Below are 57,162 nucleotides of genomic sequence, written 5' to 3'. Positions count from 1 at the left end.
ACCATGGGCGGCGCCGGCGATGGTTCCCGCCACATGGGTGCCGTGGCCGTTGCCGTCGTCGGCCGTGTCGTCGTTGTCGACGGCGTCGAACCCGGAGGCGGCACGGCCCTCGAAGTCCTTGTGGCTGATCCGTACGCCGGTGTCGATGACGTACGCGGTCACTCCCTCCCCGGCCTTGTCCGGGTAGGTGTACTTACCATCGGCGGCCGTGTCCTTCTGGTCTATGCGGTCCAGGCCCCAGGACGGTGGGTTGTCCTGGGTGGCATTGATGTGGAACTTCTTGTTCTGGACCACCTTGGACACCGCGGGGTCGGCCGCGAGGCGCTTGGCCTCCGTCTCGGTCAGACTGCCGGCGGAGAAGCCGTTGACCGCCGAGCGGTAGGTCCGGCTGATCTTGCCACCGTACTCGGCGGCCAGATCCCGCTTCTCGGCCGTGGACGCCTTCTGGTCCAGAAGGACGATGTAGCTGCCGGCCACGGCTCCTTCGGCATTCAGGCCGTAGACCGTGCCCTCGGCGGGCTGGCCCGCCTGAGCAATGGGGGACACGTAAAGGCCGGTGCCGACGACGGTTGCGACGGCCGCGATCGCGGTGACGATCTTGGCCTTGCCTGAGCGTTTGTGATGCGCCGTCAAGAGGGGTCTCCTCATGAAGTGGGGGGATTTGCGTTCGAACGGCAGCGCTGCGCGTGCTCAGGAGAGTGCCGACTTGTCACGAGCAGATCAATCTCTTGATGCGACCCCGACGTCCGGCGGATGGTCGACCTCCACGGGATTCACGCACATTCGAAGCAACCCGAGCGCAAATGTGCAGCGCTGAACGCTGGTTGAATCACCAAGGAACGATCCAGGATTATCTGTGCCGATTTCTTCACCGTCTGCTCACGTTCAGTGGGGGTTGAGCGTCACCTTGCACAGCGCGGGCAGTGTCGCGGGTAAGAGCAGAGGCGGCATGGTTGTCGCGCGCACAGACGATCGCCGGACTATGTGACCCCCCAACACGTGCGCCTGACCTGCGGGCATTCACCCGTGGACGCGGAGCCACGACAGCACGCCCTACAGCTGCGGAAGCACCTCACCGGCGATGAGTTCCAGGTGGTCGAGGTCATGAAAGTCGATCAGTCGCAGATGGATGCGGCTCGCGCCGATCGCGGAGAACTCGCCGAGGCGCTCCACGAGTTGGGCCGGCGATCCGACCACCGGATCCTCCGGCGGCAGGGCGCTCTTGACATGCAGCGGGGCCGCCCGCCGTTGCGCCTCCGCGTCGGTACGACCGATGGCGACCACGACCCCGGCCGAGAGCAGCAGCGGTGGCTGACCCGCGCCGGACCGTCCGGTCCGGTCGCACGCCTCTGTCACCCGCTGGTACGCCCGGGCAGTCTCCGCCACCGACTTGAAGGGCATGTTGAATTCGTCCGCGTACCGAGCGGCCAGCTCCGGGGTGCGCCTGAGGCCGCGGCCCCCGACGATGATCGGCGGCGCCGGCACCTGCACCGGCTTCGGCAGGGCAGGCGCGTCGACCAGCTGGTAGTGGTCGCCGCGATAGCTGAAACTCTCGCCGACCGGTGTCCGCCACAGGCCGGTGATCACCGCCAACTGCTCCTCCAGCCGATCGAACCGCTCCGGGGCGGGCGGGAACGGGATGCCGTACGAGGTGTGTTCCCGTTCGTACCAGCCCGCGCCGAGGCCCAGCTCGATGCGCCCCCCGCTCATCCGGTCGACCTGCGCCACCATCACGGCAAGCGGGCCAGGCAGCCTGAAGGTGGCCGAGGTGACCAGGGTGCCCAGCCGGATGCGGGAGGTTTCGCGGGCGAGCGCGCCCAGCGTGAGCCACGCGTCGGTAGGGCCTGGCAGTCCCGGATCGGCGCCCATCGCCTGATAGTGATCGGCCCGGAAGAAGCCCTCGAACCCGCCGGCTTCGACAGCTCGCGCGAATCGCAGCTGATCCTCGTAGTCGGCGCCGCGGTGCGGCTCGGTGAAGACGCAGATCCGCAGGCTCATCGCCCCTCCGTTTCGGCCGACGTGGATGTGTCCCGTTCCATCAGCAGCTCGTGCAGATCGGCGCTGCACCGGGCGACTTCGCCCAGGTACGCGGTTCGGCCCAGCGTCCTCGGCCGGGGAACGGCGACGTCGACGATCTTGCGGATCCGGCCCGGACGCGGGCTGAGCACCACCACCCGGTCGGCGAGCAACACGGCCTCGTCTATCGAGTGGGTGACGAAGACGACTGTTGACGAGTTTTCGATGTGGATGCGCTGCAGCTCCACCGCGAGGTCCGCGCGGGTCAGCGCGTCGAGCGCGGAGAACGGTTCGTCCATGAGCAGTACCCGGGGCTCGCCCATCAGCGACCGGCACAGTGCGACGCGTTGCTGCATACCGCCGGAGAGCTCGTGCGGCCGGTGCTTCTCGAAGCCGCCCAGGCCGGCTGTCTCCAGCAACCGCTTCGCCCGGTCGCGGTACTCGGCCTTGTTCCAGCCGAAGATCTCCACGGGCAGCAGGACGTTGTCGAGGACGGACCGCCAGGGCAGCAGCGCCGGCCGCTGGAACAGCATGGCGACATCCCGCCGGGCTCCGGTCACTCGCTCGCCGCCGATGGCGATCTCGCCCTCGGTGACCGGCAGTAGCCCGGCGATCAGCCGGAGCAGCGTGGACTTGCCGCAACCGGACCGGCCCAGCACCGCCACGAACTCGCCCTCGGCGATGTGAAGGCCGATGTCCTGGAGCGCCACCGTGGAACCGGACCGGCTGGTGAAGCTCCGGGACACGCCGGTGAGTCTGATCATCCGGCGGTCTCCCCATCCACTGGCGATCACCATGTCGGCCGGTTCGTAACGCCCAGTCAGGCTACCCGCAGCAGGCCGCTCGACGGTACCTGTCGTCCTCCTCGGCGCATGCCCCAATGCCCAACATCCGCCCCACGCCTGGCCCACAACTACCTTGCCCTCGTACGCTGTTGCCCCGCACCAAGTGTCATGCTCGCGACGGTTCCGTTCACTCCGTTCGGTCTCGTCTGACTCGTCTGACTCGTCCGTCTCGACGCCCCTCTGCCGGCGCAGTCGGCGGTCGGAAAGGACAACACTGTGCGCATGATCAGGTTCGCCCGTACGGTCACCGCGGTAGCCCTGACCACAGCGCTGGCGCTGGTGGCGGGATGTGGCGGCTCGGATTCCGACGCAGGTACCGGTGAGGACGGCAAGGCACTGAAGAAGGTGACCTACCTGACCTCGTTCGGCAACTTCGGCCGGGACGCGTACGCCTGGGTCGCGAAGGACAAGGGGTTCTTCGAAGAGGCCGGCTTCGATGTGGAGATCAAGCCGGGCCAGGGCACCGGCGGCGTGATTCCGGCCGTCGTCAGTGGCCAGGCGCAGTTCGGGCCGATCGACCTGACGGGAGGTCTGCTGCACCTGGGCAGTGGTCAGGCGAAGGACTTCGTCGCGGTGGCCGCCATCCAGCAGCGCACCATGGCCGCGATCGCCACCACCGAGGGCAACGGCATCGCCACTCCGAAGGACCTCGAGGGCAAACGGCTCGCCGACACGCCCGGCTCGGTCGTACGCAACCTCTTCCCGACGTACGCCCGACTGGCTGGCGTGGACGCCGACAAGGTGACCTGGGTCAACGGCGAGGCACAGACCCTGATGGGCACGCTCGCCGGCGGCTCGGTGGACGGCATCGGCCAGTTCGTGGTGGGTAAGCCGACCATCGAGGCGGTCACCAAGAAGAAGGCCGTCCTGCTGCCGTACAGCGACGTGATACCCGACCTCTACGGCAACGTGCTGATCACGTCGAAGAAGATCGCCGAGCGGGATCCGGAGATGGTGAAGCGGTTCACCCGCGCGCTGCTCAAGGGCTTGGAGTACAGCCTCGCCAACTCGAAGGAGGCCGCCGAGATCCTTGAGCGGAACGTGGACGCCACGAACCCGGCCGCCGCGGCCGCCGAGTTGGAGTTGATGGCCGAGTACGTCACGCCGGGCGGTTCCGGCACGGCGATCGGGACGCTGGACTCCGCACGTGTCGCGAGGAGCATCGCGATCCTGGAGCGAGCGGGCGCGCTGCGGCAGGGAATGACTCCTGAGCAGATCATCGACTTCGACCTGGTGCCGAAGGCCTGATCGCGCCGCGCTGGAGAAGGACCGCGCTGGGAGAAGGACGGGATGACCGAACTGTCGAAGCCGCAGCAGGGCTCGGCGGCGGGCCCGGAGCCGGTGCCCGGGCCGCGAGTCGGTCCACGGCGCAGGACGGGCCTCGGTGTGGTGCTGCTGCCCTTGGCCGGGCTGCTGATCGCGCTCGGCGTGTGGTGGCTTCTCACCTCCGCGCTGGAGGTGATCCACCCGGCCGTGCTGCCGCCGCCAGGTGCCGTGCTCTCGGCGTTCGCCGCAGCCCCGGTCCGGTTCCTGGAACATGCCGGCGACACCACGCTGGAGACGGTTGTCGGGTTCGCCCTCTCCAGCGCCTGCGGTGTTCTGATCGGACTGTCACTGGCGGGCTCGCGGGTACTGGAGCGAATGTTCACGCCGCTGCTGGTCGCCGTCAACGCGGTTCCGAAGATCGCGCTCGGGCCGCTGTTGGTGGGAGCGCTCGGCTGGGGCCCGAAGCCGGTCCTGACCATGGTCTTCCTGCTCTGCTTCTTCCCCATCGTGCTGTCCACCGCGACCGGCCTCACGTCGACCCCGGCCGACCTGGCGGAGTTGGCGCGCTCGCTGGACGCCTCGCGCTGGCAGGCGTTCCGGAAGGTACGGTTGCCCGCCGCACTGCCGCAGATCTTCGTCGGTCTGAAGGTGGCCATGCCTCTCGCTGCGATCGGCGCTGTCATCGGCGAGTTCCAGGCCGGTGAGTCCGGGCTGGGCTATCTGATCGTGCAGGCGGGTGGGGTCGGCGACACCGCCACCGCCTGGGCCGCGATCATCCTGATCGGATTGATGAGCATCCTGCTCTACTTCGCTTTGGTGTTGTTGGAACGGTTCGCGCTGCCCTGGGTCAGGGACACCACCTCGCGCGGCTGAACCGGCTGGGCTTTCGTGCCCCCCAGGGGGCGAACCTCTGTTGCTCACGGCGGGTTCCACCAACGGGAGGCACGGACAACGGCCTTTGACGCTCCATCACCCGCCTGCATCCGGCGCCGTGTCCGGCACCCAGGAGAGTGTGTGACACCGGATGCGCGCACGCGGCCTCAGGGCGGTGGCCGGCGCGCAGACACGGTGACCCGTGAGGGTCTGGCTGCGATCGTGTTCGTTGCGACGTCCGGCCGTACCTGCGGCAGCTGCCCGCTGCATCGCTCCGTCCGTCCGACGCGTCGGCTCACCACCGCTTCACGGAGTCGACGAACGCCGGGGTGGGGGCGAAGCTCCACCGCCTGGTCCTCGACGAACTGGGCTGCCGCGGCGAGTGGACTGGCCTCGTCGCGCGATCGACTCGTTGTCCCCGGCCATGCGGTTCAGGCCGTCAGCGACGCGGAAGGGGAAGGTCCCGTAAGCCGACCCGAATGCCCCCGCCGGCCGAGCGTGGGCAGCGCAAGTCGAAGGGCCGGGCACCACCCCCGAAGAGGCGGTACCCGGCCCTGATGGCCGTCAAGGGACAGCGGCGGAAGCTGAGGGGGCAGCGGAATCAGGAACTCGCCGTCCCGAACCTCTCATGCGAACCGCCGATGGGCAGCCCCGCCAGCAGCGCACGTCGGCTGGCCCTGACGTGCTCACGCATCACGTGCTCGGCGCTGTCGCCGTCCTTCTCCAGGATCAGCTCCAGGACGAGGTGGTGCTCACGGTCCGACTGCAGCGCGCGGCCCGGCTGGCTCAGCGACGTGTTCACCAGCCGGGAGTAGGCCAGCTGATTCATCAGCATCCGGTAGTGGGCCTCCAGCTTGCTGTTGTCGGCACCCGAGATGAGCAGGTCGTGGAACTCCTGGACCAACTCCGCGTACCGCTCCCGGTCGTCCCGCGCCACCGCTTCATCGGCCTCGCGCAGGTTCCGCTCGAGCAGGTCGATCTCCGCGACACGGCCACGCCGGGCGAGGAGGCGGGCCGCCGCGCCCTCGAGGAGTTCCTTCATCTCGAAGAGTTCCGTGATCTCGCGGCGGGAGGGTGTGGTGACGAACGTCCCGACCCGGGGTCGGATCTCGACCAGCCCTTCGGTCTGGAGCTGCTTGAGGGCTTCGCGCACCGGTGTACGACTGACGCCGAATTCCTCCGCGAGGGCGAGCTCCGAGAGCGGAGCCCCGGGCTCGATGTCGCCCTTGATGATCCGCCGGCGCATTTCGGCGATCACCCTGGCCTGCATCGACCCTCCCCCAGCCGCCGGCCGGGGGGACCCCCACTTCGGTTCGCTCTTCGCGCCACTCACAGAACTCTCCTCCGTCTCCCTGGCCGCCCGCCGGTCATCCCAGCGGCGCCAGCGCGCCGCCGTCGAAGAACTTACCCGCGCTGTAGACCATCGGACGACGCTCGGAGACGACGGCGTGCACCACCCGGCAGATGAACACAGTGTGCGTGCTGGCCTGCAGCCGCTCGCGGATCTCGACCTCCATCTGCGCACTGCTCCGGGCGATCAGCGGGCTGCCGAACGGGCCGCTCTCCCACGCCACTTTCTCGAACTTGTCCGTGGCCTTGCTCGCGAACGTACCGACGACGTCCAGCTGGTCCGTGGAGAGGATGTTGATCGCGAGGTGGCTCGCGCTGAACAGGCAGTCGTGGGTGGACGAGGTGCGCTGGACGCACACCATCACGGTGGGGGGATCGAGCGAGATGCTCGAGAACGCGTTGACGGCCAGCCCCCTGGGCGTCTCCCCGTCCATCGCGGTCACGACCGTGACGCCGGTGACGAACTGCCGGTTGACCTGCTTCATCACGTCGAGGTCGGGCTTCGAGGCGAGCGGGGTCATGGAGGTGCTCCTTGTCATCTTGATCGTCAGTCCTGTCCCACCCGGATGACGCCCAGCGCCGAGAGCAGCGCCCTGGGATCCCACGTCACGTGCTCCTCGACGATCCTGTCGCCGTCGAAGCGGGCGAAGGTGGCGCCGCTGACCTTGACCCGGCGTTTGGTGGCGGGGACGCCGAGGAGCGAGTTCTGGTGGGTTCCGGTGCTGTGCCAGCGGATCGCGGCCCGGTCTCCCTCGATCACGATGTCGTCGATGGTCGTCACCAGGTCGGGGAAGGCGGACCGGGTCGAGACGACGGAGGCCTTGAAGGCCGCCAGGTTCTGCGGGTGCGGGTCCTGGCTGTGTCGGAGGTAGGCCGGGCTCAGCAGCGCGTCGAGGGCATCGACGTCTCCCTCGCCCCAGGCCGCGGCCCATGCCTTCTCGATGAGTCCACGACGGGCGTCAGAGTTCGACACCGGTCTTCTCCTTTCTGTCTGCGCACAGCTCCTTCCAGAAGGACACCGCCAGACCGGCGATGATCACGAGGAAGGGCAACGACGTCACGATGACGGTGTTCTGAAGGGCGTTCAATCCGCCGGCGAGCATGAGGACGACGGCGGTGACACCGGTGAGGACGCCCCAGAGGATGAGCACCGAACGGCGGGGGGTGAGCGATCCGTCCGAGGTCATCATGGACAGCACATAGGTGTTGGCGTCCGCGCCGGAGACGAAGAACATCACGACCAGGATGATCGCGATCACCGAGGTGACCCCGGCGAGCGGGAAGTGGTCGAGGGTCGCGAAGAACGCGCTGTTGATGTCGGTGGCGGTCTGCTTGGCGATGTCGCCGCCCTCGTACATGTCGATGTGGATCGCGGTGCCGCCGAAGACCGTGAACCAGGTGAAGAACACCACGCTGGGGACGACCAGGACGCCCATGATGAAGCCGCGGATGGTGCGGCCGCGCGAGATACGGGCCAGGAAGACGCCGACGAAAGCGCCCCAGGAGACCCACCAGGCCATCATGAAGTAGGTCCACCACTGCATCCACTCGAGCCCGCCGAACGCGGTGCCCTGCAGGCTCATCCGGAAGAAGTCGGTGGCCCACTGGCCCACGGCCTCGATGTACAGGTTCGCGATGAAGACGGCCGGGCCGACGATCAGCATGAAGACGAAGAGCGCGATGGCCAGCACCGTGCTGCCCTGGCTCAGGAACTTGATGCCCTTGCTGACACCGGTCACCGCCGAGAGCGTGAAGATCGAGGTGACGGCGGCGATGATGAGCACCTGGCTCACGTTGTTGACCGGCATCCCCCACAGCCTGCCGAGCCCGTTGTTGACCTGGAGGGCCCCCAGGCCCAGGGAGGTCGTGGTGCCGAAGAGCGTCGCGAAGACGGCGAGCACGTCGATCGCCTTGCCGATCGGGCCGTCCACGCGGTCACCGAGCAGCGGCCGGAACATCTGGCTCACCAGGGTGCGCCGGCCCTTGCGGTGGGTCGAGTACGCGATCGCCAGACCGAAGACGGCGAAGATCGCCCAGGCCTGCAGGCCCCAGTCGAAGTAGGAGTACTGCAGGGCGCGCACCGCTGCCGCCGGCGTGTTCGGCTCGGCGAGGCCGTGCGGCGGCGTCGCCAGGTGGGAGATCGGCTCCGCGACGCCGTAGGAGACCAGTCCGATACCCATCACCGCGCTGAGGATCATGGCGAACCAGGTGAGGGTCGAGAACTCCGGGCGGTCCGAGTCCTTGCCCAGCCGGATGTCTCCGGCGGGGCTGAAGGCCAGGAACACAAGGAAGATCAGGATGGCGAGCGTGACCACGAGGTAGGACCAACCGAACGTGGCCGTCACCCAGTTCAGCGACTTGTTGGTGACCTTGTTCAGGTTGTCCGTGAAGAGCACCGCCCACGCTACGAAGACGGTGGAGATACCGAGCGAGGTCCAGAAAACGGAACCGAGTCGCCCGCCGCTGTCACGGTCGGCGTCGGTGCCGTCCGTGGTGCTTTCCCCACCGCTCCCCGACGACGTCGCGGGCGTCGTTCCCTCGCCCGTTCCAAGGTGACTGGACATGTAACTCCTTGGGTCCGGGGCCCGATGGCCATCCGGTCTGGCATACAAGCAGCAGTAAGGCACGTCACAGATGGAGCGTCAAGGGTTTGGTCGAGCGGAATCGCAACACAACCTTGCGCGCCACTCATAAGCCCAGGTCATTGATCCAATATTGATCTCGACAGGAGGACTTAAGGATGGTTGGGCACCCTTCCGGTTCCCCCCTTGACCGACGCAGGAGATGACACCTATCGTCCTGTGGCATGCAAGAGCGTATGGATCACCTCGACGAGAGCATCGGTCTCCGCAAGCTGGTGCTCTACCGCGACGTCGTCCTGACCGAGGCGGGCGCGGCACCAGCACAGCCCGCGCGGCAAGCCAGCATCGCCGCGGTCATACGGAACCCGTGGGCAGGCACCGGGCCGACGGCTGATCTGTCCCGGGAGCAGGAGCGCATCGCCCCCGTCCTCGCCACGTTGCTGACCGGCCGGCTCATCACCGCACTGGGGGGCGTGGACGAGATCGAATCGTTCGGCAAGGCCGCCATCGTCGGCACCGCGGGCGAGATCGAGCACGCCGGTGCCCTCATCCACACCCCGTACTTCGGCAACCTTGTGAGGGAGTACCTCCAGGGCGAGTCGATCATCTGCTTCGCCGACACCCGTGCCGAAGCGGGTGAGACGCTGGTCGTGCCGCTCTGGCACAAGACACACGCCGCTACGCGCAGCCACTACCAGACCATCAGCGCCCGCGTCTCCGACGCCCCGCGCGCGGACGAGATCGTCGTCGTCGCGGCCGCGTCCACGGGGCCGCGCCCGCACCCCCGTATCGGGGACCGCATGACCGACCCCGTCGTCACCACCGAAACCCTGGAGGTTGTCGCCTCATGAGCGTCCGCAAGATCGTGACCGTCGTCGAGGAGATCCGCGCCGAAGGCGGCCGCGCGCTCGACCACCCGGCCCGGATCGCCGTCGTCGCAGCGGTGATCGAGAACCCCTGGGCCGGTCAGGGCTTCGTCGAGGACCTCACTCCCGGCATCGACGCCCACGCCTCCGGCCTCGGCGCGCTACTGGCCCCGGCCGTGCTCGACGCACTCGAAGCGCCCGCCGAGGCCTACGGCAAGGCGGCCATCGTGGGCCTGGACGGCGAGATCGAGCACGGCTCGGGGCTGATCCACACGCTCAAGTTCGGTGACCACTTCCGTAAGGCGGCGAACGCCACCACCCTGCTGCCCGCGGTCGAGAAGCGCGGGCCCGCCGGCGTCGTCTTCGACATCCCGCTGAAGCACATCACCGACGCCACGATCCGCTCGCACCACCAGAGCTTCGAGGTCCGGATCAGCGACGCCCCCCACCCGAACGAGATCGTCATCGCGCTCGCTGCGGCCGCCCAGGGGCGCCCCCAGCAGCGCCTGGCACCGCTCTCGACCGAGCAGTAGGCAAGGCCTTCATGAGCAAGCCCACCGTGGTGCTGCTGCACGGAGTCGGGCTCGACCACACCATGTGGGAGCCCACCGCCGAGCTCCTGGCCGACCGCTTCACCGTGATCGCCCCCGACCTGCCCGGTCACGGCACCCGCCGGCCGGTGGACGAGGGAGTCATCCTCGCAGACCTGGCCGACGGGGTGGCCGGTGAGATCCCGGCCGGCTCGCACCTGGTCGGATTCTCGCTGGGCGCGCTCGTCGCACAGCACCTGGCGCTGCACCGCCCCCGGCTGGTGGCGACCCTGACCTCGGTCAGCTCGGTGTGCCTGCGTACGGCCGAGGAGCGGACCTCGGTCCTCGCCCGGCTGCGCACCGCGGAAGCCGACTTCACAGCCAGCGCGACCGCGTCCCTGAAGCGGTGGTACGACGGCACGGACGTCGACGCCGACTGGGTGGCCCGCACCGAGGCCACGCTGCTCGCCAACCACGTCGACTCCTTCCTCGGCTGCTATCGCGTGTTCGCCTCGGCGGACGCGGAACTCGGGCCGTACCTGGGCAGCATCGCCGTACCCGCACTGGCTGTGACGGGTGCGAACGATCCGGGCTCAACCCCCGAGATGACCCGTCGGCTCGCCGCGGCGCTGCCCGACTGCCGTGCGGTGGTCGTCCCCGAGGCGCGTCACATGCTGCCCGTCGAGCGTCCCCAGGCACTGGTCGACTCCCTCACGACGTTCCTCGGAGAGTGTTCACATGTCTGACCTCACCACGTTGCAGCACTTCATCGGCGGGGCGCGGGTGGAGCCCGCGTCGGGCGAGTACTTCGAGAGCACCAACCCGGCCACCCGCGAGGTTCTCTACCGGGCGGCACGCGGGAACGCCACCGACATCGAGCGAGCCGTGGCAGCCGCGCGGAAGGCGTTCGAGGACCCGCGCTGGCGCGACCTGAGCCAGACACGGCGCGGCCATCTGCTGCGGCGCCTGGGCGATCTGATCGCCGAGAACGCCGAAGAACTGGCCCGTATGGAAACGCAGGACAACGGCAAGCTGCTGCGCGAGATGCGTGGCCAGCTGGCCACGCTGCCGGAGTATTACCACTACTACGCCGGACTGGCCGACAAGATCCACGGCGACTTCATCCCCACCTCCGACCGGCAGGTGCTCAACTACACAGCCCGGGAACCCCTCGGTGTGGTCGGAGCGATCACACCCTGGAACTCTCCGCTGACGTTGACCAGCAGCAAACTGGCGCCCGCGCTCTGCGCCGGCAACACCGTCGTGATCAAGCCCTCGGAGTACACCTCGGCGACCGTGCTCAGGCTCGCCGAGCTGGCAGTCGAGGCGGGGTTCCCGCCGGGTGCGGTGAACGTCGTCACCGGTTTCGGCGCCGAGGCCGGGCAGGCCCTGGTCGACCACCGCGACCTCGCGAAGATCTCCTTCACCGGCAGCACCGCCACCGGGGCGCGTATCGCCGCCGCGACGGCGAGCCGTTTCATCGGCTCCACGCTCGAACTCGGCGGCAAGTCGCCCAACATCGTGTTCGAGGACGCGAACATCGCGAACGCGGCGATGGGCGTCGTCGCCGGCATCTTCGCCGCCGCCGGACAGACCTGCATCGCCGGCAGCCGCGTGTTCGCACACCGGTCCGTCTACGACGAGCTGCTGGAGCGGGTCACCGAACGCGCCCGGACCATCGTCATCGGCGACCCCCTGGACGAGAAGACGGAGCTCGGCCCGCTGGCCTTCGAGGACCAGCGCGACAAGGTCGCCGGATACGTCGACCTCGGACGCGACGAGGGCGCCCGGGTCCTGACCGGCGGCCGGGCCACCGACGGCGGCCTCGGCGGGTACTTCTACGAGCCGACCGTCCTCGTGGACGTCGACAACAGCATGCGCGTCGTACGTGAGGAGATCTTCGGTCCCGTGCTGGCCGTGATGCCGTTCGACACCGAGGAGGAAGTCGTACGGCTGGCGAACGACACCGACTACGGGCTCGCGGCCGGAGTCTGGACGACGAACCTCGCCCGGGCCCACCGGATGGCGGCGCGCCTGGATGCCGGGACCGTGTGGGTCAACACCTACCGGGCCATGTCCCCGATGTCACCGCGCCAGGGCTTCAAGACCAGCGGTGTGGGCGTCGAGCACGGCACCGAGACGATCAAGGAGTACACGCGGCTGAAGAGCGTCTGGATCAACACGAGCGAGGAGCCCGTGGCCGACCCGTTCACCATGCGGAGCTGATCGGAGCCGACATGCCACAGGTCGCCATCACCCTCGCCGAGGGCCGCACCCCGGCACAGATCCGGGAGTTGATCCACGAGGTGCACGCCGCAGTCCTGCGCACCGTGAACACCCGGCCCGAGTACATCCGCGTCGTCGTCCACGAAGTCCCCAGGACGCACTGGGCCACCGGTGACGTCACCCTCACCGAGATGGACGCCGGTAGCCCGATCATCGCAGCAGCCAAGGAGCAGTCATGAGGTTTTCGTTGTTCGTGCACATGGAGCGCTGGGACGAGGAGGTCACCCACCGGCAGCTCTTCGAGAACCTCTCCGAACTCGCCCTGATGGCCGAGGCGGGCGGGTTCGGCACCGTGTGGATCGGCGAGCACCACGCCATGGAGTACACGATCTCCCCCAGCCCGATGCCGTTGCTCGCCCACCTCGCCGCGAAGACTTCGACCATCCGCCTGGGCGCGGGGACCATCATCGCCCCGTTCTGGAACCCGCTCAGGGTCGCCGGCGAATGCGCACTGCTCGACGTCATCAGCAACGGCCGGATGGAGGTCGGACTCGCCCGCGGCGCCTACCAGTTCGAGTTCGACCGCCTGGCGGGCGGACTGGCGGCAGCAGACGGAGGCAAGCACCTGCGCGAACTCGTGCCAGCCGTCCGGGCACTCTGGCAGGGCGACTACGCCCACGACGGCGAGATCTGGCAGTTCCCGACTTCGACCAGCGTGCCCAAGCCGGTACAGCAGCCCACCCCGCCCATGTGGATCGCCGCACGCGACCCCGCCTCCCACGACTTCGCCGTGGCCCAGGGCTGCAACGTCATGGTCACCCCGCTGATGAAGGGCGACGAGGAAGTCGCCGACCTCAAGCGGAAGTTCGACACCGCCGTGGCGAATCACCCGGAGGTAGCGCGTCCCGACCTGATGGTGCTCCGGCACACGCACATCCACTCCCCCGACGACCCCGACGGCTGGCGCCCGGCCGCCGAGGCGATCAACCGCTTCTACCGCACCTTCGACGCCTGGTTCGGCAACAAGACCACCCCGACGAACGGCTTCCTGGAGCCCAGCCCGGAGTCGAAATTCGATGGCCGACCGGAGTTCCAGCCTGAGTCGCTGCACAAGACCGCGATGATCGGGACTCCCGCTGAGGTCATCGAGCGGCTGCGCGCCTATGAGGAACTCGGCGTCGACGAGTACAGCTTCTGGATCGACAACAGCCTGCCCCACGAGGAGAAGCGCAAGTCCCTGGAGCTGTTCATCAAGGAGGTCGTGCCCGCGTTCCAGTAAGGCGAGGACGTCAAGCCGAGCCGGTGCGAGGATGGTCCCCGCCCGGCAGGTCCACTCCTGCCACAGACCACCTGCTCCCCGCGCCCGTGAGGATGGTCCCTCGGTCACGGTCCGCGGGTACGCGGTCTCTCCCTGTTCCCCACGCTCGCGGGGATGGCCAATGGATCTCCGTCAAGCCGGACCGGCACTATCCCCGGCTGCGGCGCGCGCTCAACCGCCGCGCGCCCGGGCTGCAGAAGCTCGCCCGGCTTGCCGTGTTCGTGTGGTTCGAACTGCTCCTCAATCCCGGGCTGGTGTCGTCAAGAGCGCGACGGCTACTGTCCGTTCACGTCGCCCTGCTGTGCCGGCTCAACCTCCTCGGCGTACGGGATCCGACGTTGCGCCGCCCGTTGGCCGTGCCGCGGGTGGCAGGGACCAGCCCGTGCGGACGGCGTTCGGGGTCGGTCGTACGGACGGACATGACCCCGGTGCGCCGTCCGCTCCGTCGACGTCCACCCCGCATGGAAACTACGGGCTCTCGGCCGACCGGATCCTTCTGGTCGGATCCCCGCTGGCCTGGTGCCGCTGCCCGTACCCCGTTCGAGCAGCTGCTCGCCGACCTTGCATCGCTGCAGGATGACGAGCCGGCCCGCTGGGCCGAAGCACGGGAAACCGGACGTAGAGGGAAGCCCCGACCAGCCGGGGGATTACTGGCCGGGGCAGCTCAAAGAGGCGAGGGCACCACTCCCTGGATGGCGACTACCGTCGTCCACTCCTTGCCTGCGCGGGCGGCTTCCCGAAATTCGGGATCCCGCAATCCACCGCGTTCAACCACACTCGATCTCCGTCCGCCGATCGCATTCTGAGTGACCGTGATCGCTCGCCGTGAGGCGGGCACGCAGCTGAGTGCTCACCGTCTGGGCCTGGTCAGATGCCCAGTACCGCTCGGGCGGTGAGGAAGTAGATCACCAGTCCTGTGGCGTCCACCAGTGTCGTGACCATCGGGGCCGAGACCACCGCCGGATCGATGTGAAGGCGTTTCGCCAGGATTGGCATGGCCCCGCCAACCGTCGCCGCCCACCCGCAGATGATCACCAGGGTAATGCCGACCACAAGAGCGATGTGCGCGCCCACGAACACCGTACCCAGCGCCATACCGAGCGTAGCCAGCATCGTTCCCAGCACGACCCCCACCCGGCACTCACGCCAGACGATCGCGGGCAGGTCGTAGACACGCACTTCCCCCAAGGCCAGCGCGCGTACCGCGGCTGTCGCCGCCTGAGCCCCGGCGTTTCCACCGGTACCGATCAGCAGCGGGATGAACATCGCGAGTTGGGTGACCCTCTCAAGCGTGCTCTCGAACGCCTGCGTCACGGTCACGGTGAGTGTCGCGGCCAGCAGCAGAAGCAGGAGCCAAACGACCCTGTAACGTGCCAACTGCCACACAGTCGCCGCCATGTAATGCCCGCTCCACGGAGCCGATCCGGACTGCCGTGCGACGTCCTCCGTGTCCGCCTCCTCGATCACCTCGACCGCGTCGTCAATGGTGAGCAGCCCGACGAGCCTCTCCTCACTATCGACGACGGGCAGGTCCAGGGTGTTCGTCTCACGCATCAGCCGCGCCGCGTCCTCCGCGGAGTCGGCGGCGTGCGCGCGGGGGGACGTCGGCGACGACGAGGTCAACGACATCGATCCCTGGCGGGCTGAGTACGAGCTCACGTAGCTCGACGACGCCGGTCAGGCGGCGTCCGGTGTCCACCACAGGCAGCGTGTAGACGGTCTCGGCATCCCCTCCGTTGGATCGGACGAACTCCAGCGCCTGTTGAACGGTCAGGTGCTGATCCAGCGCGACCACCTCAGGTGTCATGTAGCGACCCACCGAGCCTTCCGGATACCCCAGCAGGGCAGCGGTCACCTGGCGCTCATGCGCACTGAGCCCTGCCAGAACCTTCTGAACCACTTTGGCCGGCGCTTCGCGGAGCATGCGCACACGGTCGTCGGGATCCAGTTCTTCCACCAATTCACGGAAGGCCACGTCCCGCAGTCCCATCAAGATGGCCTGCTGGTCGACGGGCTCCAGTTCTTCGAAGACCTTGATCGCTTCATCTTTGTCGAGAAGCCGAAAGGCGACCACGGCGTCGACGGCGTTCATGCGGGCCAGCTCATCGGCGATGACGTGGGGTGGGCGCTGGCCCAGCAAGTACTGTGCGTCACGCAGATTGTGGCGCTCCAATGCGTCCTGAAGCTCGGTGGGCAGCTCGCCGTCGGGCAGTTGGATGTGCGTCATGGCAGGAATCACCTCGGCAGGCGATGGGGCGGGAGGTTCTGCTATGCCAGGGCGCGTACCGACGCCGTCCCTTTTCCTGGTTGAGGGTCAGCTGTGACAAGTCACAGCACTGCCAGGCGCAGGACGGTCGTACGCGAGGTTCGACTGGGAGGCTCGCTCTGCACGGCGAACCACCTCCCTCCTCTGCATTCGGGCAAGAGCTTGTGCCACGACAGCCTGGTGGCGCCGACAGGCCGTCGATGATTCACAGGACGGCGGCCGACAGGCTCGTGCCGACAGGCTCGTGCCGACAGGCCAGATCATCCCGGCGGTTCACAACGGGGCCACCCGTGCTGCTGTTTCGCGGGGTTTCTTCCATGCCGAATGGGCCGGCCGAAGGATAGGTGCAGGTAAGCAAGACATCGCCCCGGTGGGAATGCCCTCCACGGAGCCGGCCCACCGGGGCCGCACGGCTGATGTCAGGCTCGGGTGACCAGCGCGAAGGTCACACCGGACGGGTCCTTCAGCACCGCGCAACGGCCGACGCCGGTCACGTCTGTGGGAGAGGAGATGACCCTGCCCCCCAGCGAGACCGCCGTCGCGGATGCCGTGTCGATGTCCTCGACGCCGAAGTGCAGGGTCCAGCCCGGAAAGATCGCGGACCCGTTTGTGATTCCGCCGAACTCCGCTGAGGCACCAGCTGCCGTCACGCGAGCGGTATCGCCCGCCGTCGGCGCTACGGCCGTCCAGCCGAAGACCTGGGCGAAGAACGCTGTGGAGCCGTCGACATCTGAGGTGCTCAGTCCGAACCAAGACGGCGTACCAGGTTCGTACACCATGCCGGACCCGGGGTGCTTGTCCGGCTCCCAGGCGCCGAAGACCGCTCCGTCGGGGGCCGTGTAGACGGCGGCACTGCCGGCGACCGACACCTTCCTCGGAGGGCTGACCACGCTGCCTCCAGCCGCCTCCACCGCTTTCGTCGTCTCGGTCAGATCGTCCGTCATGAAGTAGACACTCCAGCCGGCCGAGTGCTCCTCCCCCTCCTTGAGCTTGATCGCGCCCACGATCTTCTCTCCGCGCAGCGTGAAGTTCACGTAGCCGCCCGGGAGTTCCAGGGCGTCCCAACCGAAGAGGGAACTGTAGAAGGCACGCGCAGAGGCGACGTCGGGGGTGTCGAGATCCGCCCAGCACGGTGCGCCCGGAAGGTGGCGGGTGATCTTCATCGTTTCTCTCCTCACACTGCAGCGATCGATCTTCGTCACGATGAGCCAGCCATGCCCAAGGCTCAGCTCGACCAGCGTGGCGGCCCACTGCAGCCAACTCCAGCGCGGGCGGGCAACTCGCAGATTCCTTCCATCGGTTGGGCCGACCATGACGAATTCGCTCAGTCACCCGTCGGCGAGTCATCAGAGCTACTGGCCCACTGCGCCATAGGCGGAGAGCGGCGCGACCGGGTCCGCCCCTTCCAGGACGGTCGGCTTGGCCGGCCCGTCCAGGACGATGAAGCGCGGCCGATCGCCGTGCGACTTCTTCTGATCGCGTGGCCAACGGCTAGGGCGGCCCCGCCAGGCGAGCTGGGTTCTAAGGTCGTTTCAACACCAGCCCCGGAGGGCGGTTTGATCTGGGGCCACCAAGGGGGACAGACCCTCGGAGAGCGAACCGTGTGCCTGACTCAGCTTGCGAGAGGTACTGGGCCAGCCTGCTGTACGTCATCGGGCGGCGGTGACAATCTCCCGGGTGCGCGCTGCGTAGGCCCGCGGGTGAGTGGTGTTTCCGTTATGCCCGCCGGGCAACTCCTGCAGCTCGCGGTCAAGCTGCGCGGCGAGGGCCATGGCGCACTGGTCGTAAGAAGACTGTGCGGTTCTCCACCGTGCCCCAGTCTGCGATCACTCCGCTTTGTGCGCAGGCTCCCGCTTTCCGGATCGGAACCGGTCGCTGTGGTGTGGCTCAGGGCTCCCAGCTCGTTGAAGGGCCCGCTGTAGAGAAGCAGTTGGATGCGCCTACGAGGCGTGAGCCAGGCCTGACCTTGTGAAGAGGGTGTTGCTGCGGTCCTCATCCGGGCGTCTCCCCGGTGTGCTGACGGCGGGGTGGCGTAGGCAGGTGCAGCCCTCGGTGGATGTCCATGGCTGCGGACGAGTTGTTGAGGGTGATGTAGTGCAGGCCTGGTGCACCCTCGTCGAGCAGGCGTTGGGCGAGTTCGGTGGCGTGATCCACGCCGATGCGGTGGGACTCACGGGGGTCGTACTGCGCGGTCCGCAGGCGCATCGCCAGGTCGTCGGGGAACGTGGCGTTGCTGAGGTGAGCGAATCGACTGATCTGGTCGTAGCGGGTCGCCGGCATGATCTCTGGGATGACCGGCGTGTCGCACCCTGCGGCGGTGAGCCGATCGCGCAGCCGAAGATAGTCCTCGGCCCGGAAGAACATCTGGGTGATGGCGTAGTCCGCGCCGGCTCGGCACTTGGTCACGAAATGGCGGATGTCGCTGTCCCAGTCGGGTGAGCGCGGGTGCCGCTCGGGGAAGGCTGCCACGCCGATGCTGAAGTTGCCGCATTCTCGGATGAGTTCCACGAGTTCAGCCGCGTGGTTCAGCCCGTTCGGGTGTGGGATCCATGGACCTTGCGGGTCTCCGGGAGGATCTCCCCTCAGCGCGAGCACGTCACGGATGCCGGCATCGGCGTAGCGGCCGATGATCGTGCGCAGTTGGGCCTTCGAGTGGCCGACCGCCGTGAGGTGGGCGACCGGGCGCAGCGTCGTGTTCTCCGCGATCTGTTCGGTGAGGGCGGCCGTTCGTTCCCTGGAGGCGCCGCCTGCTCCGTACGTCACCGATACGAAAGCAGGGTTGAGGGTCTCGACGCGGCGCAGCGCACTCCAGAGGGATCGCTCGCCTCTGGCGGACTTGGGTGGGAAGAACTCGAACGAGTACGACGAGTGGCCGGCCGCGATCAGTTCGGCAGGACCTCGTCGGATCGTCGGGACAGGCGTGGGGGCCAAGGTGGATGCGGTCACGCCCGATCACCTCCTACGGCTGGTCCGTGACGGCGGGGACGTCTGCGTTGTACGCGGCCGTCAACAGGTCGCGCAGGCGCGAAGGGGAAGCGGTGTAGGTCTGGGTGCCGACCGAGGACAGCGCGAGAGCTGCCAGGGCGGATCCCGCGCGTGCGCAGGCCACGGCGTTCTGGCCCATGGTCAAGGAGGCCAGGTAGCCGGCCCGGAAGGCGTCTCCGACACCGGTCGGATCGGCGACTGTCGCCTCTGGGACCGCGGGGATGTCGAGCGTGGGGTCGTCGGCGCGTTCGATGCGGCTGCCCTTCTCGCCGAGGGTGGTGACCCAGGTGCCGACCCGCTTCAGGACGTCGGCTCGTGTCCAGCCCGTCTTGGCGAGCAGCAGTCCGTGTTCGTATTCGTTGGTGAACAAGTGGTCGGCACCGTCGACCAGTTCGCGGATCTCCTCGCCGTCGAGCCGGGCGAGTTGCTGGGACGGGTCGGCGATGAAGCGGAGGCCGTGGGCGCGGCAGGCGCGGGTGTGGCCGAGCATCGCGGAAGGGTCGTCCGCGCCGATGTGGACGAGGTCGACGCCGCCATGGTCGCGGACGACCCCGGCCAGGTCGATGGCGGATGCTTCGGTCATCGCGCCCGGGTAGAAGGAGGCGATCTGGTTGCCGTCCGGGTCGGTGGTGCACAGGAAGCGGGCCGTATGGCGTGTGGTGGAGATGTGGACGGCCGAGACGTCCACGCCCCGCTCGGCCAGCCGTTGGCCGTAGGGGTGGAAGTCGACGCCGACGGCGCCCACCAGGAGGGGGCGATGTCCTAGGCAGGCCAGCCCGTAGGCGATGTTGGCGGCCACGCCTCCGTCTCGGATCTCAAGGGTGTCGACCAGGAACGACAGCGAGACATGGTCCAGGCGGTCGGCCAGCAACTGGTCGGCGATACGGCCGGGGAATGTCATCAGGTGATCGGTGGCGATGGAGCCGGTGACGGCGATCCTCATCTCAGCACCCCGCCGCACGTCGCAGGGCATCGACACGGTCGACGCGCTCCCAGGTGAAGTCGGGCAGTTCGCGTCCGAAGTGACCGTAGGCGGCGGTCTGGGCGTAGATGGGCCTCAGCAGGTCGAGGTCGCGGATGATGGCGGCCGGGCGCAGGTCGAAGACCTGCTTGATGGCGAACTCGATGGCCGTGTGCGGCACGGTGGCGGTGCCGAAGGTCTGCACGAACAGCCCGACCGGATCGGCTTTGCCGATGGCGTAGGCGACTTGGACCTCGCAGCGGCGGGCGAGGCCGGCCGCGACGACGTTCTTGGCGACCCAGCGCATCGCGTAGGCGGCGGAGCGGTCGACCTTGGAGGGGTCCTTGCCGGAGAAGGCGCCGCCGCCGTGACGGGCCATGCCGCCGTATGTATCGATGATGATCTTTCGGCCGGTCAGACCGGCGTCGCCCATCGGGCCGCCGATCTCGAAGCGGCCGGTGGGGTTGACCAGCAGCCGGTGGTCCCCCGTGTCCAGCTTGATGCCTTCGTCCGCCAGCCGCGCGAGTTCGTGCTCGACGACGTGCGTGCGGATGTCGGGGGCCAGCAGACCGTCCAGGTCGACGTCGCCGGCGTGCTGTGCGGAGACGACCACGGTGTCCAGGCGGGCCGGCCGGCTGCCCAGGTACTCGATGGTGACCTGGGTCTTGCCGTCCGGGCGCAGATACGGTGCGATGCCGTCCTTGCGGACCTGGGAGAGCCGGTGCGAGAGCCGGTGCGCCAGTTGGATGGGCAGAGGCATCAATTCCGGCGTTTCGTCGCAGGCGTACCCGAACATCAGCCCCTGGTCGCCCGCCCCCTGCGTCTCCAGAGCGTCGCCGCCCTTGTCTGCCGGATCCACGCCCAGCGCGATGTCCGGGGACTGGGCGCCGATCGAGACGGACACCCCGCACGAGCGGCCGTCGAAGCCCTTCTTCGACGCGTCGTAGCCGATGTCGAGGACCGCCTCGCGGACCAGTCCGGGGATGTCCGCGTACGCCGCGGTGGTCACCTCACCGGCGACGTGCACCTGGCCGGTGGTGATCAGGGTCTCCACGGCGACCCGCGACTGCGGGTCCTCCTTGAGGAGAGCGTCGAGGATCGTGTCGCTGATCCGGTCGGCGATCTTGTCGGGGTGGCCCTCGGTCACGGATTCCGACGTGAACAGGCGGCGGGACATGGCTCTCCCTGGGGTCGCAGCGGCTGCTGACTGTTGGCTGATCGGTGTGCTGGGTCGTGGGGCCGGGCCGGAGAGCTCCTCGGGGGTGTAGGAGCTCTCCGGCCGGTCGGAACGCGGACCGGGCCGACGGGGACGGATGGCCGGCTTCCGTCGGCGGGCAGTGGCATCGACGGGGACTGCCCTCCGCGTCCTGCACGGGGACGGAACCGTTATCGGCTTCCGTCGGACATGGCGGCGACGGCCCGGGCCAGTGTCACCACGCGTTCGGCCTGGACGCGCGCCGCGTTGCGGGTGACGTCACCTACCGGTGCGCTGCCGCCGGCGTCGTGATGCGCCGTTCCGTAGGGGTTGCCGTCGACGAACTTGTGCGGGTGGGTGAATCCGGGCGCGACGACGATTCCGCCGAAGTGGTGGAAGGAGTGCATCAAGGCCAGCAGCGTGGACTCGTTGCCTCCGTGCGAGCTGCCCGTGGAGGTGAAGCCGCTGTAGACCTTGTCGGCCAGCTCACCCTTGCGCCAGGCACCGCCCAGGGTGTCGAGGAACTGCTTGAGTTGGGAGGAGACGTTGCCGAATCGCGTCGGTGACCCCATGAGTACGGCGTCGGCCCACACGATGTCGTCGACCTCGGCCACCGGGACATCGGCCGTTGCCGCGGCGTGGGCGGCCCAGGCCGGATTGGACTCGACGGCGTCCTGGGGTGCCAGTTCCCGGACCTTGCGCAACCGGACCTCGGCACCGGCCTTCTCGGCCGTCTCCGCGATCTCGCGGGCGATGTCGGCGACATGGCCCGTAGCGGAGTAATAGATGACGGCGACCTTCACTGCGTCCTTCATGGCAACGATCACCAGTCCGCCAGGTGCAGGACCTTCACCGGCTCCTCGATCCGCGCCTCAGCGGCGGCAGCCGGGTAGGCGAACGCCCGGTTGAAGTACACGAGCGGCGTCCGGTCATCCGCGTACGTGTCCACCACGCGGCCGATGAGGATGCTGTGGTCACCCGCGTCGACGATGGAATACATCGAGCAGGCGACGCGGGCACAGGCACCGGGTGAACCGGGCAGTCCCAGTTCGCAGGTCTTCATGTCGCCCGCGGCGAACCGGTCGACCCCGGACTGGGCGAAGCGCCGCGCGACCGCGTCCTGTCCGTGTGCGAGGACGTTGATCAGGAAGCGGTCGGCGGACGTGAACGCCTCGTGCGTGCTGGCGGTCTTGTTGAGGCAGACCAGGATCAGGGGCGGATCCAGGGAGACGGAACTGAACGAATTGGCGGTGAATCCCCAGCGTTTTCCCGTGCCGTCGATCGTGGTCACCACGGTCACCGGTCCGGGAACCCTGGCCATCGCATGCGTCAGAGCTGTGCGTTCCATCGTGTCATCTCCGGTTCGTCGCAGGTCAGGGCTGGAGCCGGCGCGCACGCCACCCGTGGTCGTGGAGGTCGTAGCGCAGCCTGCGGTGCAGTCGCTCGGAGTCGGCGCACCAGAACTCCACGGCGACCGGGGACAGCCGGTACCCGACGAAACGAGCCGGGCGGGGCAGCGGCGTACCGGGAGCTCCCAGTCGGGCCGCTTCGGCGCGCAGGGCGGCCACGGCCGCCAGGTCGTCGAGCGGTTCGCTCTGCCGAGAGACCGTGGACATGGAGTGCATGGGGATGGGCCGGCCGAACCAGAGGGCGTCGGATTCGGCGTCGCTGAGCTGCGACACCGGGCCGGAGAGGATGAGCTGCTGGCCGGTCTCCCGCCAGTAGAGGAGGCCGGAGGCCCATCCGGTGGCGGCCAGTTCGCGGCCCTTCTGGCTGGTGCTGTGGCTGAGGAAGACCAGCCCGCGGTCACTGACCTCGGTGAGGGCGACGATGCGGGTGGAGGCCCGGCCCCCGCTGTCGGAGGTGGCCAGGGCGAGCGCGCGGGGCTCCCGCACGCCGCGGGCGGTCGCCTCGGCGATCCACTGGCGGACGAGCGGCATGGGGTCGGGCGGTGGCTTGTCGTACTCGGGGAAGTCGATGTCGACTTCCCCGGTGAGGCTTTCGAACTGGCTGGTGTTCACGTGGTCCTCGCTAGACATAGAAGGTGCCGCGGGCTGCTATGGCGCCGTGGCCGCCGACCCGCACGCTTCGGACGTGCTCGCCCGAGCCGTACGCGGTGGCCAGCATGAGCGAGGAACGGCCCATCTCGACCCCCTGGAGGACCTGGAGGCTCTCGCCGAACGCGCTGAATCCGTGTCGGGCCAGGTGGATGGCAAGGGGGCCGGCGGCCGAGCCGGTCGCCGCGTCCTCGACCACCCCGTAGGCGGGTGAGAACATCCGTGTCCGCCAGTGGGTGCCTTCGCCGGCGAAGCAGTTGGCCGCCATGTCCGGGAAGTGGCTCAGAGCCCTGTGGTCCGGCCTGAGGGCCGACAGCGCGGCCACGCTCTCCAGCCCCACGAAGACGTGCCGCGGGCCGTTGCGGTAGATCTCCACCGGTGCCGTGGACGTCGTGACACCGAGGGCCTCCAGGAGCTCCGCGCTGTGCTCGTACGGCTCCCATGTGGGGATGGGCTGCTCCATCCGCACCGCCGGGATGCCCTCGTCGTCGTGGAGTTCGAACGGGATGAGCCCCATGGCCGTCTCCAGCAGGAGCCGGTCCTCCTTGAGGGTGTGGCTCAGGGCCACCGCCGTGCCGAGCATCGGGTGCCCCGCGAATGGCAACTCGTTGACGGGGGTGAAGATACGGATCCGTGCGTCACCGCCGTGCTCCGGCGGCAGGACGAAGGTGACCTCGGAGAGGTTCATCTCCCGGGCGATGCGCTGCATCAGCTCGGCGCTCAGGTCGGCGGCGTCGAAGAAGACGGCCACGGGATTGCCTTCGAGGGGACGGCGTGCGAAGGCGTCCACCACTATGTATTCGTGCACGGTGTCTCTTCCCCCCGTATGGATGTGGGTGATGTCGTCGGCGGCGCGAACACGGGCCCGAGGCCCTGCAACTCGCGGACGGCGTACGCTCCTTCGACCACGGCCTCGACGTCGAACCCGGTCCGATGAGTGGGCGGGCGGCCGATCAGTTCCGCGGCACGGTTCGCCGGTAAGTCGGCCGGGCGGCCCGACTCCCAGAGCATGACCGCGCCCCAGCGGTTGTGCTGCCGGTCCGCCATCCAGAACTTCAGCCGCAGGCCCGGGACTTCACGCCAGGCATCGACGGTGCCGTCCCGCAGGTGCTCACGCAGGGAGTCGATGGTCTGCGGGGAATCGTCGAGCTCCCACCAGGCGATGTCAACGCGCACGGTCGAGCACCTCCCGGATGGTCTGCCCGACGATGCGTGGCCCGTCGACGGTGAGGACCGACTCGGCGTGGAACTGCATCGAGGCGAACCCTGGGCCGCGGAGGGCATGCACGTGACCGGTCTCCTGGTCACGACTCACTTCCACCAGGCCGATTCCCTCGATGTCCAGCTTGTCCTCGGTGCTGTGGGCGGCGAACGTGTTGTAGAAGCCCACGCGTTCACGGGAGCCGAACAGGTCGATCTCCCACTGAACACCCTGGTTCGGGATGTCCCGGCGGACGAGGTCGAGGCCGAGGGCCAGGCCGAGCACCTGGTGGCTCAGGCACACGGCGATGAAGGGCCGACGCTGCTCCAGAAGGACGTCGATCGCCGAGCGCAGGTGGCTGATTTTGGGGTCGTCGGCGGCACGAGGGTCGCCGGGACCGGGCCCCATCACGACGAGGTCGTGGCCGTCGAACTCGTACGGCTGGTCGAAGCGGCGGACCGTCACGTGCACGCCTTGGGCGCGGAGTTGGTGTCCGATCATCGCCGTGAAGGTGTCCTCCGCGTCGATGACCAGCGCGTTCAGCCCTTCCAGCCCGGTGACCGCCGGTCTGCGGCTCGCGCTGTCCTGCAGCCAGAACTCGGCAATGCCGGTGTTGCGTCGGCTGAGGGCCGCACGGACCTCCGGATGCGCACCGAAGCTGTGGGTGCGTCCGGCCTCAAGGGCAGCGAGGAGCCCGGAAGCCTTGGCGCGCGTCTCCGCGACCTCGGAGAGCGGGTCGGAGTGGCGCACCAGCGTGGCCCCCACACCGATGTGTGCCCGACCGTGTCTGTCGATGTCGGCGGTGCGGATGAGGATGGCCGAGTCGAGTGAGCGTCCACCGTTCACTTCCCGGCCGATGAGTGCGGCTACGCCGCTGTAGTAGCCGCGGCCTTCGGGTTCGTACTTCCGGATGACCCGCGCCGCGCTCTCCAGCGGGCTGCCCGTGACAGTGGGGGCGAACATCGTCTCGTGCAGAATGTCGCGCACGTCGCGGTCGGTCTGGCCCTCGATGAAGTACTCGGCGTGGGCCAGCCGAGCCATCTCCTTGAGGTACGGGCCCAGGACCCGGCCACCGCCCTCGCAAATGCGGGCCATCATCTTGAGTTCCTCGTCGACGACCATGTACAGCTCGTCGGTCTCCTTGCGGTCCGCGAGGAACTCGGTGACGCCCTCCAGCGTGGGGCCGGCAGGGGGATAGCGGTAAGTGCCGCTGATCGGGTTCATCACGGCCGTCCCGCCGCTGACGGAGATGTGCCGCTCAGGCGTAGCGCCGACGAAGGTGCGCCGGCCGGTGTGGATGAGGAAGGTCCAGTACGCACCTTGCTCCCCTTCCAGCAGACGGCGGAAGAACGCCAGCGCGCTGTGGAGCGTGTAGTCGCTGATGTCGGCCACGAAGGAGCGCTTGATGACGAAGTTGGCGCCTTCGCCCGTGCCGATCTCGTCCGTGACGACGCGTCGTACGGTCTCGGCGTACCGCTCGTCATCCATGTCGAAGCCATGGGCGGTGACGTGTGTCGGAATGTCGGGGAGCCGCAGGAGGAGTTCGGGGACGGACACCCTGGCCTGGCTGTTGATCGACAGGGCGATGATCGGTGCGCCGTCGTCGGGTGCCGTGAATCCGCGCTCGGTGATCTGCCGGTACGGCACCACGACCAGGACGTCATCCTCGGTCCGCGGGGATTCGACCCCCGTCTCGGTGAGGGGGATGTCCGCCAGCGTCGTGGGCAGCGTCACGTCGCCGACCAGGATGTCGACGGTGTCCGGCACTGCGCACTCCGGCCGATGCAGCAGGGCGAAGGCGGGCGGCTCCAGGTTCAGGACGCTACCGAGCAGGTCGTCGCGATCCGGGCTGTTCATGCGAATACCTCCGCGGCCGGAACGACCACCGCGCATCGCTGTGCCGCGTAGTCCAGGGCGAGCCGGTGATGGTTCTCGGAGAAGTCACCGAGGGCGTCGGCGACCAGGAACGTCTGTATGTCGTTGGTGAAGGCATCGAGCGCCGTCGCCAGGACACCGACATGCGCGTACACGCCGCAGAGAATGAGCTGGTCACGGCCCGCGGCCCGCATGCGCTCCAGGAGGTCCGAGCGGAAGAAGGCGCTGTACCTCCACTTGGTGAACGTCCAGTCGCCCTCGGTGGGGGCCAGTTCCGGCGTCACTTCGCGGTCGGCCGGGTCGGTGCGCATGCCAGGACCCCAGAAGTCCTTCAGCAGCCCTCGCTGCTCACTGGTCATCCGCCCGGGCTGCGCGGTGTACGCCACCGGCACTCCCAGAGCGGTGCAGCGCTTGCGCAGTGTGGTGGCGTTGTGGACGAGCTCGGTGCGCAAGGGGTCCGGGAGGGCGTTGAGGAAGTAGCGCTGCATGTCGTGGACGAGCAGCACGGTACGCTCCGGGCGCGGCGTCCACTGTGCCAGGTTCTCGGGCAGGCTCTCCGCGGTGGGCAGGGGGTACGACGCGATGGGGGGCAAGCCGGCCATCGAGCAGCTCCTTTCCGGTTCCAGCGATGTGGCCGAGACAGCAGAGGTGTTCACAGAGCGTCGGACCAGGCCGTGACCAGGGAGACGGCCTGCCGTGAGTTGAGGCGAGGGTCGCAGAAGGTGGTGTGCCGGCCGCCGGCCGAGTCGAGTGCGGCGGCGTCGGCGACGCACTCGGTCACATCGTCCGGGGTGGTTTCCAGGTGCAGTCCGCCGGCCACGCCGCCCGCCGACGCCACCGCGCGCCGGAACCCGGCGACCTCGCGGGCCAGGGTGGTCAGCAAGCGGGTCTTCTTGCCGTCCGGCGCGGTGACGGTGTTGCCGTGCATGGGATCGCACAGCCAGATCACGGGATGGCCCGCGGAGCGGACCGCCGCCACCAGGCTCGGCAGACGGTCTTCGACGACGTCGGCGCCCATACGCGCGATCAGAGTGAGGCGGCCGGGCTCCCTGAGCGGGTCGAGACGCTCGCACAGGGAGGTGATCTCATCGGCGCTCATGGTGGGGCCGACCTTGCAGGCCACGGGGTTCACGACGTCGGCGAGCAGCTCGACATGCGCGCCGTCCAGTTGCCGGGTCCGTTCGCCGATCCACGGCCAGTGTGTGGAGCCGAGCCAGCGCCTTCCGTCGCCGACCTCGCGGATCATCGGGACCTCGTAGTCCAGGAGGAGTGCCTCGTGGCTCGTCCACACCAGGGGTTCGATGCTCGGCCAGGCGCGCAGGGCCGGAGCGCGCCATCCCAGGTGTTCGACGATGTCGCCGGCAGCCATGTACCCGGTGAGGATGCGCAGCGGGTCGGGCTGTCTGCTCTCCAGGTCGGGTTCGGGGCTGTTGACCATGTGCCCCCGGTACACCGGCACGACGAGTTCGCCGACCTGCTCGAAGGAGTTCGAGCGCGGCTTGGTGAACTGCCCCGCGATGCGTCCCACGCGGAGGACAGGTTTGCCGGTGACCATCTTCAGCGTGGTGGCCAGCAGGTCCAGGACGGCGGATTTTCGGCGGACGTGCTCCGCGGTGCACTCCTCCGGGTCCTCCGCGCAGTCGCCCGCCTGCACGACGTGCGCTTCGCCCGCGGCGACGGACGCGAGCAGCGACCTGAGGGTGTGTACGTCGTCCACGCGGACCAGCGGCGGGCGGGAGCTGAGAATTTCCCTCACACGCTGGACTTGTGAAAGATCGTTCCATTCGGGTTGTTGCAGGGCTTTGGCCCGCTGGGTTTCGGTTAAGGCATGTCCCACGACTGTTCCCCCGTCGGACGGAGAGGATTTACGGCCGGATCGTGACGGCCCGCGTTGGCGCGGGCCACCTGTCAGGTGGGGATTCCCTCGCGCTCGATGCGCGGGACGTCGATTCCCAGGGACCGGAACTGCCGGCACGGGTTCATGAACTCGCGCTGCTGCTTTATCTTCCCGTTCTCGAACAGGAAGGAGTGGATGAAGTGATTGCGGTAGTGGCCTTCGGGATATCCGGGAAAGAGAATCTTGCCCTCGCCGTCACATTCGACCCAGAAGCGGTTGGGATCCTGGGTGTCGAAGATCTCGATGTTGATCCAGGCCCAGTCGGGGAAGCACTTGAGGGACCAGACGGCGTGGTCCCCCAGCCGGTCGCGGCCACGGATGACGATCGGTTCACCGCTTTCCGTGGTCCACAGGCCCCCGACGCCGTCCTCCGTGAAGAGGAGGTGCCGCCGGAGCCGGTCCTCGCCGCGGGTGTTCATGTACCGCTCGACGATGGCACGGTTGTGGGCGCGCAGCTCGGTCTCGTCGGTGGGTATTCGGGGCTCTGCCATGGGTGTCCTTCGGTGTGGGGGCGGACGAACGGGCTCGGTTGCGTCTCGGTCAGACGATGAAGCTGATGTCACGGGGGTCCTGGCCGACGAGGGCACGGCCGTAGACCTGCTCGGGGATGCCCATGCCGAAGCCGGCATGCCGACTGCCGACGTTGATGTCGCGCCACAGCCGCTGCAGCGGGTTCGCCTCGTTGAAGGCCGAGGAGCCGTGAGCGGTCAGCAGGGTGTCGACGGCCTCCCGGCACAGCCGACCGACCTGGGCGGACTCCAGCCGGTTGCGAGCGCGCACGGTCAGGTCAGTGTTGATGCCGGCCCGTGCGTACTCGTCGACGGTGTCGGCGATGCGGGCCGCGATCAGCTTGGCGGTGTCGATCTTCAAGGTGGCATCAGCGAGGTCGAGCTGGAAGGTCGGCGACTGGGTCTGGTCGCGGTAGGTGGAGCCCGCCACGGGGCGGGTGGGACCCTTGTCGCGGACGAAGGCGAGCGCGGCTTCGGCGCCGCCGATCAACGAGCCGATCAGTCCGATGGCGAACAGGCCGGTCAGGCTGTTGCGGTAGGGCAGGTCGGCGTCGACCACCCCGTCGGTCTCGCCGTTGAGAATGGGCACGTAGGGCACCAGCCGGTGGCCGGGTACGAAGAGCCGGTCGGCGACGACGGTGTTGCTGCCGGTGCCGCGCATCCCGGTGAAGTGCCAGGTGTCCTTGATGCTGATCTCGTCGGCCCGCATCAGGGCGAAGTGGATGTCGGGCCTGCCCTCGGCGGTGGGGACCGCGATCAGGGCGCTGATCCACTGGGCGTGCAGGCACCCTGAGACGTATGCCCACTCACCGCTGACGACGACGCCTCCGTCGACCTGCTCGACGTCCTGTGCGGGGAGCCCCAGGACCAGGGCACACCGGGCGTCGGGATCCTCACCCCACACCTCGTCGCCGACAGCCGACGGGAACAGCGACGCGACGAAGTTCCCGGCGTTCAGTACGCCCGCGATCCAGGCCGCGGAGCAGCATCCGCGGCCGAGTTCGATGGCCACCTCGAGCAGGGTGCGCATGTCCGTCTCGTAACCCCCGTGCCGTCGCGGGGTCCTCAACCGCAGCAGCCCCGACTCGGTCATGGCGGAAACGACGCTCGCGTCAAGACGGCGCTCGCGTTCGCATTCGACGGCGTGCTCCGACAGCAGCTCCCGCAGACCCTCGGCCCGCTTCACCAGCTCGACGCGGTCGGGGACCTGCACGGCGGCAGTAACCATCGGATTTAACATTCCGAACCATTCCCTTCGGTCTTCTTGACGCTGGAACGCTAGGACTCCGAAAACATCAGAGTCAAGGGGGATTGCCTCTCTCATAGGGAATTCAAGAATCCACGAAATGGCATGGGCTTACCCGCACGGCAGCCTCCCCACCCCGTGTTCGCGATTTCGAATATTCACCCTGCGGAAAGACGCATCACATCTGTTGTCGCGCCTCCGCTTTTCCTCGGCGGCGCAGGTTGCCGAGAACAACACGCCCGATCGTGGCGGGCTTGAGCAGAATCGTGGGGGGAGCCAGCAGGGAACTGACTTTGACGAACTCCTGGGTCAGCGCCGAGTCGTGTTCCGCGGCGCTCATCAGCCGGCCGAAGAACGCGTTGCTGAGCCGCACCGGGAGCGGGCGCGGGCCGGCGACCTCGGGGAGCGCGAGGTCACTGCCGACGGCCATCTGCCAGGCGACCTCGATGCGCCGTGCCGCCGCCTTGAAGAAGCGGCGCGGCAACTGGTCCCCGCCCTCGGCGAGAGCGTCCTTCAGCGCACCGGCCTGCAGCGCGGCTGCGGACATCCCCTGACCGTAGACGGGGTTGAAGCTGCAGATCGCGTCGCCGAAGACGAGCAGTCCGTCAGGGAAACGCTCCAGCCGCTCGTAGCGGCGGCGCACGCTCGCCGGATAGCGGTGCGCAATCGGGTCGTCCAGGGGTTCGGCGGCGCAGAGGGCCTCGAAGACGTCCGGGGGAACGATGGGTTTGGCGAAGTCCAGGAACCCGCTCGGGTCGGTGGGCGGGTGATGTCCGCCGTAACCGATCAGGGTCAGCATCCAGTGGTCCTCGCCATGCTGGAGAAACGTTGCACCGGTCGGACGTCCCGGGCAGGCCCCGACGATCACGACCTTCCTCCGGCCGAGGGATCCCGGTGCCACCCTCAGGTTCCGGCTGACGTACTTGATGTCGACCGCGACGCGGTCTTCCTGCGGCTGGTCGTAGCCCAGGTCCGCCAGCCATCGCGTGGTGCGTCCGCCGCGGCCCGTCGCGTCGACGACAAGGTCTGCGGCGAGGTCCCGCTGCGCTCCGTTGTCACGGTGCACGACGCGGGCGCCTATGACGCGTCGTCCGTCGGAGGCGCTGATGAGTCCCGTCGCCTCGCTGCGGTCGATGACCTCGACGTTCGGCAACTCCCTCAGCCGGCAGCGCACTTGGCCCTCCAGTTGAGGCCGGCTCGGCTGATAGGTGGGGATGGGGTCCGCGTAGCGGCCCTCCTGGCTCAGCAGGTGCCCTCCTGGCGCGAAGTGCATCTCGGTGGGTTCCCGGACGACCGGCACACCGCTCGCTTCGAAGTCCTCGAGCAGCCCCGGAAACATCTCTTGCAGCCACTTCGTGCCAGCGGGCAGTATCGCGTGCGCGTGGCGGCCCTGCGGCACCCCGCGCCGGTTCTCGTCCGTCTCCGGCAGCGTGTCCCGGTCGATCAGCGTCACCCGGTCGAAGGTGTCGGACAGCACCCGAGCGGCGAAGAGCCCGCCGATGCTGGCACCCAGGACCACGCAGTGGCTGCCCGGCTCCCTGGACGCGGACTCACCGGAGCTACTGCTACTTCGTGAGCGGTACTCCTCCGGGGCGTCCGGGCGTGCGGTGTCGTCAGACATGCGATTCCTCCGCTGTCCTTGGCGGTGTAGTGGGCGAGCGGCCGTGCCGCGGCGGTCGGACCCGGCGGCGCGGCCCGATGGCGCGCCGGATGCGTTGCGGCGAGGCACTTCCACAGACCGACCGGGAGGGCGGGCGGACGGCCGGAGAGATGGCGATGAGCGTGCAGGAGAGAAGGATGTCGCGAAGTTCTCGGCGTGGTCAGGTCTCTCGAATCGGGCCGCGAATCGGTGCACGTAGCCGAATTTCGTGACAGCTTCCGGCTACGTCGGCAATTTCGCTCGTAACCTCGGTGATGCCGCACGGCCATAAGCCGCGACAGACCCGCCTGAGCTGGCGGCGGGATGGGCCGACCGAAAAAACGCCAGACGTGCTCGCGCTGCACAACATCCCCCGTAACGAATCAGGCAAACCTGCGGAACCCCGTACCGTCTCATTCAGGCCAGGAACCCGCGCGGGCAGAAATCGCAGTATCATCAACGGAATTCCGCGTTCCGGATTCCACTCGGGCCTCGACCTTCCCGTCAGACCGCAGAATGCCCGGTGGAGCGAGCAAGCGTGCCGGTCGCCAGCCAGCACGCCGGGAGCGGTGCCACCGTGCGTCCGTGTCCGATCCGGTGGTCGTCGCCCGCGTACACCTCGGCCTGCCAGCCGTGGCCGCCCATCCAGGACTTGAGGTCATCGCGGGCTGAGAGCCAGGAGGCGCCCTGCTCCTCGACCCGTTCCCGCACGGGCCTGCCCTCCTCCTCGAGCATGGCCGCCTTGAGGTGCTCCAGCATGAGCCGGCTTCCGGGTGCGGACAGCTCGGTGAGCCCGGCCAGGATCGCGTCTCCCGCGGCATCGGTCAGGTACATCAAGAGACCTTCGACCAGCCAGACCGTCGGCTGCGAAGGGTCGAAACCCGCAGCTCGCAGCGCCGACTGCCAGTCCTCCCTCAGGTCTGCGGCCACCCCGTGGCGCTCGCATGCGAGGGGCAGGGCCGACCGTTCGATCAGGGCGTCCTTGAACGCTGTCATTTCCGGCAACTCCACCTCGAACCAGCGCGTCCCGGCCGGCAGATCCAGCCGAACGGTGCGCCCGTCCACGCCCGCGGCCAGCGTGACGACTTGGCGGATCCCGCGCCGGACCGCAGAGAGCACCTCGTCGTCGAAGAACCGCGTGCGCACCGCGAAGTACGTGGGGAAGCCGCGCGCGCTGGTGTGGGTCTGCTTGATCACCTCGGCCACGTCCGCCAGCACCGGGTCCTCCGCCAGCGTCGAGAGCATCGCAGCGGCGAGCGGATCCCGGAACAGCGCATCCGGACGGTCGCTTTCCAGTTGCCGCATCCACGCGACGAAGAGTGCGGTCTGCCCGACTCCGACCGAAGGCGTTTTCAACTCGAGCATAAAATCCTCCCCAAGACGAGTTCAATTCGACGGAAAATGCGAGTCCAGGCACGTGGACGTCACGCCTGAAATACCCCTCGAAGTGGCTTGATTTTTTCCTTGGCGGATGGAACATGAAAGAGAGCGAGAGGGCATGCTGCCCGTTCGCTGCGCACTTACCAACTATGCACAAGCTCTATGCTCAGACGGTGAGCTGATGGAATTCTGTGGGCCTCTGCGGCTGCGATGGTAGCGTGCTCTTCGCTATCTTCAACTTTATTCCATGGAGCAGGCCCCCACTGAAGGATGTGTGCATGCTCGACGACCTGGACCGTGCCCTGATCCACGCGCTGCACATAGACGGCCGCGCGCCCTTCAGCCAGATCGCCACCGCCCTCGACGTCTCACCCCAGACCATCGCCCGCCGCTACCGACGACTGCGCGATGAGGCGTCGTTACGCGTCGTCGGACTTGCGGACCCCCACCGAGCCGGCCAGACCCAATGGCTCATCAGACTCACCGCCGCGGCGAGCTCGGCGCAGGACCTCGCGCACGCCCTGGCCCGTCGACCGGACACCTCGTGGGTCAAACTCACCTCCGGCGGCACCGAGATCGTCGCGATCATCCACGCTCCCACCGACGCCGCCGCGAGCAACTCCTTGCTCCTGCGTGACATCCCACGTACCAACAACGTCACGGCGGTGTCCGCCCACTGCCTGCTGCACATGTATCTGGGAGGCCCCACGAACTGGCGCCGGAGCGCCGATGCCCTCACCGAGGAGCAACAGCGCACCCTGCGCTCGCACGAGGCGGCCGACACCGCGTACGTTCCCGTACCCCGTCAACTGAGCGATGGGGACGCGGATTTGATCCTTGCGCTCCAGAAGGACGGGCGCGCCAGCCACGCGGAACTCGCCCAGGCGACCGGCTGGTCCCCCGTCACCGTCGCGCGCCGCCTGGCCGATCTGCAGGCAGGCGGGGCCATTTTCTTCGACGTCGAGGTCGACACCGGGCCGTTCGGCGCCAACACCAGGGCACTGCTGTGGATGTCGGTGAGCCCCGCGCATCTGGAACACGTGGCGACGACTCTGGCGGGCCACGACGAACTCGCCTTCGTCGCCGCGACCACCGGCCCCACCAATCTCGTGGCCCAGGCGCTGTGCCGCGACCCTGCCGACCTGCACCATTACCTCGCCCGCCGACTCGGCTCCCTCGACGCGATCCACACCCTCGAGACCAGCCCAGTGCTGCAGAACGTCAAGGCGGCAAGCCCGATGATCACGGACCTCGCCCGTACCCGGCGGCCCGCTCCGGCCGCGCGCGCACGGCTGTGAAGGCGTGCGTCCCCTCACACCCGACGACACGGCGACTGGCACACGCCGATGCGGCGACCGCGAGGCCGCCGCATGGACCGCTCAGGAATGTGGCTAGCTCAGGGCTGTGCTCCGGCCCTGTCCGAAGAAGCGTCCTTCTCAATCATCAGCGTGCTGCTGACGAAGCTCATCACTACCAGCGCGACGGCAACCCAGAAGGCGACCTGGACCGCGTGCAGAGCGGCCGAAGGACCGCCGGGCTCCGCGCTGTTGAGGTAGACGCTGCCCAGGACGGCGACCCCCAGCGTGGCTCCCAGTTGCTGGACGGCGTTCAGCATTCCGGCAGCCGACCCGATCTCCTGAGGCTGCAGCGGTTTCAGGGCGATGGTGAAGAAGGCCGGACCGAAGAGGCCGACTCCCAGGCCGATGACGCCCAGTGCGATCAGCAGCGGCTTGGGGTAGGCCGTGGGGTCCGCCGCGTGGTACACGGCGATGGCGGCCACCGCTCCGACCAGGAGTACGGCCAGGCCGATGGACATCGTGTGGTGCCCGTAGCGCCGGACCAGGTGGGCGCCGGCCAGCCACGACGCGATGGCCAGGCCGACCGACCACGGAGCGAGCGTCAACCCCGCGTTGAGCACGTCGGTCCCGAGCCCCAGCTGAAGGTGCAGCACGATGACCATCATCAGACCGTTCGTCACGGCGAAGAACGACGTCGACGTGACCATGGCGGCCGGGAAGCTCCGGTGCGCGAACAGGCTCGGCTCCACGAGCGGGCTGCGGCCGCCCGCGGCCGCACGGCGCTGGTGCAGCCCGAACACGACCATGACGATCAGACCGGCTGCGATGGCCCCCCAGCTCCACCCGGACATCGCGGCGATGTCGCCACCGATGAGGGGGTAGACGATGAGCCCGGTACCGATCATCGCCAACAGTGTGCCGGTCACGTCGAGTGTGGGCCGCTTCGGAGCACGGTTCTCCAGCATCTTGGGCGTGATGGCCAGTACGACCACGGACACAGGGACGTTGACCAGGAACGCCGCGCGCCACGACGAGCCGAACAGGTCGGCGTGGGTCAGGACACCACCGAGCACCGGACCGCAGACCGCGGCCAGGCCCATGACCGGGCCGATGCTGCCCAGGGCCTTGGACATCTCATCGCCGGAGAACATGGTCTTGATCAGGCCGATGGTCTGGGGAATGATCACGGCCGCCGCGGCTCCCTGCACCACACGGAAGGCGATCAGAAGACCCACCGTGGGCGCCAGGGCGCAAGCGAGGGACGCGAGCATGAAGCCCGTGACGCCGATGATGAACAGCCGCCGTCGGCCGGCGATGTCACCCAGTCGGCCACCGGTGATCAGCAGCACCGCGAACGGGAGGGTGTAGGCCGTCGTGAACCACTGGATATCGGACACCGACCCTCCCAGATCGGCGTGGATCGCGGGCGCGGCGACCTGCACGATGGTCGCGTCCAGCAGGTTCATGGCCTCACCGAGCAGCAGGGCGGTGAGCGCCAGCCACCGCCATCGGTACGCCGCTGTGGGAGTCGGCGCGAGCACACGCTCAGCAGTCATCGGGGTTCCTCTCCACCGTTGTCGACACATCGGCTCGCTTCCCTGGGGTCAGGGCATCGAGCTCGACCAGGAGTCAGAGTGGGGGGACGGATCCAATGACCTCCAGCCAGGGCGCGGAGGTGGAAGATTCCTTCCGTCGAGGGCGCCTTCGGTTGCGAATTCCCACGCGCCGACTGGATGCACGCACGCGGCCGTCAACGCCACTGCCTTGACGATCAGGTCGGCTTACGGCGTGAGCTTCCTTCAGTCAGCCGCCTGGGATGGAAGAAATGTTCCAGTGCGGCGTCACAACTGGAGTTGGCGGGCGTGATCACTCCACGCTGGGATCCCTTGGTCACCCCGCGTGCACCAGGGCTTCATATCCATACGTTCTTCCTGTTCAGGAGGGTGAATGGCAGCCCTGCCCGCTACCCAGAGAGAAGTCCGCCTTGTGGCCAGGCCCGACGGGCTACCGCAGTTGGAACACCTCAATGTCGTCGAGACGCCCCTGGCCTCACCAGGGGAAGGCGAGGTACTGGTCCGCAATCGCTTCTTTCAGGTCTTCGCCACGCTGCGTCTCCTCATCACGGGCGTCACGCAGGACACACCGTTCCCCAAGCTCAGCCCCGGCGACACCCTGGTCGGGGCAGCGATCGGCGAGGTGGTCCGCGCCCCTGAGGACAGCGCGCTGCAGCCGGGCGATCTCGTCTCGCACGGGCGGGGCTGGCGCGAGTACGCCGTCGTCCCCGCAGGCGAGTGTGCACGCGTGGACGACGAGGCGCTTCCCGACCCGATAGCCCACCTTCAGCGAGGCTGGACGGCCTACGCGGCGTTGACGCGAGGCGTCGAACTCCGCCCCGGGGACACCGTGTTCGTCTCAGCGGGCGGTAGCGGAATCGGCGCGATGGCCGGAGTGATCGCCAAACGGCTGGGTGCGGGCCGTGTCATCGCCAGCACCAGCTCGCGGCAGAAGGCCGACCGCCTCGTGAACGAGTTCGGTTACGACGAGGCCATCGTCCGAGGTGCCGGACCGCTCACCGAACAGCTGGCGAAGGCCGCGCCGGAGGGCATCGACGTCTTCTTCGACAACGTCGGGGGCGAGCAGCTCCAGGCCGCCGTGGAGGCCGCGCGTCCGGGCGCCCGGTTCGTCCTGATCGGCGCCCTGTCCGGGCAGCTCTCCGAGCACGCCAGCGGGACCACGGCACCCGTCCAGCTGGACTCCATGCCGCTCATCCGCAAGCGGATCGTGATGCGCGGCTTCAGTTCGGACGACTTCGGCGACGAGTCGGAGTGGACCGAGAAGTTCGGTGCGTGGCTCCGATCGGGGGAGGCGGTCTTTCCCCACGCTCGGATCAAGGGCATCGAGCATGCCCCTCAAGCTCTGCTGGACGTGATCGATGGACGGCACATCGGTGCCGTCATCGTCGAGCTGTAGCTCGGTACTCCGTTCGTACGCAACTTCGCTGAGTCGGGCGGAGGTTCCGCGCCTCTGCCCGGCAGTCCCCCATTCCCGCCTCCTACGCCGAGAAGGAGTCTCCGTGTCGCGAGCCACCGCACAAGTACTCGATCTCCCCCTCGATGTCCGTCCCGAGCCGGACGAGCTGATACAGGCCGCCATGGAGTGGCACTTCAACCCTGATACGGGGTCCCGGTTCTGGCTGGAGCGGGCCAAGACCCTGCCCTTCGATCCCCGCGGTGACGTCCGTACCCATGAAGATCTCGGGCTCTTCCCGAACGTAGCGGCCGAACTGCGCGACGTCCGCGCCGAGGACCTGATCCCGCAAGGGTATGGCCAACACCCCGATGTCATCGGGGTGTTCGAGAGCGGCGGGACCACGGGAGCGCCCAAGCGAGTCGTCCTGCTCCGGGACTGGCTGCAACGCATGGTCCACTGGAGCAACGCCAACCTCGACGCCCACGGTTTTCCCGGCGGCGCCAACTGGCTCGGACTCGTCCCGACAGGCCCGCACATCGTAGGTGAGTACTTCCGCAGGTCGGCAACCAGCCACGGTCGCCACGGCTTCACCGTCGACCTCGACCCTCGATGGGTGAAGAAGCTGATCTCCGGGGGACGAGGCGCCGATGCCGACGCCTACGCCGAACACCTCATCGACCAGGCCGCGTTCGTGCTGCGTACCCAGGACATCGGCGTCCTGACCATCACGCCCCCGCTGCTGGAGCGCCTCGCACGGCGGGACGACCTCGCCGAGCTGGTCAACGAGAAGGTCCGGGCCATCCGCTGGGGCGGCACCCAGCTGGATCCCGACTCCCGCTACCTCTACAAGACCGAGGTCTTCCCCAAGACAGCCCTGTGCGGCAACTACGGCAGCACCATGATCCTGGGGTTCGCCGGTGAGCGCCCGGACCTCCCGGAGGACGCCGGCTGCGTCTTCGACTCCTACAGCCCGTATGTCACGTTCTCGGTCGTCGATCCGGAAACGCTCCGGCCGGTCGCGTACGGCGATCGCGGCCGGGTCTTGGTGAATCACATCAGCAAGTCGTTCTTCCTGCCCAACAACCTGGAGCGGGACACGGCAACCCGGATCGAGGCCCTGGCCGGTCAGATCGGCGATGCGGTGGCGGACATCGCTCCGGTCGCGACCTTCGAGAACGAGGCCGTGATCGAGGGGGTCTACTGATGGCGGGGTCCTCCACCGATGTCGTGCAGCTCGACGCCCTGGGGCGTCAGGGCCGGTTCAGGGCCCGCAACCGCATGGCCGTCCACGATGTCGCGGGCCAGGAGGTCGCAGGGCTGAGCCTGGTTCCTCCCCTGTTCGTCGATCGCACGATGAAGTCCCTGCGCCGGGCCGCCACTCCCGCACTCGATGACCGGATAGGCATGATCGGCAGTGCCGCCGAGCTCTTCTCGACCGCCACGTTGGGTGGCCAGTCCGTCGAAGAGTACGAGTACCAGGTCAGTCGGGTCGGCGGGATACCGATCTCCGTGGTGCGTACGACCACCCGAGCCATCGCGGCCCGTATGAGGAAGGCCCACTACAGCGTGGAGCACGCCCGGCCGACCGGAGCGGTGATGCGATGGGACGACCCGCTGACCCGCACCGGCCGCGCGGTGTGGGCACGGCGCGGGAGCGTCTTCGCCGTGCACGCGGCCGGTAACCATCCCGGGCCGCACAGCCTCTGGCCGGAAGCGCTCGCACTGGGCTACCGGGTCGCGGTCCGGCCCTCCCGGCGCGAGCCGTTCACCCCACATCGGCTGGTCACCGCACTGCGCGACGCGGGCTTCGGCAACGACCAGGTGGCACTGCTGCCCACCGACCACGCCACCGCGGACACGCTGCTGCGGGGCGCCGACCTGGGGCTGGTCTACGGCGGCGACGACGTGGTGCGCAAGTACGCCGCCGACCCGTCGATCCTGCCGCAGGGCCCGGGCCGCTCGAAGATTCTGCTGACCGAGGAGACGGACTGGGGGGACCATCTCGACACCATCACCGACTCGGTGATCGGCAAAGGTGGCACCGGCTGCGTCAACACCACCGCCGTGTTCGTCGAAGGCGACCCGACCCCGCTCTGCGAGGCGCTCGCCAAGCGCCTTTCATCGGTGCCCAGCCTGCCTCCCGAGGATCCCGAGGCGGTCCTCCCCGTCCAGCCGCTCGCAACGGCCAAGGCTTTCGAGGCGCACCTACTCCACAAGGCATCAGGTACCAAGCCGTGGCTCGGCGGCGAGGGCGTCATCGCCGAACTGGGCGACGGCAGCGCGGCACTCCGCCCCGCCGTCCATCAACTCGACCGGCCCGATGCGCCCCAGGCTTCCGTCGAGCTTCCCTTCCCTTGCGTATGGGTCGCTCCGTGGACCCGTGAAGCAGGCATCGCGCCGCTGAGGAACAGCCTCGTCCTGACGGCGATCACACACGACGCCGGGCTCGTGGAACAGCTGCTGGAAGAACCATCCATCAGCAACGTATATGTAGGAGATCACCGAACATACTGGATGGAGTCCGGCATGCCACACGACGGCTATCTCGCCGAGTTCCTGATGCGCTGCAAGTCGGTGATCAGGGGCTGACCGTTCCCTGTGGTGGCGAAGGCTCGCCACCACGGTGCCGACGGGGAGACCTCCCTCCCCTGTGGGCTTCCGGGCCGCCGGACCCGGCTCCAGACCGAGCGGAGCGCCGACGTGTGCAGGCATCGCCTCCGGCGACGTGCCGCGCCCTGCCACGCGGTGCGTGAAGGATGGTGTGCGAATGCTCGACGACCTCGATCGCGCCTTGATCCACGCGCTTCACATCAACGGACGCGCCTCCTTCACACAGATAGCCAACGCACTGGCGGTTTCCACACAGACGGTCTCCCGTCGTTACGAAAGGCTGCGCGAGCACGCCGCACTCCGAGTCGTCGGGCTGCCCGACCCCCACCTGACAGGCCACGAGCAATGGCTACTTCGACTGACCGCCGCCCCCGAGACCGCACTGGATCTCGCCCACGCCCTGGTCCGGCGCCCGGACACGTCATGGGTCTACCTCACCGGTGGCGGCACCGAGATCGTCGCGGTGCTCGAAACCCCACTCGGCATGGCACACGGCCACTCCCTGCTCCTGCACGAACTGCCCCCCAGCATCGGACTCACCGCTGTGTCCGCCCACCATCTGCTGCACACGTATGTCGGCTGGCGCACCCCCTGGCGCATGAGCGCCAACGCCCTCAAACCACGACAGCAACGCCTGCTGGGAGGCGCAAAGCCGACTGACTACAACGAGCCCCCACCCCCGGAGCGGTACCGGCAAGTGAAGCTCTCGCCCGCGGACCAGGCCCTGATGGAAGCCCTACGACACGACGGCCGAACCGGCGTCGGTGACCTCGCGGCCGCCACCGGCTGGTCGCCGGCGACGGTATCGCGTCGGCTGGACAGCCTCCGCGACTGCGGTGCGATCTTCTTCGACGTGGAGATCGACCCCGCACTTCTCGGAGGCAGCACCAAGGTCCTGCTGTGGATGGCGGTCGCTCCCGCCCATCTCGATGAGGTGGCTACAACGTTGGCCCACCATGACGAACTCGCTTTCGTGGCCCACACCACCGGCCCGACCAACCTTGTGGCCCACGCCCTGTGCAGGGACAGCGCAGCGCTCTACCACTACCTCACCCATGGTCTGGGCGCCGTGAAGGCAATCCGCACCCTGGAGACAGCGCCTGTCCTGCGAACCCTCAAAGCCGTGGGCACGATCGCTTCCACACCCACGTCATCCCGCCACACGTAAGAAGGCCGATGTCAGCCCGAGCAGCAGTGCGAATCTGCGCCAACCCCTGGGCGCTGGGCACCGGCATCAGAGCTGTCGTTGCCTCACTGCCCTGGCGTGCCCACCGTCCCCTCGATCGCATGGGCATGCTTCCGCCCTACGTGATGGTGGCGGCCCCTCTGCCGTTCCATGCCGTTGCCAGGACGGCCGTACTCAGAGGAGGGCGATGCCGTGGCGGCCAGGGTTTCGGATTTCCGCAGGTGGGCGGAGCTTGTCATAGAACACGCACATTCCCGGGGTCGGGCAGTCATCCGCCACCGGGAGTCATGGGCGCGGACGCAGCCCTGCCAGTACTCCGTCGGCGATTGTCTCGGCGAGGCCGTCGGGCAGCGGGGCGTCGTTCTGCAGGATGGTGCGGGACAGCATGGGCCCGCAGAGCAGATCGACCATGAGGTCAGGGTCGAGATCGTCGCGCAGTTCGCCGGCGTCGGTGCCGCGGGCGAGCACGGCCAGGATCCGACGGCGGCGGGCCTCCACCATCGTGTCGTGATAAAGATCCCAGAGCTTCGGATAGCTCTTGGCCTGGGCGAGCAGACTGTGCAGCAGGGCCGATGTGCACTTGGCGAGGCCGCGCCTGCGGATCGCCTCGAACGTGATCACCAGATCCTCGCGAACCGAGGTACCGGACAGCGGCGGCTCGGGCTCGTCCATCGCCCCGAGTACGGCGAGGAACAGCTGTTCCTTGCCCTTCCAACGCCGGTAGATGGTGGCCTTGCCGACGCCCGCGTGCCGTGCGATGCGCTCGATGGACAGCTCGGCGAGGGGAACGCCCTCCTCCAGGAGACGCAGAACGCCCTCGATGATGGCCCGCTCCGCGGCCTGGCTTCGGGGCCTGCCCCTTGTCGTCGACTGTTTGACCTGGCCCACGCTCGTGAACTCCCTCAGTCCGAGGCTGCCCCCACCGGCTCGCGGCGCGCCGGCTCGCTCGACGAGGGCGCGGCGGCGGATCGGCCCGGCGGGAACAGGGCCACCACGATTGCGCCGAGTGCGGCGACGCCGCCAGAGCCGAGCGCAGTGATGCGCATGGCGTGCAGGAGCGCGTGCGGGGTCGGGGCGATCAACGACCGCACCGCGACGCCCAGTTGCTCGGCCGCGCCATGGCCGCCTCGATGGACCCGCCGACCGCCTCACGTCGGCGGGTATCACGCCGAAGTGGGGCAGGGCCTGCATGATGGAGACCGTAACGGACGGCATGATTGCGCCATGCCCACGCCCTCAACAAAGAAGACGACCGTCGTGTGCGGTAGCAAGTTCATCAGGGCGGTGCTGTTCATCCTGCCGTGCAGGATGAACAGCACCGCCGGAACGGCTCGTCCGGGGCGCGCCACCGAGGCCTCAATATCCCAGGCCTACCCGGTGGTTAGCCTCCGTCTACTCCCAGCAGGATCCGTCCCGGAGACCTTCCTCTCGAAGGTTGCGCCCACTCCCCTGCCTCAATCGGCCATGGCGACGATGACGCTTGAGGGTGCCGAAAGCGCCACCGTTTCCGCGTGGCGCAGCCCAGCCGCCTGAAACAGACCGGCGAACTCGGCCTCCGTCCGTTCCCGTCCCGGAGTGAGTGCCATCATCACGATGTCCAGGAACTTCCCGGGATGCGGGACATCGCCCTCCGGAATCACCGGATCGAGGATGACGACCCGGCCACCGGGATCCATGACCGAGCGGATGTTCTTCAGAACCGTGATCGCTTCTGCATCACTCAGCTGGTGTATCACATGGGAGATCACGTAGGCGTCGGCGCCGGCGGGCACTGAGGTCAAGTAGTCACCGCTGGCTGTCTCGCTGCGGTCGATGACACCGGCTTCGGTGAGCACCTCGGTGGCTCCTGGCACAACCTCGGGCAGGTCGAACACCACGCCGTGCATTTCCGGATAGCGCTGAAGTATCCGAGCTACCAGATACCCATGACCGCCACCGATGTCCACGATCCGCCGTATCCCGGACAGGTCGTAGGCCTCGACTGCGGCGCTCTGGAGGTGGCTGACGATCTCCCCCATCGCGTTGTTGAAAATCTGTCCCAGCTCTGGACGAGCGGTCAGATATGAGAACAGGTCGGTGCCGTGCACGTGCTCGAAAGCGCACTCTCCAGTACGGATGCTGTGCCCGAGCGCAGCGTATGCCTGTTGCAGTGCCGGCTGTCCCTCGTACCGGAAGTGATCCCGCAACGAACCCGGTATGTCCGAGCGCAATGTCTCGGCCATGGTGTTGAGCGCGAAGGTGTTCGGAGCGACCTCGGTGAACACCCCCCGGCTGGCGATGGCCCGCATCGCGCGGTACAAGGTATCCGGATGCGCGTCGACGCGCTTCGCGATCTCGTCAACCGGCAGCGGACCTTCGGCGAGTTGATCGGCCACGCCCAACTCGGCCACAGCGTACAAGAGATGCGCCAACCTCAGGCCATTCTGAAACTCGAGCATGCGTCCCTTCGCAGCACCCAGACTCAGTTCGTTGTTGGCGGCAATGTCGGCGGCCATGCTCAATCACTCCCGTTCGATCGTAGGCGGCCAGAGAGTTCTGGCTCGATCAGCGTGGCGGCCGTTGTCTCCCGGCTACAGCGAGGGCCGACAACTTGTTGATTCCGTCCATTTGTCAGGCTGCCGTGAAGGATTCGCTCACTTCCGGTGGTTTGTTGGTGCGGCGGCGGGACCCGCATGATCGAGTACTGGCACTGGCACACGCTGCACTTCGACGCCGAGACGTACTGGGGCGGAATCCTCCCGCACAGCGGACGACCGGGACGCGTCTACGGTGAACTCGCCCGGCTGGGCGCCGAATTCGAGCGGGCCGGTGACCTGGTCGCCGGGATCACACCGGACGCCGACATCGCGATGGTGTACTCGGCGCCGAGCAAGTGGCTGATGCGCAAGCACCCGCCGCTCGCCGGTCCCGACGGCGGTCCGGACGCGGGCGCGTACGAGGGCATCTTCGACCCGCTCTACCGGGGCGCGTTCGAGGCGGGGCGCCAGGTACGGATCCTGCACGCCCGCCAGTTGCACGATCCGCGCGGCGAACGCCCGGGACTGGCACCGCAGTCGGCGGCCGAGCTGCATCCCGTACTCATCGCCCCCGCGCTGTATGTGGCGGACGACGGGATGCTCGACTGGCTCGGCGCGTACGCGGAGGCAGGCGGCCACCTCGTCCTCGGCCCCCGCACCGGTTGCGGCGACCACGAGGCGCGGGCACGCCACGAGGTGGCACCGGCGCGGCTGGTTCAGGCCGCGGGCGTCCGGTACGACGAGTTCAGCAACCTCCACGCCGACCTGCCGCTGCGCGCCGCGCCGGACAGCCCGCTCCAGCTGCCGGGTGGTGCGGTGGCCACCCGCTGGGTGGAGGGCCTGGCCGAGTACGACCACCCGCACCTCGGACGCTGGCCGGCCGTCACCACCCGCCGCCACGGCGCGGGCCGCGTCACCTGCGTGGGCACCGTACCCGGCCGTGACCTCGCCCGCGCGCTCGCCGCCTGGCTGGCGCCCTCCCCGCGCAGCGGCTGGCAGGACCTGCCGGACTCGGTGACCGTCGCCACCGGCACCGCCCCCGACGGCCGGCGCGTCCACGTCGTCCCCAACTGGAACTGGCAGCCGGCCACCGCCCAAGCCCCGGTGGACCTGACCGACGCCTTGGACGGCAGCGTGGTCCCGGCCGGGACACCCGTGCCGCTCGGCGCCTGGGACGTCCGCGTCCTCGCCGCCGCACCGGCGCCTGCCGCACAGGACGGGTGACACCGAGCAGCGGCCCGCCTGCCCCCTGCGAGTGGCCGACGCCCGGCGCCGCGGCCCCGCGTTCCAGGCGATGCGGCAGTCCCGTCGAACGGCGTGGCCGTCGCGGATGCGCGGCCCCGGCCAGGAGGCGTGTGAACAGGCAGCAGGCAGGCGGACACGGCTGCTCCGTACGCACTCACTCCACTTTCGGCGGAGCCGTGCTCTCCCGGACTTGCGGTGCGGCGCACAACGCGAGCATCGCCCCGGCGGCAGCCAGACCTTCGTGTTCCCGTCGCATCCGCCCGGAACCCGCAGGATGAAGGTGCGGCTCCTGCCCCAACTCCGCATCGTGTGCGTACCGCTCGTGAGGGTGGGGGCATCCCCGTACCCCGCGGTCGGAGCGGCCGTGCCGGACACGGTGACCGCCGGCGCGGTGACCGCGCAGCCACGGACCAGTCGTCTGCCTGATGGTCGGGGCACCGTGGGTTCCTGTCAGGGAGGGCGCCACGGACTGCTCATCTGCGGCGCCCGCGAACGGCTCGGCGCATGAAGCGGTCGTCAGTCGGCCGTGACAGACAGCGGATGACTGATGCGGAGGGCCAGCCCACAGCGCGTAAACGACACTCAGCAGCGGTTCGCGATTTCGGCCGACTTTCGGATCGCAATTTGCCACGGACGCTAGAGAGAGTCCTGGCCATGCCAACACTGATGGTCAGTCAACTCCCCGTCGAAACAACAGCCGATCACCACCCGACGGGCCGTCAGACCTGCACTCATGCAGCCTGCGGATCGCCCCGATCGCCGAAATATTTCGACAACTTCAACGAATCCTGCGAGAGACATTGACGGGATGTACCAGCCTCCTATCATCCTGGATGCTCAACACCATTCCCGACTGAACCCCAACGCGAGCGGTGACTACAACCTCCTCCCGTGGCGGCTCGGCCTCCTGTCCCAGACCAACGCGACCTGCTGACCAACCGTGCCGGGGGGGGCGCTTCCGGTGGGAGCGCTCCCCCTGCCCTCACCGCCGACCTTCGGACGCAACCCTGCCGGAAAGCCGAGGTACCCGTCATGCGCCGCAGACTCCTCTCCCTGGTGGCAGCGCTCTCCTCGCTGCCGCTGCTGCTCGCCGCCGCCCCGTCCGCCCACGCGGCCGACCCGACGACCATGACCAACGGGTTCTATGTGGATCCCGACTCCAGCGCGAAGCGATGGGTCGCCGCCAACCCCGGTGACGGCCGGGCATCCGCGATCAACGCCTCCATCGCCAACACACCGACGGCCCGCTGGTTCGGCTCCTGGAGCGGCACCATCGGCACCGCCACCGGCGCGTACGTGGGCGCCGCGGACGCCCGGGACAAGTTGCCCATCCTGGTCGCCTACAACATCTACAACCGCGACTACTGCGGCGGGCACTCCGCGGGCGGAGCCTCGTCGCCGGCCGCCTACGCGAACTGGATCGCCCAGTTCGCGGGCGGGATCGCGGGCCGCCCGGCCGTCGTCGTCCTGGAACCCGACTCCCTCGGGGACTACGGCTGCATGACCCAGGCGCAGATCGACGAGCGCGAGAGCATGCTGACCGGAGCGCTCGCCGAGTTCAACCGTCAGGCCCCCAACACCTGGGTCTACCTGGACGCCGGCAACCCGGCCTGGGCGAGCGCGGCGACCATGGCCCGGCGCCTTCATGAAGCCGGCCTGCGGCAGGCCCACGGTTTCTCGCTCAACGTCTCCAACTACCTGACCACGGCCGAGAACACCGCGTACGGCAACGCCGTCAACAGGGAACTCGGCACCCGGTACGGCTACACCAAGCCGTTCGTCGTGGACACCAGCCGCAACGGCAACGGCTCCAACGGCCAGTGGTGCAACCCTTCGGGCCGCCGTATCGGCACCCCCTCCCAACTGGGCGGAGGCGCCGAGATGCTCTTGTGGATCAAGGTCCCGGGCGAGTCCGACGGCAACTGCGGGGCGGGAACCGGCTCCTCGGCCGGACAGTTCCTCCCTGAGGTCGCCTACAAGATGATCTACGGCTACTGATCCGGGGCCGAGGCCGACCGCGCCCGAGAAGGACGCGGTCGACCTCGGCCCTGATGCCGTATCAGCCTCCGTCGCTCGTCAGGTCGACCGCGTGCGCAGGCCGGTGAGTCGGTCCGGCACCGTCAGTGCGTGGCATCGTCCTGATCGATGAGCTTCTCGAAGAAGAACTCGTGTTTCAGGAACGACACGTCGTACTCGTTCCCCGGGTACGGGGGGATCAGCTGAGCCGCCTGGATCAGTCGCCAGCCGTCGCACAGGGCTGCCACGCCCGTCTCGTAGGGAGGCTCGTCGCTGTCGCCCGTGGTGGGGGACGTGCGACCGGTGCCGTCATAGAGCGACCAGCCGATGACCGGGGAGTCCAGGGCCGAGGTGGCCAGGTACAGCACCAGCACCTGCTGGCGGACCGTGGAGGCGGTCGATGCCGGGGCGGGGGTGGTCGTGGTCACGCGGAGACCTCCTGCGGTCGGTTGGAGACGCGGGTGACCCAGTGGTCGAGGTCGAAGCCCTCGTCGCCGGTCAGTTCCCGCCACAGCAGGACGCGGTTGTAGAGCTCCAGGCGGCCGGTCGCCTGCTCGTACCAGGGGAAGCCGGTGTTCAACTCCTGCGCCACACGCGGGTCCGACAGGTCGGAGGTGTCCCACAGCCGCCGCTGCCGTACCGTCGGGTTGAAGCGGATCTTGAACATGTAGCGGCGTACACCGCTGTCGTTGCGTCGGCCACCGTGCCAGAGGCCGTGGTGCAGAAACACCACGGTGCCTGCAGGGCAGACCAGTCGGCTCTGGCCGCGCAGGTTCTGGTACCGGCCGGTGTCGCTCTCGTTCGTACGCCGCAGATGGCTGCCGGGCACACTGAGTGTGCCGCCCATCTCCAGCGTCACCTCCTGCGGGTAGTACATGAGCTGCACGTCGAACGCGTCGGTCCGTACGTCGATGATCGCGTCCCCGTGCAGTGGCTGTGCCGCTCCCTCGTGCGGCTCCCGGACGTGGACGGCGTGGTGGTCGATGTGCGGATCGGGTCCGAGGAGACTGCGCAACGCCCCCGCGACCTGGGGTAGTTCGACGAGGCGCCGCGTGAAGGATCCCTCGGGACAGGCCTTGGGGACCGGCGTGCCGTACGGCACCGGCGGGATGCCGGCCCGGAACACCTCCATGGCCTCGGCGTTCATCTCCGCGGGCACCACGGCATCCATGCGCAGCGAGCCATGGGCGACGAAGTGCGCCATCTGCACCGAGCTGAGCAGGTGCTCTCCGGTTGTCGTCATGTCCACCACGGTAGGGAGCGCACCGCGTCGGGCGCGTGGCCCCGACTCACCCACCACTGGTAATTTTTCACCATGCGTGAGGTCGCAGTGTGCCTGGACGAACCGCCCGTCGTGGCAAACGTCGGCGTCGGCATCCACGGGCCGGCCGGGCACACCGACGTCTTCCGCCTGCCCGACCTGTGGCAGCTCCACCTGTACCGGTACGAGGCCGACCTCACCGTCGGCGGCACCCCTCACACCGTCCGTCCAGGCCGGATCAGCCTCGTTCCGCCCGCCACCACCGTCCGGTACCGCTACCGGGGCCGCTCCGAGCACCTGTACGCCCACCTGCGCCTGCCCGTCGGCGGCGAACTCCGCTCGGTGCCCGTCATGCAGGACGCGGGCCCGGAACTGCCCGCCCTGTCCGCCCTGATGCTCCAGGCCGTCGCCGCCTGGCCGAGCACCCCGGTGCGGGCGGCGGCCGAGGTCTGGGCCGCCCTGTGGCGAGTCGCCCACCTCACCCCGCCCGCCCCGCAGGATCCCCGGGACAGCCCGCATCCGGCCGTCACCGCCGCGATCTCCCATATCGAGTCCCGCCTGGCCGACCCGCTGACCGTGCCCGACGTGGCCCGCGCCGCCGGGGTCTCCCACAACCACCTCACCCGACTCTTCCGCGCCGCCACCGGTGACACGGTCGTCGCCTACATCCGGCAGCGCCGCCTGGAACGCGCGCGTCACCTGCTGCGCGAGTCCACCCTCTCCATCTCCGCGATCGCCGCCACGGTCGGCATTCACGACCTTCAGGCATTCAACAAGGCCTGCCGCCGGGAACTCGGAGCTTCGCCCCGGGCCGTGCGCGGTGCGCAGCGATGACGGCGCCGACCGAGATGCGGCCGGGCTGGAACCTGGACGGCCTTGTCGTCCGCCCGGCGGGCGACCCAGGAGCGCCTCGCCGAGACCCGGCAGCGAAATCGATCGAGCGACCTGTTCACCAGACTTAGTCGCATAGGATGCAGTCATGGCTCATGTATCCGCGGCAGAGCGCCGCCCGCAACTGATCAAGGCGGCCATCGACCTGATGAGCAGGGAAGGCGTCGCCGCCGGCAGCACCCGCGCCATCGCCGCCGAGCTGGGTGTGGCACAGGCGACCGTGCACTACACGTTCGGCACCAAGGAAGACCTCTACCGAGCCGTCATGGAGCAGGTCACCCGAGGGCTGGTCGCCCAGGTGGAGCAGGCCGCCCCCACGGACGCGAGCTTCGAGGAAACCGTCGGCACGCTCTCCGAAGCGCTCTGGCGCACGGTGCTCGATCAGCCCGAGGCGCACCAGCTGCTGACCGAGCTCAGCATGTTCGCCCTGCGCACGCCTCCCCTGAGGGATGCCCTGCACAGCCACTACAGCGAGGTCCTGGCGGTGACGACGAAGCTGATCAGCGAGGCCGCCGAACGCACCGGCCACGAGCTGGCCCAGCCCGCCGAGACGATCGCGAGGTTCTTCCTCGCGGGCTTCGACGGACTGACGATGCAGCACCTCTCGCTGCCGGACGAGGAGGCCGAAAGGGCATGCCTGCGCGCCTTGGTCTCGGCCGTCCTGGCCATGGCCTGAGGCAGTCCCCCGGATGACGCAGAGGGCGCGCGGGGACTCGGCCCCGAGCGATTCCGACGGCGAGCATGGCGGCACCGGTGCCTGGCGGAGGCCAGGGGAGCGCCCGCCCGTCACTCGCGCACGGTGGTCCCGAAGGGGAGGGGTCCGCCGGAGCGCAGGTGCTCCCTCAACCACTGCTCGGTGTTGTTCACGTGCAGCAGCGCGGCGGCCTGACTGAGGACGGCGTCACGGGTGGACAGCGCGTTGAAGATCGCCTCGTGCTCGGCGAGGGTCCGGCCCCCGGCCTTGTCGTCGACCAGACCGCGCCAGATGCGGGCGCGCAGTGTGCGGCCGGAGATGCCTTCCAGGAGGGTGAGGAGGGTCTCGTTGCCCGTGGCCGAGACGATGGCGCGGTGAAAGGCGGCGTCGTGAGCGTTCAGCAGTTCCACGTTGTCGCGGGCCTCGCGCATGGCGTCCAGATGCCGCTTCACGTCGGCCAGTTGCGCGTCGGAGATCCGAGTGGCGGCAAGGGCCGTGGCGACCGGTTCGAGAAGCCGCCGCACCTCCATGAGATCCCGTAGGGCGACCGAGTCGCTCTGCAGCAGCTCCACCGCACCGCCGACCCCCGCCAGGAGCAGGCTCGGCTGGAGGCTGGTGACATACGTGCCGTCGCCCCGCCGGACCTCCAGGACACGCGCCACGGACAGCGCCTTGACCGCTTCACGGGCAAGGTTGCGGGAGAGTCCCAGCTGAGCGGCCAGGTCCGGCTCCGGCGGGAGCTTGGAGCCCGGCGGGAGGGCACCGGTCCGGATCAGCTCACGGATCTGCTCGATGGCCTTGTCCGTCAGAGACAACGCGGCCCCCTCCCCCGACCGTGCTCCGCGGGCACGTCCGACCTCATCAGCCGATGAGTGCGCAGGTCGCCCCAGAGACCGTCGAGGATCTGCTGACCATGGAGTTCCACGTTTCGTACGACCTGTTCCGGAGTCCGCATGCCGAGCGTGACGATGATGATACTGGGATGCGTGTGAGCTTGTCGGGCGGCGACCTCCGGCGCACCTCGCCGGTCGTCCGCGGCCCGCCGCACAACATTGACTGGATGTCTTCAAGGGCACCTTCAGGGTGACGCGTCCACCTCTCCGGACGACCTCCCGAGAAAGCCGAGCTCACACATCACTCGCACACCGGCGAGGGCCTCTCGGCGCCGGGCACACGTCCGATCAATCAGCGTTTTCAGTAACTCGAACCAGCCATGAAGCACCAGTGAGACATGCCATGTATAGGTAGTTGCGTTACCTGACAGCAGTACACAAACCAGGTCATTTGGATGGCCGAGCACTCGCTTTCATCCCTGCACGCTGGTTGACATCCCAGGGCGCGGTGATCGACCTTCATGCGTGACCCTGCCTTCCCCTGTCCTCCTCCGCATCAGGGATGTGCCCATGTCTCGCTCGATCAACAGACGCCGTTTCCTGGCCTCCGCAACTTGCGTGGCCGCGGCGGCCGTTGCCGCAGAGGTGCTCAGTGCCGGCACCGCCCAGGCGGCGCCCAGCACGTACACGCCCGACTGGAACTCGGTCGACCAGCACCCGCCGGCCCCGGAGTGGTTCCAGGACGCCAAGTTCGGCATCTACTTCCACTGGGGCGCGTTCAGCGTCCCCGCCTACGACAACGAGTGGTACCCGCGGAACATGTATCAGGCGGGCAGCAACGCCAACCGGCACCACATCGCCACCTACGGACAGCCCTCGGCATGGCCGTACCACAACTTCATCGACGGGGCTCGGGACTTGGCGGGCAACGCCGTGAAGTTCACGCCGAAGCTGAAGTCGGCCGGCGGGAAGTTCGACCCGGACGAGTGGGTGCAACTGTTCGTCGACGCCGGCGCCCGGTTCGCCGGCCCGGTCGCCGAGCACCATGACGGCTTCTCCATGTGGGACAGCCAGGTCAACGAGTGGAACTCGGTGAAGAAGGGCCCAGGCCTTGACCTGCTGAAGCTCTTCTCCACGGCCATCCGCGCCAAGGGCCTCAAGCTGCTGGTGGCCATGCACCACGCGTACAACTTCACCGGCTTCTACGAACAAGTCCCCGCGCAGACGGACCCCAGTCTCAAGAAGCTCTACGGGCAGCTGGACTCAACCGCGGCGAACCAGCTCTGGTTCGACAAGCTCAAGGAGGTCGTCGACCGCGCCCAGCCCGACATCCTGTGGCAGGACTTCAACCTGGACGCCGTCGACGAGCAACAGCGCCTCAACTTCCTGGCGTACTACTACAACCAGGCGGGCAGCTGGGGCCGTGAGGTCGTCACCACGTACAAGGACGGCATGAACGGCAAGGGCGAGGTGTTCGACTACGAGCGCGGCGGCCCGGCCGACCTCACCTCCCCGTACTGGCTGACGGACGACAGCATCTCCAGCAGCAGCTGGTGCTACACCCAGGGCATCGGCTACTACAGCGTCCAGCAGATGCTGCACTCGTTCATCGACCGGGTGAGCAAGAACGGCAACATGCTGCTGAACATCGCGCCGATGGCCGACGGCACCATCCCCCAGGCACAGAAGGACATCCTGCTCGGCATCGGGGACCACCTGAAGCGCTTCGGCGAGTCGGTGTACGCGACCCGCACCTGGAGCGCGTACGGCGAGGGCCCGACGAAGATGGGGGGCGGCTCGTTCACCACCCCGCACGCAGGCACGCCGCAGGACATCCGCTTCACACGTAACAAGGCGAACACCGTCCTGTACGCCACAGTCCTGGGCTGGCCGGGCAGCTCGCTGACGATCAAGACCCTCGGCTCGGACCGGATCAACCTCTCCTCGCTGACCTCGGTGAAGCTCCTCGGCACCACCGCGGGCACCTACATCGACCTGCCCACGCCGACCCAGAGCTCCTCCGGCCTCATCATCACCCTGCCGTCGTCGGCGCCGTACAGTGCGGGCGCCTACGTCCTCAAGCTCGCCTTCTCCGGCGCGATCCCGGGCCTGCGGCCGCTCACCGGCGCCATCGCCTTCGCGGACGTCAACTACACCGGCGACGCCGCCGTGTTCACCGTCGGCGACTACACCGCGGCCGACCTGACCGCGGGCGGACTGGGCACGCGTACCCTCTCCTCCCTGCGGCCGGCCCCGGGTTACCAGGTGATCGGCTACGCCGGCGACGACTTCACCGGCACCTCCTGGACCTTCAACGCCGACAACCCCGACCTCAGGAACACCGGCAACAACGACCAGATCACCTCGCTGAGGGTCCGGTTCAACCCGGCGACGTACTTCCGGATCACCAACGCCACCAACGGACTCGCCCTGGACAGCGGCGGCAACGTGGCCTCCGGGTCCAACCTCAAGCAGTGGACCTGGGACGGCAGTCCCAACCTGCAGTGGCAGGCGGAGGCGGTCGGGGGCGGCTACTACCGGCTGGTCAACCGCACGAACGGCATGGTCGCCGACGGCTGGGGCGCCACCGACAACGGCTCTCCGGCCCGCCAGGCCCCCTGGAACGGCGGCACGAACCAGCAGTGGACCATCACCCACCGGGGCGGTGACCGCTATTCGCTCGCCAACCGCACCACCGGCCTGGTCCTCGACGGCGGCGGCAACGTCGACTCGGGATCCGTCACCAAGCAGTGGACCTACGGCTCCAGCACCAACCTGCTGTGGACCTTCACCGCGCAGTGACCGGCGGATCCCACTGCCGCTGACGTGGCGACGGGATCCGTGACGCCCTTGGCACTCAGTGAACGTGACGCCCTTGGCACTCAGTGAAAGGGACACGAATGCAAAGAGGTGGCATGCATCTGACATTCACGGACTCGTGGCCGAGGCGTGGGAGGCGTACGGGGGTGCTCGTCGCGGTGACCGCGCTGCTGGCGGCGCTCCTGAGTGGGCTGGGGGCCGTCGGGACGGCGCATGCGGCCACCGTGGACACCAACGCGTGGTACGTGCTGGTGAACCGGGGAAGCGGCAAGGCGCTGGACGTGTCGGGTGCGAGCACCGCCGACGGGGCGGGTCTTTCGCAGTGGGCCCGCCATGACGGGGCCAACCAGCGCTTCCGGTTCGTCGACTCCGGCGGCGGCTACTACCGGCTCAAGGCGCAGCACTCGGGCAAGGTGCTGGACGTCCGGAACCACTCCACGGCCGATCACGCGAACATCGTGCAGTGGGGCGACGCGGGCGGCGCCAACCAGCAGTTCCGCCTGGCCGACTCATCGGACGGGTACGTCCGGCTGCTCAACCGCAACAGCGGCAAGGCCGTCGAGGTGCAGAACGCCTCCACGGCGGACGGCGCCAACGTCGTGCAGTACGCCGACTGGGGCGGAGCCAACCAGCAGTGGCAACTGGTCCGCGCGACGGGGGTCCTGACCCAGGTGCACACCGCCGGGCGGGTCAAAGACGCCGGGAACACCGTGCAGTACAGCTGGCCCGGCGTGTATTTCGAGGGCCGCGTAAGCGGCACCGGCGTCGGTATCGTGCTCGACGACTCGGCCGCCGACTACGACGTCCAGGTCGACGGAACCACCGTCGCCACACTCGTCACGCCCGGCAGCACCACGCACTGGATCAACGGCCTGTCCGACAGCACGCACACCGTCCGGCTCGTCAAGCGCAACGACACACCCGGGGACACCAGCGCGTTCGGGGGCTTCGTCGCAGCGCCCGGCGGTGCCGTACTGAGCAAGCCGGCCGCCCGCACCCGCCAGATCGAGTTCATCGGCGACTCCCTCACGGTGGGTTACGGCAACCTCTCGGCCTCCCGCACCTGCACCTGGGACCAGGTCAAGCGGACCACCAACTCCGACGTGAGCTACGGCGCCCTCACCGCCCGGCGGCTGAACGCCGACTACCAGATCAACGGCTACTCGGGCCTCGGCATGGTCCGCAACTACAACGGAGGCCGTACGGACGTCACGTACCGGACCTTCTACGACCGTGCCCTGCTGAACGTGTCGGGCGACGTCTGGCAGAACCCGGGCACCTGGCGCCCTCAGGTCGTGGTGGTCAACCTCGGCACCAACGACTTCTCGACCGCCATCAACCCCGGTGAGCCCTGGACGTCCGACAGTCTCGCGGCCGGCTACCGGACCGCCTACGGCGACTTCGTCCAGAAGCTGCGCACGCGCTACGGGGCCGGCACGACCATCGTGGCGGTCGGGGCCGGCCAGTACGCCGGCCACGTCCAGCAAGTGGTCAAGGCACGCAACGACGCCGGAGACAGCCGGGTCCGGTACTGGTTCCTCGACGACTCGGGCCTGGACTTCCTCGGCTGCGACTGGCACTACTCGGCCCGCGACGACAGAGTCATCTCCGACCGGCTCGTCCCGTTCATCGCCGGTCTGCCGACAAGCTGGTGACGACACCGACGACCCAGATCCACCTCATGCCGCTGACCTGGGGTTCTCTCCCACACACGGCAGCGCTCCACTCGGCCCCGGACTCCTCGTCCGGGGCCGTTCGCGTGAACGACGTGAACGAATGGCCGCCAGGCCGCCGGTCCCGACGCCCTGGGTGATCCGGAACGTACCGGCCGGAGCGCCGGGGAGCAGAAGCGGATCTAGCCTGGAAGCCGGCGCCGGGAATCGCCCTGACAGGCACATCCATCCGGACGGAGGTGTCGCGCGTGGACATGGCCGGTGAGCACGATGCCCCCACCGCCGCTGTCGTGGTGGCCCCGGACGGCGTGGTGAGCGGCTGGAGCGAGGGGGCACGGCTGCTGCTGGGCTGGACGGCAAAGGACACCGTGGGGCGGCCCGTGACCGGCCTGCTGGTCGATCCCCCGCCCCCCGGCTTCCCCGAGGGCTACGGGGCCGGCCCCGACCGCACGGGGTGCGTCCCGCTGCGCCACCGGGACGGTTCCACGGTGGACGCCGTGGTGACGGCTCACCCGCTGCTCGGCCCCGACGGACGGGAGCTGGGCCACGTGGTGACCATGCAGCGTTGGGGAGGCCGCCCGGTGATCGCCGACCGGGCCTTCGAGCAGTCCCCCTTCGCTCTGGGCGTCTACGACCCCGAGCTGAGGTTCCTGTGGATCAACGCCTCCTCGGGCCGGGTGATAGCGCACTCCGAGGAGCAAGTGCTCGGCAGGAAGTACCGCGAGGTGCTTCCCGAGTTCGACCGCACGCTGTTTCCCGAAAGGGACGACAAGCCCTACACCGACGCGCTCGCCCAAGTGGCGAGGACGGGCGAGGCCACGCGTCTCATCACCGTCTTCCGCCCTCGCGGCAGCAACTACGCCAACGCCTGGGCCACCAGCATCTGGCCCGTCCGGGATGCCGAGGGCAGGGTACGCGCGATCGCCAACTGGGGCTTCGACATGAGCGCCGAGTACTGGGCTCGGCAACGCCTGCTCATCCTCAATCAGGCCGGCGGCGGCATCGGCCGGACACTCGACGTGATCGGCACCGCCCGGGAACTGGCCATGACCCCGGTGCCGCGATTCGTCGACCTCGTCAGCGTTGATCTCTTCGACGAGGTGCTGCGCGGAGAGGAACCGCCCTCCGTGTCCGCGTTCGCCCCCGGCGAGACGATCAGGCTCAGCCGTGCCGCCCGGCACAGCGCGAAGGACGGCGCCGAGCAGGCTCCGGGGCCCACGAAGCCCGTCACACACCTTCCCGGCTCCGTCGCCGCCCGCTGCATGGCAACCGGCAGGTCCATGGTCGAGCTGGCCGCTGAACCCGGTGAGGGCGGCGAGTGGGCCTTCGGGCCCGGGCTGGCCGCCGACCCGGCCCACTGGCCACCGGGCAACCCGATGATCGACGAGTCCCTTGCCGCGGACGGGCTTACCGGCCGGATCACCGTGCCGCTCCGGGCGCGCGGCGCGCTCCTCGGCGTCGTCACCTTCTCCCGCCTCGACCGGCCCGAGGCCTTCACCGCCGACGATCTGATCCTCGCCGAAGAGCTGACCGCCAAGGCGGCCGTCGCCATCGACAACGCCCGCCGGTACTCGCACGAGCGCACGACCGCGCTGACTCTGCAACGCAGCCTGCTACCGCAGGGACTGCCGGTCCAGGAGGCGGTCGAGGTGGCATCCCGCTACCTGCCCGGCGGGACCGGCACCGAAGTGGGCGGCGACTGGTTCGACGTCATTCCCCTGTCCGGCGCCCGCGTCGCCCTGGTCGTCGGCGACGTCGTCGGCCACGGCCTGCACGCCTCGGCCAGCATGGGCCGGCTGCGTACGGCCGTACGCACCCTGGCCGACGTCGACCTGCCGCCGGACGAGCTGCTGACCCACCTGGACGACCTGGTCCTCCATCTCGCCAGCGACCTCCAGCCCACCGGCCACTTCCAGCCGACCGGCGAGTCCGGGGCCACCTGCCTGTACACCGTCTACGACCCGGTCTCCCGGCGCTTCACGCTGGCGAGTGCCGGCCATCCCCTGCCGCTGATCATCTCCCCGGACGGCACCATGACCCCGGTACCCGTCCATCCGGGACCGCCG

At 68.5% G+C, this 57,162-nt stretch carries 50 protein-coding genes and 3 pseudogenes (2 of these 53 running past the window's edge); 21 read left to right on the top strand and 32 right to left on the bottom strand.

Going from position 1 to position 57,162, the window contains the following annotated elements; all coding sequences use genetic code 11:
• From ACIREI_RS02100 to ACIREI_RS02090, 3 genes are all read right to left on the bottom strand, one after another.
• On the bottom strand, positions 1-648 hold the 5' portion of the coding sequence (locus ACIREI_RS02100) for a S8 family peptidase (RefSeq protein ID WP_403326317.1). It extends 579 nt beyond the left edge of the window; only the first 648 of its 1,227 coding nucleotides appear in the window; it begins with the start codon at positions 646-648; its stop codon lies beyond the left edge, outside the window.
• Between the two features lie 405 nt (positions 649-1,053).
• Positions 1,054-1,998, bottom strand: a complete 945-nt coding sequence (locus tag ACIREI_RS02095; protein WP_403326314.1) for an LLM class F420-dependent oxidoreductase — start codon at positions 1,996-1,998, stop codon at positions 1,054-1,056.
• Positions 1,995-2,780: an ABC transporter ATP-binding protein gene (locus ACIREI_RS02090; protein WP_403326311.1), complete on the bottom strand. Its 786-nt coding sequence runs from the start codon at positions 2,778-2,780 to the stop codon at positions 1,995-1,997. The genes ACIREI_RS02095 and ACIREI_RS02090 overlap by 4 nt, the downstream gene beginning before the upstream one ends.
• A 303-nt stretch (positions 2,781-3,083) precedes the next feature.
• Here ACIREI_RS02090 and ACIREI_RS02085 point away from each other — a divergent pair, with 303 nt between their 5' ends.
• The 3 genes and pseudogenes from ACIREI_RS02085 to ACIREI_RS02075 all read left to right on the top strand — a co-directional run.
• Complete coding sequence (locus ACIREI_RS02085) at positions 3,084-4,109, top strand: ABC transporter substrate-binding protein (RefSeq protein WP_403326308.1); 1,026 nt, start codon at positions 3,084-3,086, stop codon at positions 4,107-4,109.
• A 42-nt stretch (positions 4,110-4,151) separates the two neighbouring features.
• Positions 4,152-5,000: an ABC transporter permease gene (locus ACIREI_RS02080; RefSeq protein ID WP_403326305.1), complete on the top strand. Its 849-nt coding sequence runs from the start codon at positions 4,152-4,154 to the stop codon at positions 4,998-5,000.
• A gap of 108 nt (positions 5,001-5,108) precedes the next feature.
• A pseudogene (locus tag ACIREI_RS02075) lies at positions 5,109-5,460 on the top strand (hypothetical protein); the annotation flags it as partial.
• A 141-nt stretch (positions 5,461-5,601) separates the two neighbouring features.
• Here the strand turns inward: ACIREI_RS02075 and ACIREI_RS02070 are convergent.
• The 4 genes from ACIREI_RS02070 to ACIREI_RS02055 form a co-directional block, all read right to left on the bottom strand.
• Positions 5,602-6,270: a GntR family transcriptional regulator gene (locus ACIREI_RS02070; RefSeq protein ID WP_403326302.1), complete on the bottom strand. Its 669-nt coding sequence runs from the start codon at positions 6,268-6,270 to the stop codon at positions 5,602-5,604.
• Positions 6,271-6,367: 97 nt separating this feature from the next.
• A complete protein-coding gene (locus ACIREI_RS02065; RefSeq protein ID WP_403326299.1) occupies positions 6,368-6,871 on the bottom strand; it encodes a flavin reductase family protein in 504 nt (167 codons plus the stop codon).
• A 26-nt stretch (positions 6,872-6,897) separates the two neighbouring features.
• On the bottom strand, positions 6,898-7,323 hold the full coding sequence (locus ACIREI_RS02060) for an ester cyclase (protein WP_403326297.1): 426 nt from the start codon (positions 7,321-7,323) through the stop codon (positions 6,898-6,900).
• Positions 7,310-8,914, bottom strand: coding sequence for a BCCT family transporter (locus ACIREI_RS02055; RefSeq protein ID WP_403326294.1), 1,605 nt, complete (start codon positions 8,912-8,914; stop codon positions 7,310-7,312). Before ACIREI_RS02055 ends, ACIREI_RS02060 begins: the two co-directional genes overlap by 14 nt.
• 242 nt (positions 8,915-9,156) lie before the next feature.
• Here ACIREI_RS02055 and ACIREI_RS02050 point away from each other — a divergent pair, with 242 nt between their 5' ends.
• Genes ACIREI_RS02050 through ACIREI_RS02025 form a run of 6 tightly spaced genes read left to right on the top strand, consistent with a single transcriptional unit; the run spans position 9,157 to position 13,833 of the window.
• The gene (locus ACIREI_RS02050; protein ID WP_403326291.1) at positions 9,157-9,783 is read left to right on the top strand and encodes an amino acid synthesis family protein; all 627 of its coding nucleotides are present in this window, start codon (positions 9,157-9,159) and stop codon (positions 9,781-9,783) included.
• On the top strand, positions 9,780-10,331 hold the full coding sequence (locus tag ACIREI_RS02045; protein ID WP_403326288.1) for an amino acid synthesis family protein: 552 nt from the start codon (positions 9,780-9,782) through the stop codon (positions 10,329-10,331). The genes ACIREI_RS02050 and ACIREI_RS02045 overlap by 4 nt, the downstream gene beginning before the upstream one ends.
• An 11-nt stretch (positions 10,332-10,342) precedes the next feature.
• Positions 10,343-11,074: an alpha/beta fold hydrolase gene (locus ACIREI_RS02040; RefSeq protein WP_403326286.1), complete on the top strand. Its 732-nt coding sequence runs from the start codon at positions 10,343-10,345 to the stop codon at positions 11,072-11,074.
• Positions 11,067-12,554: an aldehyde dehydrogenase gene (locus ACIREI_RS02035; protein ID WP_403326283.1), complete on the top strand. Its 1,488-nt coding sequence runs from the start codon at positions 11,067-11,069 to the stop codon at positions 12,552-12,554. The genes ACIREI_RS02040 and ACIREI_RS02035 overlap by 8 nt, the downstream gene beginning before the upstream one ends.
• 11 nt (positions 12,555-12,565) lie before the next feature.
• Positions 12,566-12,793, top strand: a complete 228-nt coding sequence (locus ACIREI_RS02030) for a 4-oxalocrotonate tautomerase family protein (protein WP_403326280.1) — start codon at positions 12,566-12,568, stop codon at positions 12,791-12,793.
• A complete protein-coding gene (locus ACIREI_RS02025; protein ID WP_403326277.1) occupies positions 12,790-13,833 on the top strand; it encodes an LLM class flavin-dependent oxidoreductase in 1,044 nt (347 codons plus the stop codon). Before ACIREI_RS02030 ends, ACIREI_RS02025 begins: the two co-directional genes overlap by 4 nt.
• Before the next feature lie 906 nt (positions 13,834-14,739).
• Here ACIREI_RS02025 and ACIREI_RS02020 read toward each other — a convergent pair.
• From ACIREI_RS02020 to ACIREI_RS01930, 19 genes and pseudogenes are all read right to left on the bottom strand, one after another.
• Entirely contained in the window at positions 14,740-15,426 is a 687-nt protein-coding gene (locus ACIREI_RS02020; protein WP_403326274.1) for a magnesium transporter, read from the bottom strand.
• Positions 15,419-16,099, bottom strand: a complete 681-nt coding sequence (locus ACIREI_RS02015) for a magnesium transporter MgtE N-terminal domain-containing protein (RefSeq protein ID WP_403326271.1) — start codon at positions 16,097-16,099, stop codon at positions 15,419-15,421. Before ACIREI_RS02015 ends, ACIREI_RS02020 begins: the two co-directional genes overlap by 8 nt.
• A 458-nt stretch (positions 16,100-16,557) precedes the next feature.
• The gene (locus ACIREI_RS02010) at positions 16,558-17,301 is read right to left on the bottom strand and encodes a VOC family protein (protein WP_403326268.1); all 744 of its coding nucleotides are present in this window, start codon (positions 17,299-17,301) and stop codon (positions 16,558-16,560) included.
• Positions 17,302-17,490: 189 nt separating this feature from the next.
• Positions 17,491-17,637, bottom strand: a pseudogene (locus ACIREI_RS02005) (3-dehydroquinate synthase); the annotation flags it as partial.
• 493 nt (positions 17,638-18,130) lie between these two features.
• Positions 18,131-19,045, bottom strand: coding sequence for a methylenetetrahydrofolate reductase [NAD(P)H] (metF, locus tag ACIREI_RS02000; protein WP_403326863.1), 915 nt, complete (start codon positions 19,043-19,045; stop codon positions 18,131-18,133).
• 52 nt (positions 19,046-19,097) lie between these two features.
• Positions 19,098-20,066, bottom strand: a complete 969-nt coding sequence (locus ACIREI_RS01995; RefSeq protein WP_403326265.1) for a carbohydrate kinase family protein — start codon at positions 20,064-20,066, stop codon at positions 19,098-19,100.
• A 1-nt stretch (position 20,067) separates the two neighbouring features.
• Positions 20,068-21,261: a methionine adenosyltransferase gene (gene metK, locus ACIREI_RS01990; RefSeq protein WP_403326262.1), complete on the bottom strand. Its 1,194-nt coding sequence runs from the start codon at positions 21,259-21,261 to the stop codon at positions 20,068-20,070.
• 209 nt (positions 21,262-21,470) lie between these two features.
• A complete protein-coding gene (wrbA, locus tag ACIREI_RS01985; RefSeq protein ID WP_403326259.1) occupies positions 21,471-22,094 on the bottom strand; it encodes an NAD(P)H:quinone oxidoreductase in 624 nt (207 codons plus the stop codon).
• A gap of 8 nt (positions 22,095-22,102) precedes the next feature.
• On the bottom strand, positions 22,103-22,627 hold the full coding sequence (locus ACIREI_RS01980; RefSeq protein ID WP_403326256.1) for a flavin reductase family protein: 525 nt from the start codon (positions 22,625-22,627) through the stop codon (positions 22,103-22,105).
• Positions 22,628-22,652: 25 nt separating this feature from the next.
• Positions 22,653-23,300 carry a phenazine biosynthesis FMN-dependent oxidase PhzG gene (gene phzG / locus ACIREI_RS01975; protein ID WP_403326253.1) on the bottom strand — a complete coding sequence of 216 codons (648 nt, stop codon included), beginning with the start codon at positions 23,298-23,300 and terminating at the stop codon, positions 22,653-22,655.
• A 10-nt stretch (positions 23,301-23,310) separates the two neighbouring features.
• On the bottom strand, positions 23,311-24,144 hold the full coding sequence (locus tag ACIREI_RS01970; RefSeq protein WP_403326250.1) for a PhzF family phenazine biosynthesis protein: 834 nt from the start codon (positions 24,142-24,144) through the stop codon (positions 23,311-23,313).
• Positions 24,129-24,512 (bottom strand): hypothetical protein, encoded by a 384-nt coding sequence (locus ACIREI_RS01965; protein ID WP_403326247.1) that lies wholly within the window; start codon positions 24,510-24,512, stop codon positions 24,129-24,131. The genes ACIREI_RS01970 and ACIREI_RS01965 overlap by 16 nt, the downstream gene beginning before the upstream one ends.
• Complete coding sequence (locus ACIREI_RS01960) at positions 24,502-26,394, bottom strand: anthranilate synthase family protein (protein ID WP_403326244.1); 1,893 nt, start codon at positions 26,392-26,394, stop codon at positions 24,502-24,504. The genes ACIREI_RS01965 and ACIREI_RS01960 overlap by 11 nt, the downstream gene beginning before the upstream one ends.
• Positions 26,391-27,014 (bottom strand): isochorismatase family protein, encoded by a 624-nt coding sequence (locus tag ACIREI_RS01955; RefSeq protein ID WP_403326241.1) that lies wholly within the window; start codon positions 27,012-27,014, stop codon positions 26,391-26,393. Before ACIREI_RS01955 ends, ACIREI_RS01960 begins: the two co-directional genes overlap by 4 nt.
• Positions 27,015-27,064: 50 nt before the next feature.
• A complete protein-coding gene (locus ACIREI_RS01950; protein ID WP_403326238.1) occupies positions 27,065-28,249 on the bottom strand; it encodes a 3-deoxy-7-phosphoheptulonate synthase in 1,185 nt (394 codons plus the stop codon).
• A gap of 71 nt (positions 28,250-28,320) precedes the next feature.
• The gene (locus ACIREI_RS01945; RefSeq protein ID WP_403326235.1) at positions 28,321-28,800 is read right to left on the bottom strand and encodes a PhzA/PhzB family protein; all 480 of its coding nucleotides are present in this window, start codon (positions 28,798-28,800) and stop codon (positions 28,321-28,323) included.
• Positions 28,801-28,849: 49 nt separating this feature from the next.
• Positions 28,850-30,046 carry an acyl-CoA dehydrogenase family protein gene (locus tag ACIREI_RS01940; protein WP_403326232.1) on the bottom strand — a complete coding sequence of 399 codons (1,197 nt, stop codon included), beginning with the start codon at positions 30,044-30,046 and terminating at the stop codon, positions 28,850-28,852.
• 196 nt (positions 30,047-30,242) lie between these two features.
• Complete coding sequence (locus ACIREI_RS01935; protein WP_403326229.1) at positions 30,243-31,685, bottom strand: FAD-dependent oxidoreductase; 1,443 nt, start codon at positions 31,683-31,685, stop codon at positions 30,243-30,245.
• A 522-nt stretch (positions 31,686-32,207) separates the two neighbouring features.
• The gene (locus ACIREI_RS01930) at positions 32,208-33,068 is read right to left on the bottom strand and encodes an SAM-dependent methyltransferase (RefSeq protein WP_403326227.1); all 861 of its coding nucleotides are present in this window, start codon (positions 33,066-33,068) and stop codon (positions 32,208-32,210) included.
• Positions 33,069-33,361: 293 nt separating this feature from the next.
• Here ACIREI_RS01930 and ACIREI_RS01925 point away from each other — a divergent pair, with 293 nt between their 5' ends.
• Positions 33,362-34,381 (top strand): Lrp/AsnC family transcriptional regulator, encoded by a 1,020-nt coding sequence (locus ACIREI_RS01925; protein WP_403326224.1) that lies wholly within the window; start codon positions 33,362-33,364, stop codon positions 34,379-34,381.
• A gap of 98 nt (positions 34,382-34,479) precedes the next feature.
• Here the strand turns inward: ACIREI_RS01925 and ACIREI_RS01920 are convergent, their stop codons facing one another.
• Complete coding sequence (locus ACIREI_RS01920; protein ID WP_403326221.1) at positions 34,480-35,937, bottom strand: MFS transporter; 1,458 nt, start codon at positions 35,935-35,937, stop codon at positions 34,480-34,482.
• Positions 35,938-36,328: 391 nt separating this feature from the next.
• Here ACIREI_RS01920 and ACIREI_RS01915 point away from each other — a divergent pair, with 391 nt between their 5' ends.
• From ACIREI_RS01915 to ACIREI_RS01900, 4 genes are all read left to right on the top strand, one after another.
• Positions 36,329-37,351, top strand: a complete 1,023-nt coding sequence (locus tag ACIREI_RS01915) for an MDR family NADP-dependent oxidoreductase (RefSeq protein WP_403326219.1) — start codon at positions 36,329-36,331, stop codon at positions 37,349-37,351.
• Between the two features lie 103 nt (positions 37,352-37,454).
• Entirely contained in the window at positions 37,455-38,555 is a 1,101-nt protein-coding gene (locus ACIREI_RS01910; RefSeq protein ID WP_403326216.1) for a phenazine antibiotic biosynthesis protein, read from the top strand.
• A complete protein-coding gene (locus ACIREI_RS01905) occupies positions 38,555-39,940 on the top strand; it encodes an aldehyde dehydrogenase family protein (RefSeq protein ID WP_403326214.1) in 1,386 nt (461 codons plus the stop codon). Before ACIREI_RS01910 ends, ACIREI_RS01905 begins: the two co-directional genes overlap by 1 nt.
• Positions 39,941-40,118: 178 nt before the next feature.
• Positions 40,119-41,129 carry an Lrp/AsnC family transcriptional regulator gene (locus ACIREI_RS01900; protein ID WP_403326211.1) on the top strand — a complete coding sequence of 337 codons (1,011 nt, stop codon included), beginning with the start codon at positions 40,119-40,121 and terminating at the stop codon, positions 41,127-41,129.
• A gap of 303 nt (positions 41,130-41,432) precedes the next feature.
• Here the strand turns inward: ACIREI_RS01900 and ACIREI_RS01895 are convergent, their stop codons facing one another.
• Positions 41,433-42,035, bottom strand: a complete 603-nt coding sequence (locus tag ACIREI_RS01895) for a TetR/AcrR family transcriptional regulator (RefSeq protein ID WP_403326208.1) — start codon at positions 42,033-42,035, stop codon at positions 41,433-41,435.
• A 566-nt stretch (positions 42,036-42,601) separates the two neighbouring features.
• Positions 42,602-43,642, bottom strand: a complete 1,041-nt coding sequence (locus tag ACIREI_RS01890; RefSeq protein WP_403326205.1) for a methyltransferase — start codon at positions 43,640-43,642, stop codon at positions 42,602-42,604.
• Positions 43,643-43,810: 168 nt separating this feature from the next.
• Between ACIREI_RS01890 and ACIREI_RS01885 the strand changes: the two are divergent.
• A pseudogene (locus tag ACIREI_RS01885) lies at positions 43,811-44,887 on the top strand (beta-galactosidase); the annotation flags it as partial.
• Positions 44,888-45,940: 1,053 nt separating this feature from the next.
• Positions 45,941-46,906, top strand: a complete 966-nt coding sequence (locus tag ACIREI_RS01880; protein WP_403326203.1) for a glycoside hydrolase family 6 protein — start codon at positions 45,941-45,943, stop codon at positions 46,904-46,906.
• 122 nt (positions 46,907-47,028) lie between these two features.
• Here ACIREI_RS01880 and ACIREI_RS01875 read toward each other — a convergent pair whose 3' ends face one another.
• Complete coding sequence (locus ACIREI_RS01875; protein WP_403326200.1) at positions 47,029-47,352, bottom strand: hypothetical protein; 324 nt, start codon at positions 47,350-47,352, stop codon at positions 47,029-47,031.
• Entirely contained in the window at positions 47,349-48,167 is an 819-nt protein-coding gene (locus ACIREI_RS01870) for a phytanoyl-CoA dioxygenase family protein (RefSeq protein ID WP_403326198.1), read from the bottom strand. Before ACIREI_RS01870 ends, ACIREI_RS01875 begins: the two co-directional genes overlap by 4 nt.
• Before the next feature lie 72 nt (positions 48,168-48,239).
• Between ACIREI_RS01870 and ACIREI_RS01865 the strand changes: the two genes are divergently transcribed.
• Both ACIREI_RS01865 and ACIREI_RS01860 read left to right on the top strand, forming a co-directional pair.
• Positions 48,240-49,019 carry a helix-turn-helix domain-containing protein gene (locus tag ACIREI_RS01865; RefSeq protein ID WP_403326195.1) on the top strand — a complete coding sequence of 260 codons (780 nt, stop codon included), beginning with the start codon at positions 48,240-48,242 and terminating at the stop codon, positions 49,017-49,019.
• A gap of 145 nt (positions 49,020-49,164) precedes the next feature.
• Positions 49,165-49,752: a TetR/AcrR family transcriptional regulator gene (locus ACIREI_RS01860; protein WP_403326192.1), complete on the top strand. Its 588-nt coding sequence runs from the start codon at positions 49,165-49,167 to the stop codon at positions 49,750-49,752.
• 110 nt (positions 49,753-49,862) lie between these two features.
• Here the strand turns inward: ACIREI_RS01860 and ACIREI_RS01855 are convergent, their stop codons facing one another.
• The gene (locus ACIREI_RS01855; protein ID WP_403326189.1) at positions 49,863-50,585 is read right to left on the bottom strand and encodes a FadR/GntR family transcriptional regulator; all 723 of its coding nucleotides are present in this window, start codon (positions 50,583-50,585) and stop codon (positions 49,863-49,865) included.
• A gap of 588 nt (positions 50,586-51,173) precedes the next feature.
• On the opposite strand from ACIREI_RS01855, the gene ACIREI_RS01850 reads away from it, so the two are divergent.
• The 3 genes from ACIREI_RS01850 to ACIREI_RS01840 form a co-directional block, all read left to right on the top strand.
• Positions 51,174-53,405, top strand: a complete 2,232-nt coding sequence (locus ACIREI_RS01850) for an alpha-L-fucosidase (protein WP_403326187.1) — start codon at positions 51,174-51,176, stop codon at positions 53,403-53,405.
• A gap of 113 nt (positions 53,406-53,518) precedes the next feature.
• Positions 53,519-55,078 (top strand): RICIN domain-containing protein, encoded by a 1,560-nt coding sequence (locus ACIREI_RS01845; RefSeq protein ID WP_403326184.1) that lies wholly within the window; start codon positions 53,519-53,521, stop codon positions 55,076-55,078.
• A gap of 272 nt (positions 55,079-55,350) precedes the next feature.
• Positions 55,351-57,162 carry the 5' portion of a SpoIIE family protein phosphatase gene (locus ACIREI_RS01840; RefSeq protein ID WP_403326861.1) on the top strand. 642 nt of this gene lie beyond the right edge of the window, so 1,812 of the gene's 2,454 nt are visible here — the first part of the coding sequence; it begins with the start codon at positions 55,351-55,353; its stop codon lies beyond the right edge, outside the window.

This window comes from Streptomyces sp. NPDC093591, assembly GCF_044764885.1.
GTDB lineage: Bacteria > Actinomycetota > Actinomycetes > Streptomycetales > Streptomycetaceae > Streptomyces.
This window is presented reverse-complemented; position numbering and strand designations above follow the sequence as displayed.

Excerpts from the sequence above, each read along its gene's own strand:
- ACIREI_RS01995 (WP_403326265.1), bottom strand. The coding sequence starts at position 20,066 with ATGAGGATCGCCGTCACCGGCTCCATCGCCACCGATCACCTGATGACA.
- ACIREI_RS01920 (WP_403326221.1), bottom strand. The coding sequence starts at position 35,937 with ATGACTGCTGAGCGTGTGCTCGCGCCGACTCCCACAGCGGCGTACCGA.
- ACIREI_RS02090 (WP_403326311.1), bottom strand. The coding sequence starts at position 2,780 with ATGATCAGACTCACCGGCGTGTCCCGGAGCTTCACCAGCCGGTCCGGT.
- ACIREI_RS01900 (WP_403326211.1), top strand. The coding sequence starts at position 40,119 with ATGCTCGACGACCTCGATCGCGCCTTGATCCACGCGCTTCACATCAAC.
- wrbA (WP_403326259.1), bottom strand. The coding sequence starts at position 22,094 with ATGAAGGACGCAGTGAAGGTCGCCGTCATCTATTACTCCGCTACGGGC.
- ACIREI_RS02085 (WP_403326308.1), top strand. The coding sequence starts at position 3,084 with ATGATCAGGTTCGCCCGTACGGTCACCGCGGTAGCCCTGACCACAGCG.
- ACIREI_RS02010 (WP_403326268.1), bottom strand. The coding sequence starts at position 17,301 with ATGAAGATCACCCGCCACCTTCCGGGCGCACCGTGCTGGGCGGATCTC.
- ACIREI_RS02035 (WP_403326283.1), top strand. The coding sequence starts at position 11,067 with ATGTCTGACCTCACCACGTTGCAGCACTTCATCGGCGGGGCGCGGGTG.
- ACIREI_RS01870 (WP_403326198.1), bottom strand. The coding sequence starts at position 48,167 with ATGACGACAACCGGAGAGCACCTGCTCAGCTCGGTGCAGATGGCGCAC.
- ACIREI_RS02045 (WP_403326288.1), top strand. The coding sequence starts at position 9,780 with ATGAGCGTCCGCAAGATCGTGACCGTCGTCGAGGAGATCCGCGCCGAA.
- ACIREI_RS02015 (WP_403326271.1), bottom strand. The coding sequence starts at position 16,099 with ATGACGCACATCCAACTGCCCGACGGCGAGCTGCCCACCGAGCTTCAG.
- metK (WP_403326262.1), bottom strand. The coding sequence starts at position 21,261 with ATGTCCCGCCGCCTGTTCACGTCGGAATCCGTGACCGAGGGCCACCCC.
- ACIREI_RS02050 (WP_403326291.1), top strand. The coding sequence starts at position 9,157 with ATGCAAGAGCGTATGGATCACCTCGACGAGAGCATCGGTCTCCGCAAG.
- ACIREI_RS01845 (WP_403326184.1), top strand. The coding sequence starts at position 53,519 with ATGCATCTGACATTCACGGACTCGTGGCCGAGGCGTGGGAGGCGTACG.
- ACIREI_RS01890 (WP_403326205.1), bottom strand. The coding sequence starts at position 43,642 with ATGGCCGCCGACATTGCCGCCAACAACGAACTGAGTCTGGGTGCTGCG.
- ACIREI_RS02030 (WP_403326280.1), top strand. The coding sequence starts at position 12,566 with ATGCCACAGGTCGCCATCACCCTCGCCGAGGGCCGCACCCCGGCACAG.
- ACIREI_RS01940 (WP_403326232.1), bottom strand. The coding sequence starts at position 30,046 with ATGGTTACTGCCGCCGTGCAGGTCCCCGACCGCGTCGAGCTGGTGAAG.
- ACIREI_RS02040 (WP_403326286.1), top strand. The coding sequence starts at position 10,343 with ATGAGCAAGCCCACCGTGGTGCTGCTGCACGGAGTCGGGCTCGACCAC.
- ACIREI_RS02070 (WP_403326302.1), bottom strand. The coding sequence starts at position 6,270 with ATGCAGGCCAGGGTGATCGCCGAAATGCGCCGGCGGATCATCAAGGGC.
- ACIREI_RS01960 (WP_403326244.1), bottom strand. The coding sequence starts at position 26,394 with ATGAACAGCCCGGATCGCGACGACCTGCTCGGTAGCGTCCTGAACCTG.
- ACIREI_RS02065 (WP_403326299.1), bottom strand. The coding sequence starts at position 6,871 with ATGACCCCGCTCGCCTCGAAGCCCGACCTCGACGTGATGAAGCAGGTC.
- ACIREI_RS01935 (WP_403326229.1), bottom strand. The coding sequence starts at position 31,685 with ATGTCTGACGACACCGCACGCCCGGACGCCCCGGAGGAGTACCGCTCA.
- ACIREI_RS02025 (WP_403326277.1), top strand. The coding sequence starts at position 12,790 with ATGAGGTTTTCGTTGTTCGTGCACATGGAGCGCTGGGACGAGGAGGTC.
- ACIREI_RS01880 (WP_403326203.1), top strand. The coding sequence starts at position 45,941 with ATGCGCCGCAGACTCCTCTCCCTGGTGGCAGCGCTCTCCTCGCTGCCG.
- ACIREI_RS01850 (WP_403326187.1), top strand. The coding sequence starts at position 51,174 with ATGTCTCGCTCGATCAACAGACGCCGTTTCCTGGCCTCCGCAACTTGC.
- ACIREI_RS01955 (WP_403326241.1), bottom strand. The coding sequence starts at position 27,014 with ATGGCCGGCTTGCCCCCCATCGCGTCGTACCCCCTGCCCACCGCGGAG.
- ACIREI_RS01865 (WP_403326195.1), top strand. The coding sequence starts at position 48,240 with ATGCGTGAGGTCGCAGTGTGCCTGGACGAACCGCCCGTCGTGGCAAAC.
- ACIREI_RS02080 (WP_403326305.1), top strand. The coding sequence starts at position 4,152 with ATGACCGAACTGTCGAAGCCGCAGCAGGGCTCGGCGGCGGGCCCGGAG.
- ACIREI_RS02055 (WP_403326294.1), bottom strand. The coding sequence starts at position 8,914 with ATGTCCAGTCACCTTGGAACGGGCGAGGGAACGACGCCCGCGACGTCG.
- ACIREI_RS01945 (WP_403326235.1), bottom strand. The coding sequence starts at position 28,800 with ATGGCAGAGCCCCGAATACCCACCGACGAGACCGAGCTGCGCGCCCAC.
- ACIREI_RS02020 (WP_403326274.1), bottom strand. The coding sequence starts at position 15,426 with ATGCGTGAGACGAACACCCTGGACCTGCCCGTCGTCGATAGTGAGGAG.
- ACIREI_RS01930 (WP_403326227.1), bottom strand. The coding sequence starts at position 33,068 with ATGCTCGAGTTGAAAACGCCTTCGGTCGGAGTCGGGCAGACCGCACTC.
- ACIREI_RS01860 (WP_403326192.1), top strand. The coding sequence starts at position 49,165 with ATGGCTCATGTATCCGCGGCAGAGCGCCGCCCGCAACTGATCAAGGCG.
- ACIREI_RS01905 (WP_403326214.1), top strand. The coding sequence starts at position 38,555 with ATGGCGGGGTCCTCCACCGATGTCGTGCAGCTCGACGCCCTGGGGCGT.
- ACIREI_RS01925 (WP_403326224.1), top strand. The coding sequence starts at position 33,362 with ATGCTCGACGACCTGGACCGTGCCCTGATCCACGCGCTGCACATAGAC.
- ACIREI_RS02095 (WP_403326314.1), bottom strand. The coding sequence starts at position 1,998 with ATGAGCCTGCGGATCTGCGTCTTCACCGAGCCGCACCGCGGCGCCGAC.
- ACIREI_RS01915 (WP_403326219.1), top strand. The coding sequence starts at position 36,329 with ATGGCAGCCCTGCCCGCTACCCAGAGAGAAGTCCGCCTTGTGGCCAGG.
- ACIREI_RS01980 (WP_403326256.1), bottom strand. The coding sequence starts at position 22,627 with ATGGAACGCACAGCTCTGACGCATGCGATGGCCAGGGTTCCCGGACCG.